The 54,032-nt window shown below is 26.5% G+C and carries 56 protein-coding genes, 1 tRNA gene and 1 other RNA gene (1 of these 58 cut by a window edge); 2 read left to right on the forward strand and 56 right to left on the reverse strand.

Annotated elements, in window-relative coordinates; all coding sequences use genetic code 11:
- The 3 genes from AACH12_RS13960 to AACH12_RS13970 form a co-directional block, all read right to left on the reverse strand.
- On the reverse strand, positions 1-1,353 hold the 5' portion of the coding sequence (locus AACH12_RS13960) for a HAMP domain-containing sensor histidine kinase (protein WP_338535986.1). It extends 414 nt beyond the left edge of the window; the window shows 1,353 of its 1,767 coding nt (coding positions 1-1,353); it begins with the start codon at positions 1,351-1,353; its stop codon lies beyond the left edge, outside the window.
- A gap of 4 nt (positions 1,354-1,357) precedes the next feature.
- Positions 1,358-2,053, reverse strand: a complete 696-nt coding sequence (gene yycF / locus AACH12_RS13965; protein WP_338535987.1) for a response regulator YycF — start codon at positions 2,051-2,053, stop codon at positions 1,358-1,360.
- Between the two features lie 166 nt (positions 2,054-2,219).
- Complete coding sequence (locus AACH12_RS13970; protein ID WP_338535988.1) at positions 2,220-3,893, reverse strand: peptidoglycan DD-metalloendopeptidase family protein; 1,674 nt, start codon at positions 3,891-3,893, stop codon at positions 2,220-2,222.
- Between the two features lie 154 nt (positions 3,894-4,047).
- Between AACH12_RS13970 and AACH12_RS13975 the strand changes: the two genes are divergently transcribed.
- Together AACH12_RS13975 and AACH12_RS13980 are read left to right on the forward strand one after the other, a co-directional pair.
- A complete protein-coding gene (locus AACH12_RS13975; protein ID WP_338535989.1) occupies positions 4,048-5,085 on the forward strand; it encodes a DnaD domain-containing protein in 1,038 nt (345 codons plus the stop codon).
- 70 nt (positions 5,086-5,155) lie between these two features.
- On the forward strand, positions 5,156-6,145 hold the full coding sequence (locus AACH12_RS13980; RefSeq protein ID WP_338535990.1) for an ATP-binding protein: 990 nt from the start codon (positions 5,156-5,158) through the stop codon (positions 6,143-6,145).
- 350 nt (positions 6,146-6,495) lie between these two features.
- On the opposite strand, the gene AACH12_RS13985 is transcribed toward AACH12_RS13980, so the two are convergent.
- The 53 genes from AACH12_RS13985 to rpmH form a co-directional block, all read right to left on the reverse strand.
- The gene (locus AACH12_RS13985) at positions 6,496-7,779 is read right to left on the reverse strand and encodes an adenylosuccinate synthase (RefSeq protein ID WP_338535991.1); all 1,284 of its coding nucleotides are present in this window, start codon (positions 7,777-7,779) and stop codon (positions 6,496-6,498) included.
- 95 nt (positions 7,780-7,874) lie between these two features.
- On the reverse strand, positions 7,875-8,429 hold the full coding sequence (locus AACH12_RS13990; protein ID WP_338535992.1) for a GNAT family N-acetyltransferase: 555 nt from the start codon (positions 8,427-8,429) through the stop codon (positions 7,875-7,877).
- Between the two features lie 51 nt (positions 8,430-8,480).
- Positions 8,481-9,803, reverse strand: coding sequence for a replicative DNA helicase (dnaB, locus tag AACH12_RS13995; RefSeq protein WP_338535993.1), 1,323 nt, complete (start codon positions 9,801-9,803; stop codon positions 8,481-8,483).
- 119 nt (positions 9,804-9,922) lie between these two features.
- A complete protein-coding gene (gene rplI, locus AACH12_RS14000; protein WP_338535994.1) occupies positions 9,923-10,372 on the reverse strand; it encodes a 50S ribosomal protein L9 in 450 nt (149 codons plus the stop codon).
- Positions 10,369-12,369, reverse strand: a complete 2,001-nt coding sequence (locus AACH12_RS14005) for a DHH family phosphoesterase (protein WP_338535995.1) — start codon at positions 12,367-12,369, stop codon at positions 10,369-10,371. The genes rplI and AACH12_RS14005 overlap by 4 nt, the downstream gene beginning before the upstream one ends.
- A gap of 11 nt (positions 12,370-12,380) precedes the next feature.
- Positions 12,381-13,355, reverse strand: a complete 975-nt coding sequence (locus AACH12_RS14010) for a DUF2232 domain-containing protein (protein ID WP_338535996.1) — start codon at positions 13,353-13,355, stop codon at positions 12,381-12,383.
- A gap of 149 nt (positions 13,356-13,504) precedes the next feature.
- Entirely contained in the window at positions 13,505-13,732 is a 228-nt protein-coding gene (rpsR, locus tag AACH12_RS14015; RefSeq protein WP_338535997.1) for a 30S ribosomal protein S18, read from the reverse strand.
- Between the two features lie 17 nt (positions 13,733-13,749).
- Entirely contained in the window at positions 13,750-14,187 is a 438-nt protein-coding gene (locus tag AACH12_RS14020) for a single-stranded DNA-binding protein (protein ID WP_338535998.1), read from the reverse strand.
- 22 nt (positions 14,188-14,209) lie between these two features.
- On the reverse strand, positions 14,210-14,497 hold the full coding sequence (gene rpsF / locus AACH12_RS14025) for a 30S ribosomal protein S6 (protein ID WP_338535999.1): 288 nt from the start codon (positions 14,495-14,497) through the stop codon (positions 14,210-14,212).
- 162 nt (positions 14,498-14,659) lie between these two features.
- Positions 14,660-15,841 carry an aminotransferase-like domain-containing protein gene (locus AACH12_RS14030; RefSeq protein WP_338536000.1) on the reverse strand — a complete coding sequence of 394 codons (1,182 nt, stop codon included), beginning with the start codon at positions 15,839-15,841 and terminating at the stop codon, positions 14,660-14,662.
- 167 nt (positions 15,842-16,008) lie between these two features.
- Complete coding sequence (locus AACH12_RS14035) at positions 16,009-16,221, reverse strand: DUF951 domain-containing protein (protein ID WP_338536001.1); 213 nt, start codon at positions 16,219-16,221, stop codon at positions 16,009-16,011.
- 12 nt (positions 16,222-16,233) lie between these two features.
- A complete protein-coding gene (locus AACH12_RS14040) occupies positions 16,234-16,503 on the reverse strand; it encodes a putative Se/S carrier protein (RefSeq protein ID WP_338536002.1) in 270 nt (89 codons plus the stop codon).
- A gap of 15 nt (positions 16,504-16,518) precedes the next feature.
- The gene (gene yedF, locus AACH12_RS14045; RefSeq protein WP_338536003.1) at positions 16,519-17,112 is read right to left on the reverse strand and encodes a sulfurtransferase-like selenium metabolism protein YedF; all 594 of its coding nucleotides are present in this window, start codon (positions 17,110-17,112) and stop codon (positions 16,519-16,521) included.
- Between the two features lie 167 nt (positions 17,113-17,279).
- Positions 17,280-18,017: a CvpA family protein gene (locus tag AACH12_RS14050; RefSeq protein ID WP_338536004.1), complete on the reverse strand. Its 738-nt coding sequence runs from the start codon at positions 18,015-18,017 to the stop codon at positions 17,280-17,282.
- A gap of 169 nt (positions 18,018-18,186) precedes the next feature.
- Positions 18,187-19,350, reverse strand: a complete 1,164-nt coding sequence (locus AACH12_RS14055) for a DUF5711 family protein (RefSeq protein WP_338536005.1) — start codon at positions 19,348-19,350, stop codon at positions 18,187-18,189.
- Positions 19,340-19,951: a nucleotidyltransferase family protein gene (locus tag AACH12_RS14060; protein WP_338536006.1), complete on the reverse strand. Its 612-nt coding sequence runs from the start codon at positions 19,949-19,951 to the stop codon at positions 19,340-19,342. Before AACH12_RS14060 ends, AACH12_RS14055 begins: the two co-directional genes overlap by 11 nt.
- A 6-nt stretch (positions 19,952-19,957) precedes the next feature.
- A complete protein-coding gene (yqeC, locus tag AACH12_RS14065; protein ID WP_338536007.1) occupies positions 19,958-20,644 on the reverse strand; it encodes a selenium cofactor biosynthesis protein YqeC in 687 nt (228 codons plus the stop codon).
- Positions 20,645-20,722: 78 nt separating this feature from the next.
- The gene (locus tag AACH12_RS14070) at positions 20,723-21,862 is read right to left on the reverse strand and encodes a THUMP domain-containing class I SAM-dependent RNA methyltransferase (RefSeq protein ID WP_338536008.1); all 1,140 of its coding nucleotides are present in this window, start codon (positions 21,860-21,862) and stop codon (positions 20,723-20,725) included.
- Positions 21,863-22,248: 386 nt separating this feature from the next.
- The gene (locus AACH12_RS14075) at positions 22,249-23,439 is read right to left on the reverse strand and encodes an ATP-binding protein (protein ID WP_338536009.1); all 1,191 of its coding nucleotides are present in this window, start codon (positions 23,437-23,439) and stop codon (positions 22,249-22,251) included.
- Positions 23,440-23,516: 77 nt separating this feature from the next.
- Positions 23,517-24,146, reverse strand: coding sequence for an SAF domain-containing protein (locus AACH12_RS14080; RefSeq protein WP_338536010.1), 630 nt, complete (start codon positions 24,144-24,146; stop codon positions 23,517-23,519).
- Between the two features lie 10 nt (positions 24,147-24,156).
- Complete coding sequence (locus AACH12_RS14085; protein ID WP_338536011.1) at positions 24,157-24,660, reverse strand: hypothetical protein; 504 nt, start codon at positions 24,658-24,660, stop codon at positions 24,157-24,159.
- Entirely contained in the window at positions 24,623-25,009 is a 387-nt protein-coding gene (locus AACH12_RS14090; RefSeq protein WP_338536012.1) for a hypothetical protein, read from the reverse strand. Before AACH12_RS14090 ends, AACH12_RS14085 begins: the two co-directional genes overlap by 38 nt.
- Positions 25,010-25,012: 3 nt before the next feature.
- Entirely contained in the window at positions 25,013-25,246 is a 234-nt protein-coding gene (locus AACH12_RS14095) for a hypothetical protein (RefSeq protein WP_338536013.1), read from the reverse strand.
- Between the two features lie 10 nt (positions 25,247-25,256).
- A complete protein-coding gene (locus tag AACH12_RS14100; protein ID WP_338536014.1) occupies positions 25,257-26,096 on the reverse strand; it encodes a hypothetical protein in 840 nt (279 codons plus the stop codon).
- A 9-nt stretch (positions 26,097-26,105) separates the two neighbouring features.
- Positions 26,106-27,038, reverse strand: coding sequence for a hypothetical protein (locus AACH12_RS14105; RefSeq protein ID WP_338536015.1), 933 nt, complete (start codon positions 27,036-27,038; stop codon positions 26,106-26,108).
- Entirely contained in the window at positions 27,028-28,239 is a 1,212-nt protein-coding gene (locus AACH12_RS14110) for an ATPase, T2SS/T4P/T4SS family (protein WP_338536016.1), read from the reverse strand. The genes AACH12_RS14105 and AACH12_RS14110 overlap by 11 nt, the downstream gene beginning before the upstream one ends.
- A complete protein-coding gene (locus AACH12_RS14115) occupies positions 28,236-29,672 on the reverse strand; it encodes a hypothetical protein (RefSeq protein ID WP_338536017.1) in 1,437 nt (478 codons plus the stop codon). The genes AACH12_RS14110 and AACH12_RS14115 overlap by 4 nt, the downstream gene beginning before the upstream one ends.
- 113 nt (positions 29,673-29,785) lie before the next feature.
- Positions 29,786-30,388, reverse strand: a complete 603-nt coding sequence (locus AACH12_RS14120) for a 50S ribosomal protein L25 (RefSeq protein ID WP_338536018.1) — start codon at positions 30,386-30,388, stop codon at positions 29,786-29,788.
- A 679-nt stretch (positions 30,389-31,067) separates the two neighbouring features.
- Positions 31,068-31,667 (reverse strand): recombination mediator RecR, encoded by a 600-nt coding sequence (gene recR, locus AACH12_RS14125; protein ID WP_338536019.1) that lies wholly within the window; start codon positions 31,665-31,667, stop codon positions 31,068-31,070.
- A gap of 12 nt (positions 31,668-31,679) precedes the next feature.
- The gene (locus AACH12_RS14130) at positions 31,680-32,018 is read right to left on the reverse strand and encodes a YbaB/EbfC family nucleoid-associated protein (protein WP_338536020.1); all 339 of its coding nucleotides are present in this window, start codon (positions 32,016-32,018) and stop codon (positions 31,680-31,682) included.
- Positions 32,019-32,095: 77 nt separating this feature from the next.
- The gene (gene dnaX, locus AACH12_RS14135) at positions 32,096-33,784 is read right to left on the reverse strand and encodes a DNA polymerase III subunit gamma/tau (protein ID WP_338536021.1); all 1,689 of its coding nucleotides are present in this window, start codon (positions 33,782-33,784) and stop codon (positions 32,096-32,098) included.
- Positions 33,785-33,802: 18 nt separating this feature from the next.
- Complete coding sequence (locus tag AACH12_RS14140; RefSeq protein WP_338536022.1) at positions 33,803-36,043, reverse strand: HD-GYP domain-containing protein; 2,241 nt, start codon at positions 36,041-36,043, stop codon at positions 33,803-33,805.
- A 71-nt stretch (positions 36,044-36,114) separates the two neighbouring features.
- On the reverse strand, positions 36,115-38,415 hold the full coding sequence (locus tag AACH12_RS14145; RefSeq protein WP_338536023.1) for an HD domain-containing phosphohydrolase: 2,301 nt from the start codon (positions 38,413-38,415) through the stop codon (positions 36,115-36,117).
- A 133-nt stretch (positions 38,416-38,548) separates the two neighbouring features.
- Positions 38,549-38,812: signal recognition particle sRNA large type (gene ffs, locus AACH12_RS14150), an RNA gene on the reverse strand.
- Positions 38,813-38,836: 24 nt separating this feature from the next.
- On the reverse strand, positions 38,837-39,307 hold the full coding sequence (gene tadA / locus AACH12_RS14155) for a tRNA adenosine(34) deaminase TadA (protein WP_338536024.1): 471 nt from the start codon (positions 39,305-39,307) through the stop codon (positions 38,837-38,839).
- Between the two features lie 60 nt (positions 39,308-39,367).
- Positions 39,368-39,444, reverse strand: a tRNA-Arg gene (locus AACH12_RS14160).
- A 37-nt stretch (positions 39,445-39,481) separates the two neighbouring features.
- Positions 39,482-40,177, reverse strand: coding sequence for an OmpA family protein (locus AACH12_RS14165; protein WP_338536025.1), 696 nt, complete (start codon positions 40,175-40,177; stop codon positions 39,482-39,484).
- 16 nt (positions 40,178-40,193) lie between these two features.
- The gene (locus AACH12_RS14170) at positions 40,194-40,895 is read right to left on the reverse strand and encodes a hypothetical protein (protein ID WP_338536026.1); all 702 of its coding nucleotides are present in this window, start codon (positions 40,893-40,895) and stop codon (positions 40,194-40,196) included.
- A gap of 66 nt (positions 40,896-40,961) precedes the next feature.
- On the reverse strand, positions 40,962-41,417 hold the full coding sequence (locus AACH12_RS14175; protein ID WP_338536027.1) for a hypothetical protein: 456 nt from the start codon (positions 41,415-41,417) through the stop codon (positions 40,962-40,964).
- An 8-nt stretch (positions 41,418-41,425) separates the two neighbouring features.
- Complete coding sequence (locus tag AACH12_RS14180; RefSeq protein ID WP_338536028.1) at positions 41,426-41,977, reverse strand: hypothetical protein; 552 nt, start codon at positions 41,975-41,977, stop codon at positions 41,426-41,428.
- Positions 41,978-42,092: 115 nt separating this feature from the next.
- Complete coding sequence (locus AACH12_RS14185) at positions 42,093-43,610, reverse strand: helix-turn-helix domain-containing protein (RefSeq protein ID WP_338536029.1); 1,518 nt, start codon at positions 43,608-43,610, stop codon at positions 42,093-42,095.
- 171 nt (positions 43,611-43,781) lie between these two features.
- Positions 43,782-44,657, reverse strand: a complete 876-nt coding sequence (locus AACH12_RS14190) for a diacylglycerol/lipid kinase family protein (protein ID WP_338536030.1) — start codon at positions 44,655-44,657, stop codon at positions 43,782-43,784.
- A gap of 45 nt (positions 44,658-44,702) precedes the next feature.
- Positions 44,703-45,557 carry a ParB/RepB/Spo0J family partition protein gene (locus tag AACH12_RS14195; RefSeq protein ID WP_338536031.1) on the reverse strand — a complete coding sequence of 285 codons (855 nt, stop codon included), beginning with the start codon at positions 45,555-45,557 and terminating at the stop codon, positions 44,703-44,705.
- Positions 45,558-46,328, reverse strand: coding sequence for a ParA family protein (locus AACH12_RS14200; protein ID WP_338536032.1), 771 nt, complete (start codon positions 46,326-46,328; stop codon positions 45,558-45,560).
- 108 nt (positions 46,329-46,436) lie between these two features.
- Positions 46,437-47,216 carry a ParB/RepB/Spo0J family partition protein gene (locus tag AACH12_RS14205; RefSeq protein WP_338536033.1) on the reverse strand — a complete coding sequence of 260 codons (780 nt, stop codon included), beginning with the start codon at positions 47,214-47,216 and terminating at the stop codon, positions 46,437-46,439.
- Positions 47,217-47,313: 97 nt separating this feature from the next.
- A complete protein-coding gene (gene rsmG / locus AACH12_RS14210; RefSeq protein ID WP_338536034.1) occupies positions 47,314-48,030 on the reverse strand; it encodes a 16S rRNA (guanine(527)-N(7))-methyltransferase RsmG in 717 nt (238 codons plus the stop codon).
- A complete protein-coding gene (gene mnmG / locus AACH12_RS14215; RefSeq protein ID WP_338536035.1) occupies positions 48,020-49,906 on the reverse strand; it encodes a tRNA uridine-5-carboxymethylaminomethyl(34) synthesis enzyme MnmG in 1,887 nt (628 codons plus the stop codon). The genes rsmG and mnmG overlap by 11 nt, the downstream gene beginning before the upstream one ends.
- An 11-nt stretch (positions 49,907-49,917) precedes the next feature.
- A complete protein-coding gene (gene mnmE / locus AACH12_RS14220) occupies positions 49,918-51,291 on the reverse strand; it encodes a tRNA uridine-5-carboxymethylaminomethyl(34) synthesis GTPase MnmE (RefSeq protein ID WP_338536036.1) in 1,374 nt (457 codons plus the stop codon).
- 97 nt (positions 51,292-51,388) lie between these two features.
- Positions 51,389-52,012: an RNA-binding cell elongation regulator Jag/EloR gene (gene jag, locus AACH12_RS14225; protein WP_338536037.1), complete on the reverse strand. Its 624-nt coding sequence runs from the start codon at positions 52,010-52,012 to the stop codon at positions 51,389-51,391.
- Entirely contained in the window at positions 51,999-52,724 is a 726-nt protein-coding gene (locus AACH12_RS14230; protein ID WP_338536038.1) for a YidC/Oxa1 family membrane protein insertase, read from the reverse strand. Before AACH12_RS14230 ends, jag begins: the two co-directional genes overlap by 14 nt.
- A 22-nt stretch (positions 52,725-52,746) precedes the next feature.
- Positions 52,747-52,956, reverse strand: coding sequence for a membrane protein insertion efficiency factor YidD (gene yidD / locus AACH12_RS14235; protein WP_338536039.1), 210 nt, complete (start codon positions 52,954-52,956; stop codon positions 52,747-52,749).
- A 17-nt stretch (positions 52,957-52,973) separates the two neighbouring features.
- A complete protein-coding gene (gene rnpA / locus AACH12_RS14240; RefSeq protein WP_338536040.1) occupies positions 52,974-53,300 on the reverse strand; it encodes a ribonuclease P protein component in 327 nt (108 codons plus the stop codon).
- Between the two features lie 59 nt (positions 53,301-53,359).
- On the reverse strand, positions 53,360-53,494 hold the full coding sequence (gene rpmH / locus AACH12_RS14245; protein WP_338536041.1) for a 50S ribosomal protein L34: 135 nt from the start codon (positions 53,492-53,494) through the stop codon (positions 53,360-53,362).
- Between the last annotated feature and the right edge of the window lie 538 nt (positions 53,495-54,032).

A 54,032-nucleotide genomic window follows, 5' to 3' on the forward strand; every position in this document is an offset into this window, starting at 1 on the left:
AACCTCTACTTTTTTTATTGAATATTTGACCATATTAACATAATCATGATACTCTTTTTCAAGTTTAATGTTCTCATTATCAAAGCTTGAAAGCTGAAGTAAGTCTCTTACTAACCTATTCATTCTATCAGCTTCATTATTTACAACTTTTAAAAACTCTATTTTTGTATCTTCATCATCAACATACCCATCTAATATTGTTTCTGTGTAAGATTTAATACTAGTAAGAGGAGTTTTTAATTCATGAGAAACATTTGCAACAAATTCTCTTCTCATCTTCTCAAGTCTTTCTTGATCTGTAATATCTTGAAGAACAAAAACAATACCACTTTTCTCTCCATTTTCGTTTGCATATGGAGCATAACTTACTTTTAATATCATATTCTCAAATTTAATTATTTCGCTACCAATCCATTTATTATCTGCAATTATTTTTTCTATTACTAAATTTTCATTTAATTCTCTAATAGTTTTATCAAAATCTAAACTCGTTTCAGTAAAATTTAACATCTCTATAGCTTTAGGATTCAAATGTATTATCTCACCTTTTTTATTAACAGCAACTAATCCATCATCCATGTAATTTATTATAGTTTCTAGTTTGCTTTTTTCTCTTGAAATCTCGCTTACTGATACTTTTAATCTATTTGTAAGGTAATTAAACATTTCACCAAGCTTTCCAATTTCATCTTTTGATTTCACATCTACTGTTTGATCAAAATCACCTGAAGCCATTTTAGCAGCCTTGGCTGTTATTTCATTTATTGGATTAGTAATGCTATTAGCTATAAAAATTCCAAGTACGACTGTTACTATAAGTGCTAGTAATGTAGCTTGTACTATAATAATTTTAAATTTATCTATACTGTTGTATACGTCTGACAAATCATATCTTATATATAATATACCTTCTTTCCCTATTGGAAAAGATTTGTCCAGAGTTTTTATTTGCGATTTATTATCCTTGACAAAAGTTTTTTCTACACTGCCATTTGAAGACGCTACTACTAAATCAAAGTTTAAAACATTTAGCGCGTCCCTGCCTACATTCTGAGAAGTTGTAGCAATAATACTAAATTTATCGTCTGGTTTAATCACAAAAATTTCTTCTCGGAATCCCGCTCCAGAATATAAAGTAAGTATGTCTTGAATTTTATCGGCGTTTTCTGACAAATCATTGTAACTAGAAATTCTAGGCATCAGGATATCTGAAATGTCATCAATTCTATTTTCGATCACATTAAAATTATATTGCTCTGTTGAACGTATTATAAATACACCAGAAATAATCATACCAATAAAAACAAGCATAAAATATATGACTATAAAACGCCATCTTATGCTCTTAAACATATTGTTACCTCCTAAAATAGTATCCTACGCCTCTTTTTGTCATAACAAATTTGGGATTACTTGAATCATCTTCAATTTTTTCTCTTAATCTTCTTACAGTTACGTCAACAGTTCTAATATCTCCAAAATATTCATATCCCCAAACATCTTTTAGAAGTTGCTCTCTTGTAAAAATCTGATTATCCTGGGTAGCTAAAAACTTTAAAAGTTCGAATTCTCTAAGTGTTAATTCTATTACTTCCTCACCTTTTCTAACTTCATATCTTTCTAAATCTACAATTAAGTTATCTGAAGTAACAATTTTTTTATCAACAATTTCTGGTAAAGTACTAATATTTATTCTTCTAAGATTTGCCTTAATTCTAGCAATTAACTCTCTCATACCAAATGGTTTTGTAATATAATCATCCGCTCCAAGCTCAAGTCCAAGAACTTTATCTACTTCTTCTTCTTTTGCTGTTAGCATGATAATTGGCATATTAAAACTTTCTCTAATTTTTTTACAAACTTGAAAGCCATCATATTTTGGAAGCATAACATCTAATATAACTAAATCTGGCTGAGCTTGATAAACCATCTTAAGAGCCTCATCACCATCAAATGCACAAACTACATTATATCCTTCTTTTACTAAATTAAATTTTATAATATCTGAAATAGGTTTTTCATCATCAACTACTAATATTTTCTTGTTATTCATAAAACACCTCTCTGCATTATAATACTACTAATAACTGTTACTTAATTCTAAAAAAATTGCCTTTTAAAAAGGCATTTAAATTTATCCAATATATATTTATATTCTAATACTCCGCCTATAGTAAAAAGTAAGGAATAAAGAACTCATAATGTTCCTAGATTATTCTTTAATATTTAACATAATTTCTGGGATCAACTGGCACATTATTCTTTCTTATCTCAAAATGTAAATGTGGTCCTGTACTAAATCCTGTGTTTCCACTTAATGAAATTTTTTGACCTTTAAAAACTTTTTCTCCAACTTTAACTAAAATTTTTGAATTATGACCATATATACTTACCATATTAGCACCGTGATCGATTACAACCGCTAAACCATAACCACCATATCCACCTGCGCGAGTTACAACACCTCCATCAGCTGCATATACTGGCGTACCAATTGCAAGTCCTATATCAATTCCATTATGTCTTCCCCATTTTCCAAGTAATCTTCTCATACCAAAACCAGAAGTAATAACACCTCTAGTAGTTGGTCTTGCAAAAGTTCCAGTCCCTTTTTTTGGTGGTGGATTTTTAGTTCCTTTATATACTACCTTTGTACTTGGCTTTTTAAGAATTTTCTCACTTAAAACTTTTTTAGCAACTTCCCGTCCATTCTCTTTTACCACTTTTGCAACTATCTGTTTTTCCCCTTTAATGCCTTTAATTTTTGTTTTATAATCACCTTTATATAATGTAGAAGCATTTTCATACTTTACATCATATGCGACTTTTTCACTATAAGTCTCTTCTTCTACGGTTAATACAGTTATTAGAGGTCTTGGAACAGTTAAACTTATTTCTTGACCAATTTGAAGTCTCTCTGGTTTTACATCTGGATTTGCTTTAATTAAACTATCAACTGTAATTTCATATTTTGAAGCAATTGTCCAAAAATTCTCACCTTTACTTACTTTATGAAATTTTTCTTCATCAGTACCTTTTACTATGTAGTTAAAAGCATCTTCTTTACTAGTATAAATCGTACCATTGGTAATATTATTATATCCTTTTACAATCTCAACATCTTCTTTAAAGTATGAATCTAATATTTCGCTACCGTCTTCTTTAGCTAAAAATTTAGTTTTTATAGAGTTTAATAATTCGTTAGCATCTTCTTTATTTTCGAAAAAACCTATTCTTTTTTTATTTACTTCTAGTGAGTACCCTTCGTATGATAAATCCATAAGGTCTTTTACAGCACTAGTGTAATTATTTACAGATGTAGGCAAAGCGTTTAAACTTGAATTATTACTAGTAGTATCACTAGTAGATTTATTATCACTTATTTTTGACTCTTCTTTTTTTGAATCAGTAGAACTAATTGTTGCTTGATTACTACTTTCATTATCCATTTTAACTGCGTATAAAGAAGTTTCACCACTCGCTTCATTTGATGTATTTGAATTCATTATATCATTCATATAGTATACACCGCTCAGCGCAACAACTACTGCTAAAGCTCCTAGAAACTGAATTTTATACTTTCTAATATAAATAAAAACTTTATTAACTTTTTCTCTAAAATTTTCTAGTTTTAATTTATTAAAATCTATTTTATTTAATTTTAATTTACTGAAGTTAATTTTATCTAATTTTATAATTTCCTTAAAATTAGAACCATATCTTTTAAAATTTACTCCTTTAAAATTATTTTTTTTGAATTTACTAATGATAAGTTGTTTATTCACTTTAATATTTTTAATATATTTATAGCCTTTATAAAATGGCATTATAACAAAAGCAATTGATTTTGCAAGACCATTGATAATCGTATTTATAATTTTACTAAAGTCCATTCGAAAGCTCCCTTTTTAGTAGTTATCTAAATTATTTTTCCTCACATTTCAGTATACCATATTTTATGTGTTTTACTATAGTCATTTTTGCATTATACTATATAATATAAACAAATACTTATTACTAATTAATACATTAAAGGTAGATGATAATATGGGATTTAAAAATCAAATTACTAAAGTTGACTTCGGAAGTATTACAATTGAAAATATATTTATTAATGATTTTATGTGTAGTGCAAATGGAACTTATGTTAAAGTGTATCTTCTTGGATATAAATATGCAGTAGATAATGATGAAAACATTGATTTTAACAACTCTTCAATTGCTAAACACTTGAATATACCACTTGAAGATGTGCTAAATGCATGGGATTTTTGGCAAAAAAAAGGTATAATAAAAAAGAGCAATATTGATGATTCAGTAAATTACGATGTCGAATTTATCTCACTTAGACAGCTATATATTGATAACAACTATAAAGTTAATAATAACGAAGTAAGCTATGAAAGAAAAACTTCAAATTCTGACTTAATTGAAATAAATAAGAGCCCAGAAATAAAAAATATGTTTTATAAGATTGATCAATTCATGCGTCGTAATCTTTCTCCAAATGAAAGACTAGAAGTTCTTAATTTTTTACTGGACAACAACGTCGATCCTGACGTCGTTACTATGGCATTTGAATATTCAATAGAAACTAAGAACGTTAAAAATATTAAATATGCTTTGAAGGTTCTAAATGCCTGGGTAGACAATGGCTTAATCACTGTAGATTTAATTGAAAATAATTTAAAGCAATCAAATAAATATTACCGTGCTTATAGAGCAATTTATAAATCTTTAGGTTACTCTAATCTTATAACTTCTGGTGATAAAGAAATAATCGACATCTGGTTACAAAAATATGATTTGTCTCTTGAATTCATTTTAGAAGTGATCAAAGAGAGTTCTAAAAAAACTTCAAATGTTAATATGAACTATATGCATTCCATCGTTAAAAATTTATATAAAAATAAAATTAATACTATTGAAGGATTTAAGACTTTTAAAACTACCCATACAAATACTAAAAAAAGTTATAGCAATAGCAAAACTGCTCCTTCAAAGACTAAATTTCACAATTTCGAAAAATCAAAGTCAAATTATTCCAATGAGGATATTGAAAAAATATTGGGCATAAAAAAATAATTTCAAGATAGTATTACTTTTTCAATTAGCAACAAATTTTTTCTACTATTGTATACTTACCGGAGGCAATATGAATAAATTTAAAAAAGAAATTTTTAAAGAATATGAAAAACTTAGAACTAAATCGAATGAAGAACTTAAAAGAAGGAAACAGGAAATTTATTCTTTACTTCCAAGAACTAAAGAGATAGATAAAGAAATGGCAAAACTCAGTATCTCTATTAGCAAAAAAATTCTTTCTGATAATAATGGTAATTATGAATCTTTTATAAAAGATTTAGAATCAAAAATAAATACTTTAAAAAAAGAAAAAGCCCTTATTTTAACCGAGAACAATTTCACATTATCTTATATTAAACTTCATCACAACTGTGAAAAATGTGATGATACAGGATTTGATAAATCAACTAATAAACTCTGTGAATGTTTTTTTTCTAAGCTTATTAAAAAAACTTATAAGCTATCTAATCTTGAAAGCGTACTAGAAAAGGAAAATTTCAGTACATTTAATATTGATTTATTTTCGCAGAAAAAATATGAAGATAACACACTGAGTCCCAGAGATAACATGAAAAGAATTTTAACAGAGGTCGAATCATTCGTTCATAGTTTTAATAGAGGAGAAGAAAATCTGCTTCTATACGGAACAACAGGACTCGGAAAAACTTTTATATGTAACTCAATTGCGAAAGCCCTCTTGTCAAAAGGAAAAATTGTTGTTTACCATACAGCGTTTCGCATACTTGAAATATTAGAAAACGAAAAATTCAATAAAAACTTAGAAAATCAAGAAGAGAATAAACTAGAGTATTATTTACTTTTTAATAGTGATCTACTAATCATAGATGATTTAGGAACTGAAATGGTAAACTCATTTTCAGCATCTGAACTTTTTAATATTATAAATTCAAGAATAATAAAAAACAAAAGTACAATAATCTCAACAAATCTCTCTCCAATACAAATTAAAGAAACATACAGTGATAGAGTTTCATCAAGAGTATTTGGAAAATACAAAATGCTAAACTTTTACGGACCAGACTTAAGATGGGAAAAATAAAAAGTCGATTAAAAATCGACTTTTTATTTTTATATGCATATTTTTTAGTATATTATAAGGTAGACTCAATACAAAGCCTTAAGAGAACAAACACTTTTTAATAAAAACGCACCTAACAGGTATATTTTTTAATATATTGTGAGGTAGACTCAATACAAAGCCTTAAGAGAACAAACACCTTTTAATAAAAACGCCCTTAACAGGTATATTTTTTAATATATTGTGAGGTAGACTCAATACAAAGCCTTAAGAGAACAAACACTTTTTAATAAAAACGCACCTAACAGGTATATTTTTTAATATATTGTGAGGGCGACTTAAGGCGAAGCCTTCGGAGAACGAACAATATATTAAAAAATACTAGATCTTATTATTGTTTGACTTCTCTTTGGTCCAATTGAAATTATCTTAGCTGGTACTCCAACTAATTCTTCTAATCTTTCAATATATTTTTTAGCATTCTCTGGAAGCTCCTCGTAGCTAGTACAACTTGTTATATCTTCATTCCAACCATCGAACTCTTCATACACTGGTTGGCATTTTTCTAAAACTTTTAAACTTGCAGGATAATCATGTATAATTTTATCTTCATATTTGTACGAAGTACAAATTTTAATCTTATCAAATCCTGAAAGTACATCTAAGAGCATTAATGCAAAAGACGTCATGCCATTTACTCTTGCTGCATATTTTACTACTACTGTATCAAGCCATCCACACCTTCTTGCTCTCCCAGTTGTTGTTCCAAATTCATGACCTTGTTCACGTATTCTATCGCCAATTTCATCATTAAGTTCAGTTACAAATGGACCTTTTCCTACTCTTGTTGTATATGCTTTACAAATACCAAGCACTTCTTCAATTTTATTTGGTCCAATTCCAGCTCCAATTGAAAATCCTCCTGAAACGGGATGTGAGCTAGTAACATATGGATAAGTTCCAAAATCAATATCTAGAAGTGTACCCTGTGCTCCTTCAAGAAGTACTTTTTTATTTTCCCTTACAGCACTATTAACTAATACACCAGTATCATCTACATATCGTTTGATTTTCTTAGCATAATTTTTATAATCATTTAATATTGCATCACCATCTAATGGCTTAGCATTATATATTTTTTCTATTATAGTGTTTTTTCTTTTCATTTGTTTTGTAAATATTTCTTCAAAAACATCTTCATCTATTAAATCACAAATTCTTATTCCAGATCTTTCAACTTTATCCATATAACACGGACCAATGCCTTTTTTAGTAGTACCTATTTTGTCTTTGCCTCTTTCCTCTTCCTTAAGTCTATCAATTTCTTTATGATAAGGAAAAATAACATGAGCTCTATCACTTATTTTAATATTATCAACTGAAATTCCTTTTTTAATTAATCCGTCAATTTCATTTAAAAAACCTTCTGGATCAAAAACAATTCCATTTCCAATGATATTCATAGTATCTGCATAAAGTATACCTGATGGAATCAAATGAAGAGCATATTTTTCATCACCAACAACTACTGTATGACCAGCATTATTACCGCCTTGACCACGAACCACAACATCTGCTTCTTTTGAAAGATAATCAATAACCTTTCCTTTACCTTCGTCTCCCCACTGAGAACCAACAATTACTACAGTAGACATAAAAACACCTCATTTATATAGATTAATATTAAAACACGAACTTCACATGGATATATTAGCAAAATTTTCGTATATAGTCAATGATTTATTTGATATCATCCCCTTATAATTCGGTTTTGCATAAAATCACTTTTATTTACATTCATAAAAACATACTCACAACAAGCTTTGTTTTCTATCATTGTAAAACAATCATATTCCATAATTAATTTAAAGGCATTCGTTTGATCTTCAAAAGGTGCTAACTTCCTTTCAATTTCGTTAAATCCAACTTTCTTATAACATTTAATCGCTCGTTTATTAAATAAAGCCGCTCTTAATGAAATTTTTTTAAGTCTATATTTAATAAAAACGGTTTCTAAATATTTTATTATAGCTAGCGTCCCTATGCCTTTGCTTAAACAATTTGCATCTATTGAAATTCCCATTTCTGCACTTTTTTTAATCCAATTTATCTTTTTTAGAGTTATATATCCAACTACTTTTTTATTAAAAATTATTGAAAATATTTTTCTAGTAAATATTTTATTCTTTGAATTATACCAAAGTGTATATTCAATTTTATTTTTATAAGGAAAATTATAAGGCAAAAATCTAAGATCTTCATGGCTGCCCCATTTAGTAAGATCAATTAAATCCTCTTTCTTCATTTTTCTTACTTCAACATTATTCAACTTTTTTACACCTCAAATAAATGAATTTTATACCTCTCTAGCCAAATCACCAAATTTAGTATATTTACCAATCCATGCAAGTTCAACAGTACCTGTTTCTCCATTTCTTTGTTTTGCGATAATAAGTTCACCAATCCCTTGTTTTTCAGAATCAGGAAAATAATATTCATCTCTATAAAGAAACATAACTATATCTGCATCCTGCTCTATCGCTCCAGATTCTCTAAGGTCAGAAAGAATCGGCCTATGATCTGCTCTAAGTTCAGGTGCTCTTGAAAGCTGAGAAAGCGCGATAACCGGACAATCCATCTCTCTTGCAAGTGCTTTTAATGATCTTGAAATCGTAGAAATTTCTTGCTGTCTACTTTCTTGTTTTCCGCCTCCGCTCATCAACTGAAGATAATCGACCATAATTACATCTAAGCCTTTTTCCATTTTTAATTTTCTACACTTGGCTCTCATTTCCATAACTGTTATCGCTGGTGTATCATCAATAAATATATTGGCTTCTGATAATCTTGCCATTGCTTTTGTAAGAGAAATCCAATCATCTTCTTCTAAATCACCATTTCTTATTTTTTGAATTGAAATATGTGATTCACTACTTAGCATACGCTGTACCAATTGATCTTTTGACATTTCTAAACTAAAAATGGCTACTGATGATTTATGAGTCCCTGCATATTGACATACATTTATTGAAAATGCAGTTTTTCCCATTGAAGGTCTTGCAGCAACAAGTATCAAATCCGATTTTTGAAATCCACTTGTTTTAACATCAAGATCTTTAAAACCTGAAGAAAGACCTGTGAGCGCATCGTCTGATTCATATAACATCTCGATTTTTTCATACGTTTTATATAGTAACTCTCTAATTGGAGAAAATCCTTCTCTAGCTTTATTTTGCGATATATTAAATATATTTTTTTCGGCTAACTCTAATAATTCTTTTGCATCAATTGATTCATAACCTTTTTGTAAAATCAATGTTGATGCTCCAATTAATTTTCTTAGTGTCGATTTTTCTTCAATAATTTTTGCATAATATCTAGCATTAGAAGTTATTATACCCATTTCTGTTAATTCAGCTAAATAATCTAATCCGCCAATATTTTCCAAAATTCCTTCTGATATTAATTTATCTGAAAGTGTCACAATATCAACAGGTTCATTATTATTATATATTTCAAGAACAGATTCAAATATTAATTTATGTGATTCTTTATAGAAATCATCTGAACTTATTAAATCTACAATATCATTAATAGAGTCCTTGTCTAATATCATTGCACCTATTACAGATTTTTCTGCTTCAATACTATTTGGTTTGATTTTACCTTTTAACTCCATATTTATTTCCTTCCAAAAGATTAAAAAGCAATCAAAATTAAATTATATTGGATTCCCAATTTATTTAATTTTAATTGCTTTTATATAATGATTAAATAAGTAAAGCCTTAGCTAATGGCCTAATTTTCTATACTTACCACTGTTACGTTAATTTTCGCAGTCACTTTTGGGTAAACCTTTATTTCTGCTTCTGTAGTTCCAAGAGACTTAATACTAGCCATTACTATTTTTTTCTTATCAATATCAAAACCATGTTCATTATTCAAAATTTCAGCGATATCTTTATTTGTAATTGATCCAAATAGTTTTCCTGATTCACCAGCTTTTGAAGCTATTTTTATTTCAACTTCTTCAATTTTTTTTGCCAAATCTTTAGCATTTGCAAGTTCTTCATCTTTTCTTTTTTTAGCTGATTCTTTGTGATGCTCTAACTCTTTCACACTTGAATCTGTAGCTAACTTTGCTAATTTTCTTGGAAACAAATAATTTCTTGCATGACCATCACTAGCATTAATAATATCACCTTTTTTTCCTGTTCCTTTAATGTCCTTAAGTAAAATTACTTTCATTTACTTTCACCTTCCTTAATATATTCATCTATTGCTTCTACTAACTTATCTCTAACTTCAAATATTTCTATATCTCTAAACTGAGCTCCAGCAACGGTCATATGACCTCCACCACCAAGTTTTTCAAGAATAATTTGAACGTTAATATCACCCAAAGAACGACCACTAATAAAAATAGTACCATCCAGATTTTTACCTATTACAAATGAAGAGCTAATTCCTCTAATATTAAGCAAATCATCCGCTCCTTGCGCTCCTATTAACTGTGCATTTTCTATATCTTGATCATATACTGATATTGCCATGTCATTATATACAATTTTGGCATTTGAAACAATATTAGATTTTGCTATAAATGTTTTTAAATCATCCTGAAATAATTGTTTTACTGCAGTTGTATCAGCTCCAAAACGCCTTAGCAAGGCTGCTGCTTCAAAAGTTCTAACACCTGTTTGAAATGTAAAATTTTTAGTGTCTACTGTAATACCAGCAAGGAGAGCTTCCGACTCTATTTTATCTAAATTAGTTTTACTTCCCATGTACTGCAAAATTTCAGTCACCAACTCACATGTTGAGGATGCGTATGGCTCTAAATACCTTAGCGATGGATTTTCAATAAATTCAGTACCCATTCTATGGTGATCTATAAGCGCAACTCTTACCACACTATCCAAAAGTTCTGGACACTCTGTAAATGAGGGTCTATGAGTATCGACTACAACAAGCATTGTATCTGTAGCAGTTTCATTTGCTATTTCTATAGCTTCTTCAGATGTTATAAACTTATATTCTCCTTTTTCTTTAAATACTTCATAAATATTTTTAATTGGTTCTGTTACATTGTTTAAAACAATGTAAGCTTCTTTTCCTCTATTAATAATAGCTCTATGCACTCCTATTGCAGCACCAAAACAATCCATATCAGGAAAAGAATGACCCATTATTATAACTTTTTTACTCTCATCTATTAAAGGTCTAAGCGCATGAGCAATTATTCTTGCTTTAACTCTATTCCTTTTTTCAACAGCTTTAGTTTTTCCACCATAAAACTCAAAATTACCTTTTTTTCGTACTACTGCTTGATCTCCACCTCTTCCTAAAGCAAGTTCCAGAGCAGAATATGCATATTCTTCTAATTTTGAAAAGTTTTTTCCTTGCACCCCTACTCCAATACTAAGAGTAACTGGATTATTATTGTCAGAATTAATTTCTCTGATATCATCAAGTATTGAAAATCGTTTTGCTTCTAAATTATCAAGAAACTTGTTTTCAAACAAAACAATGTATTTGTCTTCTTGATACCTTTTTATAAGTCCATTCATCCTAGATGCCCAGATATTTATCTTGGCATTAATTTCTGATTTCAAAAACGGTCTTCTTTCTTCCTTTGTTTCTGCAATTACTTCATCAAAGTTATCCACTTGAAGTAATGTAACTATACTTTTTTCATCTCTATACATATTTTTTAATTTAAAATAATCTGTAACATCAATCCAGTAGAGCATCATAATGTAGCGCTCATCACCATTATCTTGAATTTTTACAACGTTGCTTAATACGTCGTAATGTTTTTCTCTAACTTTAATATTAATTAATTCTTCACCATTAATTGCTTTCTCTATTTCAAAATGAGGTACGACTTTTGAAATATTTTGGCCTAAAATATCTTTAGAGTCTATACTTTCAGAAAACTTTGAATTATACCAAGTAATTTTTCCATCAAAATCTATTAAAGTTAATGGCATTGGTAAATTTAATATTGCATATCTCGCTGCAGAGTCTATATCACTACTTAAATTTTCAATATATTTTTGCCATCTTTTATTACGATGTTTACTACTCCTCCAATTATAAAATTGTAAATAAATCAAAATAAGTACTCCAATAATACCAATTACTAGATTATACATTGCAACAAAAACAACAAGTATTGTAATTATCCATAAATATATCCTAGTATCAGGTTTTAACAATTTTGAAAATTTATTTCCTGACATAATACACCTCTCTAAATAGTTCTATTATTAATTTTTCTAAAATCAAAAATTGCATCTGTCCATCCAAGTAGTGCTAAAACAAGCATTGGTTTTAAAAATATTAAAACTATAATAAAAATTACTTTTAATATTTTATTCATATTTTTTTTATCCATATAGTAAAATATTGTTGATAACCCTTGAATAGAAAACACTAACATCATTATTAGTAAAATATTAATAGATAATATATCTGAATTGATTATGCCCATTTTAATAGCTAAAAATGACATAACTACAATAAGAGTAGTTCCCCAAGTAATATGGTTCGGGTACCTAAAGTCCTTATATTTCTTTTCTTCTACAACTTCAATATTTAATTTTCTTAAAATCTTATAGCCAAATGTAGCTGTTAAAAGCGATGATAAAGCCGATATGCTGATTAACAAAAATGGTAAACTCATTTTTACAACACTTATTATTTGGTCTACTGATGCTATATAACCAACTCTCATATTTTCAATTAAGCTTTCTTCATAAGTTCCTATAGTCTTTAACGAATCAAAAGTTGAATTAATAACATCTTTATAAATCAATACTTGACTATTTATTGAAGTAAATAAATCTATCTTTGTTAGGTACTGAACCAAAATTATTCCAATAGAAAATGCTAATACATAACCACCTGTTAATGATAAAATAAGTGTGCTCTTGTTTTTCTTATGTCTAACAATTTCTGAAAAAATAACTCCGTTTATACCACCGATTAACACTAAAATTATTGCATTCACAAATCCAGAAATCATGAAAGTCATAAAAAAAGAGCCTATAATCATTGCAAATACTTTATCTGTTCCATTTTTAATGCCAATAATTGCATAAAATATAGGCGTAAGAAAAATCAAATAACCTATAAGCGGTACATATATTGCAGCTAAATAAAACATCGTTGAAAGTACTGCCATAATTGATATTTCTAAAATAGTTCTAGTATTACTATTATTCAAAAAATTCACTCCTATACATTTAATAAAAAACTTACACCCAAACATTATTATACTATAAATTTAAGATTATTGCATTTTAAACGAATAAAAAACCAATGACTTTTACTAGGAGCTCCTAGACGTCATTGGTTTTAATTTTCTATATGCTTTTATTCAGTTACAAACGGTAACAAAGCAAGAATTCTTGCTCTCTTAATTGATTGTGTTAAAGCTCTTTGATGTTTTGCACAATTACCAGTTACTCTCCTAGGTAAAATTTTACCTCTTTCAGTTAAGTATCTTTGTAATTTTTTTGTATCTTTATAATCAATTGAAGTTGCTTTTTCTGCACAGAAAGAACAACCTTTTCTTTTTCTACGTTTTTTAAATACAGCCATCTTAATATCTCCTTTCTCTAGAATGGAATATCATCGTCATCCTCTACTGCTTGAAAGTTATCTGGCTCAGCTCCATATGAAAATTCATCTTTTTTTACTGGTGCCGCCTTTTTATCTCCCCATTCAAGGAATTCAACATTATTCGCTAATACATCTGTAGAATATCTAGTTTCTCCCGTATTTGTTTTGTAAGAACTAGTACTAATAGATCCATTGACAGCAACCAATCTACCTTTTGCAAGGAAATTCGCACAGTTCTCGGCTTGTTTTCCCCAAACTACAATTCTTATAAAATCTGCAGTTGGTGTACCTTTTTCTTCGAACTCTCTCTTTTTTTCTTTACTTAAATTTTTATTTACAGCTAAAGTAAAATTAGCAACAGCTCTTCCACTTCCAGCAACAAATCTAAGTTCAGGATCTCTAGTTAACCTTCCAATTAATACTACACTATTCATAATCTACCACCCACCTTAAGAATTATTTTGCATCTAAATTAACAACAAGGTATCTAATAACTTCTTCAGATATCTTAAAGTTTCTTTCTAATTCTTTTGGAAGATCTGTACTAGCCTTAAAGTTAACAAGTACGTAGTAACCTTCTTTTAACTTTTGAATTTCATAAGCTAATTTTCTAGTTCCCCATTCGTCAACTTTTAATACTTCACCACTAGCTGAAATAATTGATTTAAATTTTTCAATCATCTCATTTCTTTTTTCTTCTTCTAGATTAGGTTTTAAGACAAAAATCGTTTCATAATTTCTCATTTTTTTGCACCTCCCTATGGACTATTTTGGCTCTTAACTTAAGAGCAGAAAGGTAAAACAAACTTTGTAAGCTTATTTTAACTAATTTAGTATATCACTATCTATTATATAGTGCAAGAAAAAAGAACAATAAACTTTTTTTTGTTTATTGTTCTTTTGCTCTTACAAAAATTCTTTTATAACTTTTCCAAGTCTTTTAATACCTTCAATTATTTTATCGTCTGGCATATTTGAATAATTTATTCTCATAGTGTTTTCATTACCACCATTTGGAAAGAATGAACCTCCAGGAACAAATGCAACATTTTCTTTTAATGCTCTTTCCATAAGTTCTCTTGCATTAATATACTCAGGTAATTCAACCCATGTAAAAAGCCCACCATTTGGATAAGTAGCAACTGCTTCTTTTGGAAATTCTGACTTTATATATTGCATCATCAAGTTTCTTCTAACTCTGTATATATCTTTAATCTTTTCGATATGTTCGTCTAAATCATACACATCTAAAAATACCGAAAGTTCCCTTTGTGACATTGAATTCGATTGTAAATCCGCACCTTGTTTCACTAAGATATATTTTTCTAGTATATCGTGCTCAGCGCAAACCCAACCTATTCTAAGACCAGGACAAAAAGTTTTTGAAAATGTTCCTAAAAATATAACTCTTCCATCTTCATCCATAGATTTTATAGAAGGAAGCATTTCACCTTCAAATCTTAACTCGCCATAAGGATTATCTTCAACTATTGGTAAATCATACTTTTTAGCAACTTCAAGTAAACCTTTTCGCCTCTGTAAAGACCAAGTTCTACCTGTTGGATTTTGGAAATCAGGTATAACATAAATCATTTTAGCATTATCAATTTTTGATAATTTTTCTTCTAATTCTTCAATAATCATTCCATCATTGTCAGTAGAGATTTCTAAAAATTCGCATTCATATGCTTTAAAAGCATTAATTGCACCTAGGTAACTAGGACTTTCACAAATCACAACATCTCCAGGGTTTAAAAATATTTTACCCGAAAAATCTAATCCTTGTTGAGATCCACTTGTTACAAGAATATTATCCATACTTGTTTCAACATTTACTTTTTTCATTCTAGAAGCTATTTGTTTTCTTAATGGATTATATCCTTCGGTAGGACTATATTGAAGCGCTTCTTGTCCCATTTCTTCTAAAACTTTTACAGAAACTTTTTTCATTTCTTCAACAGGAAATAATTCCGGAGCAGGTAGTCCACCAGCAAAAGAAATAATTTCTGGTCTTGCAGTTAACTTAAGCAATTCCCTAATTTCTGATGCGTTTACCTTGCTTACTCTCTCTGAAAATTTTATTGCCATTGTTGCACCTCCATAGAATATCCCTAAAAAAGATTGCCCAAAGATATTATAACACAAAGAAAATAAAAAAAAAGTAATACTCAAAAAACATAAAATGCCAATACACACTAAAATGTTTTGGCATTTTTTATTAATTATATTACTATAAAAAGTGAAATTACTTTAATTTACTTTCGAAAATCAGTAATATATTCACCATTTCTTTGAACTTTCTTGACCCTTTTTTCAAAATTCACTCTAGTAATCCATATTTGCTTTTCGCACTTAATACACTTTATTCTAAAATCCATACCTATTCTTCTTACTTCAAACTTATTATTACCGCAAGGATGATTTTTTTTTGTCTCAACAATATCTCCAACTCTTAGTTCCATTGGCATAATTATTCTCCTTTAACTCCACTCAATAATACTTACTTTCTTTTTATCATTCATTTTGTCGATGTAATAAATAACCATTCCATCAGTGTCAACTTTTGCTAACTTTTCTCTAATAAATTCTAGATTGTTCTCCTTAAATCTTAAAGACAAACCGCAATTTGCACTAATTTCTCTTGGCGTTGGAATTAGTTCTACACTAATTAATTCTTTTAAATTCTTTTCAGTTTTAATAGCTTTATGAGTCGAATTAAAAGCAATAATATAAAATTCTTTACTTAACATTTTAACTCCTATTTTCTATAATTTAATTGTATTTTTTGCATTATTCATATGTTCGGCAATTGAATACATATTTGATATTCCACCAACGCTAAGTCTACTAGTAATATTATAGAAATCTAAACAAGTTCCGCATGAAAGGACTTCCACACCATAACTTTCAAGTATTCTGATATATTCAAGCACTGGTGAAGAATCAATGGTTAAATTAACTCCACTATTCACAAATAATATAGCTTTAGGATATGGTTTTAATTCCGTTAAGGTATAGAAATAACCTTTAATTAAAATTTCTCCTAAAGTATCATCTCCACTTCCCATTTTATCCGATGACACATAAATGACAGATTCACTAATATTTTCTTTAGGATCTCCCATTTCTTCAAAGCCAAGACTTTCTCCTTTATTTATGCTTATATAATAAAGATCACCCTCAGCTTTTACACTATACTCATACTTAAGTTTTTTTGCAAGTTTTGATACATTTTCTTTTGCTGCTTCATTATCAACTATAGTTATTACACTACCTTCTGTTATCTGTTCAATCGCTTTTTTTGTATTAATTACTGGTTTTGGACAATCAAGTCCTCTTGCATCAATTTCAACTATCATTAATATTCCTCCACATCAAAAATTACTATTACAAGAACCTTATGATTCTCTTAAAATTAAAAAATAATTTGGTACTTTATAATTTTAAAGTATCTAATTTACTACTATTAATCAACATCTATAAATATTTTCTATATTCTAATAACCATTATAAATATTATTTATAATTATAATACGCCACTAAAATTACTAGCAATCATATTTTTAACAAAGAACATTATAATATTATGATTGTAGAAAAAACTACCTATCATAGAAGATTGAATTAATCCAACAATATAAGAATTACTAACAATAGGATTAACTATCATAATTATTGTCATAATAATATATATAAATACAAGACCCTTTACCACTCCCACTATAAAACCACCTAATTTGTTGATTTCTTTCAGTATTGGCAATTTCGCAATCGAATCAAGTAATTTAACAATCAAAATTAATGCAATATAAGCTACAATAAAAACCAATAAAAATGCTATTACACCCATTACAAATGAAGATAATTTATCCGAAATTACAGTTGATAAGGATCCAGAACTTGAATTTATATTCATTTTAGAAATCGCATTCATAAGCTGTTCTTTTATATTTGAAGGTAAATTTAATTCATTTAATTTACTTGGATCTATAGAAGATAAATCTATATTAGTCATATCTAAATTAAGTCCAGATGAATTTAATCTTGATAATAAACTCGTTCGTATTGTTGTTTGTAAATCTTTAAAAACACTAAAATTTGTCATTAAGTATTCTAAAACTTTAAAATAATATACTTTAGCAATAATACCAGCCACTATATAGCTCATAATTCCAAGAACTGATTTTATAAATCCAATTCTTATTCCCCTAAAAATATTATAAATAAGTATAGTAACTACAACCGCATCTACCCAATTAAGCATGTTAATCTCCTTTTTATCCGATGCCTTAGAGTTCTAATACCCCCACTTATAAAAAAAGTGGGGGATAAAGAACTCTAAAAAGGCCCTGGATTATGTTTTCTAAGATTCAGTGAGAGTAAAAACTCCCTCTGAATCCAAGAAATTCATTTATCGTTAGCTTATCGTTTATTTATTTCAATAAATAATATTCAAATTTATTTATATAGTATACACCTAATTTTGATGAACTAAACCATTTAACATTTATAATATCACTACTTAAGAGTTGAATACCAATATTTTCACCTTTTTCATCCAAAATATAAAGTTTATCATCAGAAGTATAGCAAATTTCACCATAATTATATTCGATTTTTTCAACATCTACATTTATTTTTTTTTCGAATACTTTATTACCTTTATTATCTATTTTCAAAATAATATTATCATCAATTGGATTGGATATATCCTTAGAAACTGCAACTAAATTAAGTACTACATTACCATTATCGTCAAAGGAAAAGTTTTTAATAGTTCGATCAAATTTATACTCAAATAGCATATTATTTTCATTATCATATTTTCTAAGCCAAGAATCAGATAGCAATATAACTGAATCGCCTATAATTTTAATATCAAAAATTATCGCACTATCAAAATTTAAAAGTCCTGATAATTCTCCATCTAAATTATAAATTTGAACTGTAGAGAAAAATTTATCTTTAGCTATTTTTAATGTTGTAGTTGCAATAATACTTTTATCTGACGATGACTCAATTTTAGATATTTTATCATCTCTCAGTGCAATTTCACTTAATTTTTCACATTTATTATCTAATATTAATATTCTTGCATTCGCTGAATTGTAGACTATGACATTAAATTCATTTTTAACAATCACATTTTCAATTTTTCCGATATTTAGAATTTTACCTACAATATTTCCATCAACATCTAAAGAATAAATATTTCCAATTTCTTTATCATAAAGTATCAATAAGTTTCCTTTTCCAACAAGTTTTACATTTACACCATTTAATTCTTTCTTCCAAATAGGTTTAAAATCCGTATCATACTGTGTAAGTTCACTATTGTCAATTTTAAAAAACTTACTAGCAATTTTGTAAATATTCGAGTCATTAACATATTTTAAATTTGATTTATAATCAAAAGTCTTTATTTTTTCAAGTTTCATAGAACCAAAGCTAATTGTATATTTTATTTTATTTATGTAATTATTGTCAAATTTAAATACAAATATCAAACATATAATCAATACAATTAATGAAATAAAACTTATTTTATTAAAGAACTTTTTCTTGCTTTTTCTTTTTTTTCTTTTATCAAATGTCAAGTTTTTCCTCCAAAATTTCTCTATTAATTATCTTAATAACTCTATTTATATCTTCTTTACAATCAATATCAATTCCTTCAAAACTATTTTTTATATTACAAGTAATTATTTTATCACGGTTATTTTTTATTATTTCTCTTCCACCAATATCCCCTTTTAGTTTCATAAATTCATCTTTTAGTGATATTGGAAATATAACCGGCGTAGATCTATTACCATCATAAATAGGTACAATTATTTTATCATTAAATTCTTTAAATTTATCAACTAATGTATTTATTGTTTTAGTAGTTAAAAGTGGTTGATCTGCTACTAAAAAGCAAATTCCACATGTATTTTTATTTGCATTTTCAATACCTAATTTTATTGATTCACTTTGACCTAATACATTTTTAAAATTTTTTACAAAAATTACTTTTTCGCTCTTAATTTGTTTTATAATCTCATCGTTTGCATAAATCAAAATAATCTCATCTAATTTTGACTTAAGGGCATTTTCTAAAACAAAGTCAATTATTCTTTTGTTGTTTATTTTTATTAATAGCTTATTTTCGCCCATTCGTTTTGATAAGCCAGAAGCCATTATTATCCCTGTTACCATATACTATTATCCTCTAGAATATATTTTAAAATCAGTTAAGCTATTAGTATTTTTTAAAAATTTTTCAAGCAAGACTATATTATTAATTCTATCTTTATTATTTACTTTTGTAATAAGTAAGGCTTTATTAAAAAACGTACATCCCTTAAATAAACCATTGCTAGAATTAACATACTTTACATAATCGATTAACTCAATTTCCTCATTCATATTTTTTTCAACAATATCTAAAAACTTCTCACTTCTATAAACATAATTGTCATTTATTGGCCTATTTAGAGAATCAATTGAAAAAACACCTACAACTAAATCAGTTAAGCTTGGAATCACAGGTTCCTCTTCACCGTGAGCTTTAATCGTCTTTTTTCTAGATCCATCACCTTCAACTAAAATAAAATCGAATATATTTTCATTTTTAATATGATCTATAAATTCTTTATCTACTCCTATAAGTTTTTTACTATCAATTTTACTTCCCAATATAATAATTTTATTGTTTAAACTATTTGCCACTTTCTCTATTTTATTAGTTAAAATAGTTTTGTACTCTTCATTAGTTTCTTTATACATCTTTGTAGTAGTTGCAATAAGAACTGTCTTACCCATTTTTTTCAATTTATTTGCCAATAAAAAAATGGAAGATGTTTTCCCACCTGAACCTATAAAAGTTATAACTTTTTTATCTATATTCAATTCAATAAATCTGCTAAAATCATTCAAATTTACACCTTCTTATGTTAATTTTCATAAAATAGATCGAATTTTAAAACTTTATTTGATTTTAGGTGGTTTTTCTCCAATATACTGATACAAATAACATTTTAATCTACCATTATAAAGTTTTCTGTTTTTATCAGATTTTTTTCCAAAAAATCGTTCGAATTCCTCGTTAGATGTAAATATATATTTAGACCAAGTTTCTAAGCGTTTATATGAAGTACCCATCATACTATACAAATCAAATATTTCTTCTTCTGTTCCTAGTCTTTCACCATATGGAGGATTTGAAATTATATAGCCATACTTATCCTTTGTATTAATATCTTTTGCATCCTGAACTTTAAAAACGATATCATCTTCTACTCCAGCTTTTTCTGCATTTAGTTTTGCAATATTAATAACTCTTCTATCAACATCAAAAGCTGATATATTTAACTGTTTTTCATAATCAATTTGACTATAAGCCTTAACTCTCTCTTCTTTGATTACTTCACTTGGAATAAAGTCCCAAGATTCAAAATCAAATTTTCTATTTAACCCTGGAGCAATATTTCTACCCATCAAAGCTGCTTCAATTGCTATAGTCCCAGTTCCACACATTGGATCAATTAGAGGAATCTTAGCATGCCACCTACTCGCTTTAATTAAAGCTGCCGCTAGCGTTTCTTTTAAAGGTGCAATATTTCCATCCTCTCTATAGCCTCTTTTATGAAGTCCAAGCCCGCTAGTGTCAATTGTTAGAGAAACTTCATCATTTAGTATAGCAGCTGTAATATGAAATTTTGAACCAGTTTCTTCAAACCAATCAATTTTATACTTATCTTTTAAATTCTCAACAATAGATTTTTTTGTAATAGATTGAATATCAGACACACTAAAAAGCTTAGATTTAACACTTTTAGCACTCACCGGAAATTCTCCATCTATAGGAATATACCTATCCCAATCAAGTTTTTTCGTTTTATCAAAAAGTTCAACAAATGTTTTAGCCCTAAATTTTCCAACCAAAATATGAACCCTATCTGCGCATCTAAGCCATAAATTAGCACGAACAATTCCCGCTGCATCAGCATCAAAAAGAATTCTTCCATTCTCAACTACAATATTGGTAAAACCCAATCTTTTAATTTCATCCTTAACAATACCTTCAATACCAAAGGCTGACGTTGCAATCAATCTATAATTTCCCATAAAAACTCCCATCAATATAATATATAATGATATTTTATCATAATGCGCGAAAAAAGAAAGCAGTGCAGAAAAAACAAAAGAATATTAAAAAATGCGATAGCATAATTTTTTAATATTCTTTTGTTTTTTCTATAGGGCTAAAAGCCCGTGACAAGATCACTGAAAGTGAGCTTGGCGCACTGATTTTTACCCTTTATATTATATTTTTTACTTTTTCATATGGCTAAAAGCCCGTGACAAGATCACTGAAAGTGAGCTTGGCGCACTGATTTCTACCCTTTATACTATATTTTTTACTTTTTCATAGGGCTAAAAGCCCCAGGCAAGATCACTGAAAGTGAGCTTGGCGCACTGATTCTTACCCTTTATATTATATTTTTTACTTTTTAATTTTCTGCTTTTAAATGTTTATCAATTAACAAAAGTAACTTCTTCATATCAATAGGCTTAGAAATATAATCACTAAAGCCATAAGAAATCAAATAATTTCTCTCTGTATCCATAACTTTGGCCGTACAAGCGATTATCGGAATTTTTCTTTTATTTTTCATATGATTAATTTCATCTAAAGTTTCAAACCCATTCTTAATTGGCATCATAATATCCATCAGTATTAAATCCGGTTTTTCTTTTATGTAATTTTCAATGCATTCTTCTCCATTTTTAGCGAAAATAAGATCATAATATTCTCTCAACATAAACTTAAGTGTAATTCTTCCAACTAATTCATCTTCCGCTACTAATATTTTTTTTCTATTATTTAAATTTAATATTTCCGGTTTACTTGTACTCTTGCTAGTAATTTCATTTTTTAAATGTTCTAATTTTAATTCTATTTTTACTTCAGTACCTATTCCTAATTTAGAATCTAATTCAATTTTTCCATTCATAATATTAATAAATTCACGTGCAATGGATAATCCTAAACCTACCCCTTTATTCTTTATTCCTTTTGTTTCAAGTTTATTGAATCTTCCAAAGACGTATTGATACTTATCAGAAGGTATGCCGATTCCTGTATCTTTGATAACTATGCTAACACTAATTCTTTTTTTGGTATATTTGATTCTTCCAATTTTTATTTCTATTTTCCCTTTATCAGTAAATTTAACTGCATTATCAATAATATTAACCAAAACTTTTCTTAATGAATATAAGTCACCAATGAAATGCTGAGGCAGTGAATCATCAATTTCAAAAACAACTAGTAATTTTTTATCATTAATTTCATTACTATAAGTATTTACAATTTCATTTATTAAATCCTTAATCGAAAAAATCTTTTTTTCTTCTTTATATTTTTTTTCTTCTAATTTTGATATTTCTAAAATACTGTTTATTGTTTCCGTTAATTTAATTGAAGAATCAAATAAAATATCTACATATTCTGTTTGAATACTATCTAGCTCCGTTTCCTTAAGAAGCTGAACCATCCCAAGCATCCCATTTAACGGCGTTCTTACTTCATGAGAAATATTAGTAACAAATCGACTTTTTTCTTTATTTGAAATTTGCATTGTTTTCAAATTATCAATTATTTGGATCAATTCTTCCCTTGATTTTTTATCATATTTCACGACTAATCTCCTCAAAATATATTTAAGTCAATTATATCATCGTTTGAATATTTTCACAATTATTTCAATAAGTTGATTTATTTCCCCAAAGTGATAACTTTGAATTTCCCGTGATCTTCTAGAACTAAAATATTTTGAACATCTTCGTCCATACTTACCAAAACTAAATATTTAGGCCTATTTTCTTCGCTAATTATATCTATTTTTTTGTAATTCTCATCTAATACTGAGCATACTTTGACTCCAAAAAATCTTTTTGATTCTTCTTTTTCAGTACTACTACAAAACATTAAATCTACTATATCGTCATCGTTAATTTGCCAACCATTCGCTTCTTCGGCGCTTAACTCTAATGTGAATTGTGCTTTTCCAAATGGAATAATTTTGTTTTGTACTCTTTTTTTTATATTACTAAGCAAATCGCTTTTAAGTACTATTTCATTCTTTTTAATTAAGCTATTTGAATATTTGCCAACTATATTTTCAATTTCTTTGCAATAATCATCTTCAATATTGGCTTCATCAATCAATTTATATTTCAAGTCCTCTTTTTTTATTATAGAATTAGTTTCAATATTTTTTCTAGCAAAATAAACTTTTATTTTTATCTCACTTTTGTTTTTACTATTAATAGCATCTATTTCAAAATACAAAACTAAAGTAAGACCTAATATTATTAATATTATAGTTAAAATCTTTTTTTTCATATAGCACTTCCTAATTATTAATTGGCATATCTACTTTTACATTAATTCTAACAACCAATTCGCTCTTATCAATCATTTTCATCAATACTTTTCTATATATAAACGGTTCAATTCTAATATCTAAAACAATATTCACATTTTTTAAACCATATTCTATATCAACAATATTGATATCTCCAAAAAGAATACTATTTTCCTTTGACGACATATCATCCTTTAAATTTAAATTCAATTTGATATATTGCTCAAGCTCATCTTTATCATTTTTTATTTTTAAATTTCCTTTACTTAAATTTTTGATATTATATTCTTTATAAAGTGAAGTAAGTGATACTTCCAAAGTATTCCTTATTTCATTTTCTATTATAGAAAAATACATTTTTTCATAAATATATGTAAATAAAGGAAATATGACAAATATTATTATAAATAAATACAAAAATATTATTGTAATTTCCATCCCACCAAAGGAACTTTTAATTGACAACTTTTTTTGAAAAACTATATTTTTCATATTTTAAATTTCCTTCAGCTGTTTTATATTTTAATAATCCTACTGTTATAACATATTTAGTTTTGCACTTTACAATAAATTTTATTGATTTTGCAAAAGAAGACTCATCTTTATTACTAGTAATAATATTAATGTCAAAATAACCTCTCTCTATAAGTCTTTCTTTTAAATGATTCTTATCTTCGACAGTTAGACCACCTTCAACTAACGCTTTATAATTATAATCTGAACATATATCATTAAATTGATATTTTAAATTAATTGGAACAATAATATAAATAAATGATATTACAATTCCGACAATTAACACCATACACATAGCCCATACAACTACTCCTGAATTATTCATACCTTATATACTTGTATCAAATAAAGAATTTTTCAAGGTATTTGTATACCAATCAGTAATATCCGTCATAAGTTTTTTACTAAAACTTTTCATATTTGGAAGTAAAATAAATGCCGCAATTATAAGAGCGATTGCAATATTTATAATAATCGAAACTCCAAACTCTCCTCTTGATGATAATAAAAGTTCTTTAATTTTGTTTTTCCTTATTTCTAAATCGACTAATACTTTTAACATAATCATCCTCCTAATACATAAAAATTTTTGATGTTGCATTACTCATTTCAATAATTAATGGTATTCCTATTAATAATATTACAACCAGTGAAAATAAAAAAACTATAAAAAAACTCTTTATTTTTTGGTTTTCTGTTTCCATTTTTATATAATTAAAATATTTTTTGAACATAAGTTTTTCCTGATTGATCAATGTTTCTATATTATTTCCAACCATTATTCCTTGTTTTAAAGTTAAGCATAAAGTTTCCACGTCATGACTCAAATAATTGCTAGATAATTCTTTTAAAGCTAAATCCATATCCGATGTCTGAGAGTATATTGCACCCATTGTCATTAAATTTAATCTTAAGTCTTTATCGTTTATTACTTCAAAAACAGAGGTGATGCTTTTATCAAATCTTACTCCCGAAGAATATTGATTGTTCAAAAATTTATATATTTTATATGCATTTTTTTGAAAAATTAGTCTCCTTGTTTTTTTTAGTTTAAATAGTTTGTACTCAGAAAAACTAATTAGTACTATTAGTATTATAAGGGCTTTAAAAATACTATAAATGTCATTTCTGCAAAGTAGAAAAAAAATAATTACTGGCATTATATAAGCAGATAGTATAAACTTAATTATTGATTTATCATCATATATCCCTGCTTCTTTTAGTCTAATTTTAGTTTTATTAAAAATCTTACTCCTTGTAAATTTAAAATTGCGACTATTGACTTGATTTCTAATTCTATCCTTTTTTACATAAATAAAATAAGAATTAAAATATATTTTATTAACTACGTAAATTAGATATCCAATAGCTATATTTAGTAAAATTATATAAATATTTATTTTATTAATCATAATCACCTTTTAGTAATTGTATTTATTGAGTTCTAGTGAAAGTAAAAAACCTAAAAAAAATATAATTGAGTATACAGCAAGAAGTATTCTACCTGTATTAGTATTAAGATAAAAATTTCGTACCGATATATTATTATTTATTAAATAATAATATATGGCAATTACTGATACCATTATTACGTATATTAATAGTTTGTCCTTAAATAACGAAATCTTTCTTCTGTTGAATTCTTCCTCTAATTTATAAGCTTCTTCTTCCAAACCAGAAAATAATTTAAGTAAATTACCTCTCGACTTTACTGCTTCCTTTATATTAATAATAAAAACTCTAAATATTTCATTATCTATTTTGCTTTGAAATATTTCGAGTGCTTCTACTGCATCTACACCCGTATTGACTTGAACAAGAAAATCGCTTATATATCTATCAATAGGATTTCCTATTCCTGTATGAAGCGTTTTTTCAAAGCAAAAAAACACATCTTCCTTGACTTGACACCATCTATTCATTGTTCCTATGAAATTAACAAGTAACTTTCTACTTTTCGTACTATTATATTTTCTAAACATATCAAGTCCTATAATTGGAAACAAAGATATTATTAAAGACATTGATATCGATGGAATAGAAATACTCATAGTTATTGAAGAAAAAAATAATGTTATAAAAAATATTATTACTATTATTCCTATAAAACTATATATACTTAAGCTTGGAAATAATAACGTTATTCCACTTTTTATCAAATATTTTCTGTTTATATCATCTAAAAAACTTTTTTTTATCCTAAAACTATTTCGTAACATTTTTTCATCTGAATACATCTTTGAATTTCTTGTAAAATATTTATTTATAATTAAATTGTTTCTTAAAATTAATACTAAATAAACAACTGCTGCATATATTATTACTGTTGTAAATGCAATTATACTAATTTTCATAAGCTAAATTTCTTTCATTATTTCTAATTTTTTTTTTATATAAATAGTCAATTTCAAATACTCTTTTTTCATTAGAATACCTATTTACTTTAATTATTTCTTGAACTTCAAAATTTTTTAGGTATACTATGATATCCAGTGAATTCGCAATAACTTTTTTTACCGTATTTTCTGATAGTCCTACTATAGAATTTTCAATTAACATTAACAATCTATATAAAGAATCTTCAGCACTTATTGCATGCAAAGTACCAATAATTTTATGATCTGTGTATCCTGCTTTTAAAAAATCCCATGTCTCTTCTCCAACTAATTCTCCTACGCAATAACCATCTAGTGACATTGTCAATCCATCTTTCAATAAGTCCTTTAATTCAAGTTTTCTCCCACCATAACAATCTTTCTTTATTCTTTGTGAAATAAAATTTTTAGATTCTGGATATATTTCAGCATCTGATTCACATACTAGTATTCTTTCACTTTCATTAATTTTTTTTATAAATGCCCTAAGAAGTGTTGTTTTTCCAGCTGCTCCTTTCCCAGAAAATATAATTCTTGAATTACTATTTGCTATATTTACTAAAATTTTTTCAACTTTTTTATCAAACATATCTTTGTCAGATAATTCTTCTAACGAATATGCCGTCCTTCTATGTTTTCTTATTGTTAATGATGGTCCCGTGATATTCCTAGGGTTAATTGCCACATTAATCCTAAGTCTATAATTTTCATCTGAAACTCTTGCATGACTATCATTTTCATTAATTATTCCACCGTTTCTAATTATTATTAATCTGCAAAATTTATCAAATTCTTCTTCCGTAGAAAATTTAATATCTATTTTTTTCTTAATTCCATTCTCTTTAATCATAAAATAATTATATCTTGTGCCATCAATGTCTGTTATATTTTCATTTTCTATATAATATTGAAGAATTCCATAGCCAAACATATAGTTCATAATTTCTTTTATCATAATATCCCTTTGGACTTTATACCTCTTATTATCAATTAATTTAATAATTTCTTTTTCAAGAACTATCCTTTCGATTTTTCCACTGCTCACATCTGCAATTAACCCAGGATTCATTTTAATTATTGAAGAAGATAATTCCAAAGAAATCGCTTGAAAATCCAAATTTGTATTTCTTGTCATACAATACTCTTCTTCCATTAATGAATTATGTAATGTTTTTATCATACAAATTGCTCCTCATTATTATGTTTAGTATATTTAGCTTTAATTTTTATATTTAATTTATTAATAATCTTAATATATTCTTTAACATCTTTGGTTTTAATTATACTATTTATTGAATTTTTAGTACTTTTTATACGATTCCTTTCAGCTTTATATCTTATTTTTCCAATAAAACCGCAATTCGATGCTTCGTGTAGTAAATTATAATCAATATCTAAAAAAAGTTTGTGGTTAAATGCAACCATATAATTTTTTGAAATTAACATTTTCTGTTTTTTATTTAAAAATTCAATATATTTATTAAATTCTCTAACTTCTAGCAAATTTGTAGCTATAGGTATCAAATTTACATCTGATTTTAATAATGAAATAACTGTAAACATATCATATATGTGCTTATTTAAAATTATAATTACAATATCAAAATAATCTCTCGAAAGTGATATCAATTTTTCAAAATCTTTTTTTTCGTAGTATTCATAATTATTTAAATTGTAATTTCCTGTAATAATACTTAAATTAGATCTTTTCTTAATTTTTACGACTGCATTTTCAAATATTTCTCTGGATATTATTTTTTTTTCGATTGCATCAAGTAAAATATTTATTCCTGAATTATATGTGCTTATATTATTAATTTGAATATTGCTATTAAATTTATTGATATCCATATACATATCTACTGAAGGATTCAATCGATCTGCATCAATTAAAAGAACATTCAAATTTGTAACTGTAGAAAGAGAATATGCTAATTCACATGCAAATTCATAATTTCCCCATACAGATATAATCCTATTAATTTGATTAATTGAACTATTTTTTTCTTTTAAAAAATTTTTTTCATTATTTTTACTTGCATATATATTTAATAATTCTTGTTTTAAGCTTTCTTCTAAATCATTTGTTAAAAATTTAAATGTCTCATTAAATTTACTTGGTGAACAATTTTTCAAACTTTCTTTTATATAATCAATTTTTTTACTATCAGTTTCCATATTTTTTTCACTTAAAATATCTAAATATGACATTACTTCAAATTTCGTTTTTTTATTATTTAAAAAATATAATACTCTTTCAAAAGAAAAATCTTTTTCTAATACTATATTAGTTACATTATTTTCAATTAATGTATTTAGGGTTTTCTTTTGATAATTGTTGAAATACACTACTTCAATACACGACAATAAATTATTGTTAATAATTTGTTTCGATAGATTTATAATTTGCTCATCAGAAAATTGATTTGAATAAATAAGTATATTATTAAATTTTTTATTGTTTTTCAAAAAGTTGATAACGCCTTCCTCACCGTTTCGAAAAACTACATCTACTTCAATATTTTTTTTGTATCCACTCTTACTCAAATTTAATTTAAATTCACCGCTAGAAAGGTCTTTTGGGTAGATTACTAATATATGTACAATTTCCATATTTAGCCTCCTATCTTTTTCAACATATTATCACATTATACATAATTTGTAAATGAATAATTAAAAAAAACATGAATTAAATAAATTCATGTTTTTTAAAATATAATATTTTCTTATAAAACTTCTATTGTTTCTTCATCTTCTGAAACTTCTTCTTCTACTTCTTTACCTGCTGTAGTAAGTGAAGCAACAACTAGATCCTCATCTAAAGCTAATTCAACATCTTCATTTTTGAAAATTTCTAAATCGCCAACTTTTATTGGAGCTTCTTTTAAGGTAGATAAATCTACTTCTATAAAGTCTACTAAATCTTTTGGCATTGCATGGATTTCAATATCATGCAATTGCTCAGTAACAATGTTTATAGCATCTTCTACGGACTCTTTATTAATAAAATGAATTGGTATTCTTACCTTAATTTTTTCGCCTTTAGATAGTTCTTGAAAATCAATATGAATAAGATTGCCCTTTAAAGGTGCTCTTTGAAAATCTTTCATAATAGCGCTTATTTTTTCTTCTCCTAATTTTAATACTAACGAAGTACCAACACCATGATAATGTAAAAATTTTTCAATCTCAACTTTAGAAACTTTTATATTTTTGTTTTCTTTATTTGAACCATAAACAACTGCAGGAATGAAACTATTATTTCTTAAAATTTTAAGCTTACTTTTTCCAGTTTTTTCTCTAAATTCAACCTTTAAAACATCTTTCATATAATCCTCTCCTTAGTAAATTTTTTATGTTTTCATTAGTAGATACGATGTTACCTTTTATTATACATCAAAAACTGAATATTCGCAAAATTAAAAGCGGTGCGAAAAAAAATATATCAAATAACTCGATAAGCTAAAAGCTTATAAGAGAAATTTGATATATTTTTTGTCATAGGGCTAAAAGCCCTGTGACTTGAAACACTATAAGTGTTTCAGTTCGCACCGCTTATACTTTTTTTATTCATAAACCTTGATTAATTAATAATTTAATATATTTCTCACATAGGGCTAAAAGCCCTGTGACTTGAAACACTTTAAGTGTTTCAGTTCGCACTGCTTATACTTTTTTTATTCATAAACCTTGATTAATTAATAATTTAATATATTTCTCACATAGGGCTAAAAGCCCTGTGACTTGAAACACTATAAGTGTTTCAGTTCGCACCGCTTATACTTTTTTTATTCATAAACCTTGATTAATTAATAATTTAATATATTTCTCACATAGGGCTAAAAGCCCTGTGACTTGAAACACTATAAGTGTTTCAGTTCGCACCGCTTATACTTTTTTTATTCATAAACCTTGATTAATTAATAATTTAATATATTTCTCACATAGGGCTAAAAGCCCTATAACTTGAAACACTTTAAGTGTTTCAGTTCACACCGCTTATACTTTTTATATTTTTCTTCTACCTTCTAATGCTTTTGAAAGTGTTACTTCATCTGCAAATTCTAAATCTCCACCCACTGGAATTCCATGAGCTAATCTAGTAACCAAAATATCTGTTTGAGATAATAATTTAGAAATATACATAGAAGTAGCTTCACCTTCAATAGTTGGATTAGTAGCCAAAATTAATTCATTAACTTCATTGTCCCTTATTCTAATTATTAATTCCCTAAGTTTAATGTCTTCTGGGCCTATTCCATCCATTGGTGAAATTGCACCATGAAGTACATGATATAATCCTTTAAATTCTCTAGTTTTTTCTATTGCTATCACATCTTTAGAATCTTCAACGACGCATATCACACTTCTATCACGAGATGCATTCGAACAAATACTACATTTATCCTTGTCTGTAATATTAAAACAATCTTCACAAAAATGAATTCTATTCTTAACGTTAATTATTGCTTCAGATAAACGAATAGCACTGTCCTTTTTGTCTTTAACTACAAAAAAAGCTAATCTCTGCGCTGTTTTTTTTCCGATTCCTGGTAATCTTGAAAATTCATCGATTAATTCTTCTATCGGCGCTGGGAAATTTGTCATCTATTCACATCCTTAAAATAGTCCAGGAATATTCATACCACCAGTTAATTTTCCCATTTCTTTACCCATCGTTTCATCGGCTTTTTTCAAAGCATCATTAATTACAACAATTATTAAATCCTGTAGCATTTCAATGTCATCCGAATCTACAATTGACTCTTCAAGTGTTATTGAAATTATTTCCTTTTTACCATTAACTACAGCCTTTATTGCACCACCACCCGCTGTTGCTTCAAATTCTTTTTGTTCTATTTCTTCCTGTGCTTTTTGTAAATTTTGTTGCATTTTTTGTACTTGTTTCATCATTCCATTCATATTTCCCGGAGCCATATTTTTTCTACCTTTTGCCATTTATATTTCCTCCTAAATTATATTAATATTCAATTAAAATTAAATTATTATTGATATTAGACTAAAATTATAACACGTTACTCTATTATTTCCAATTTTTCAATAGAATCATTAAAAAACTCCTCAACCTTTTTCGTTATTTCGTTTTCATCATCTTTAGTATCATTTACTATTTTACCAAGTTCACTAGTAAATTTGCAAACTATATTGACTCTAGAATTAATAACTTTAAAAATAATATTTTCAATCACCTCTTTATTTTCTTTTTTCATAACTGCATTCAAATGAAATCCAAATTTATCATCAAATCCTATTATAAGCCTATTTTCATCCATATATTTTGGTGATCCTTCAATCAAAAATGCATGAATAGATACTTTATTTTTTCTAACAAGTGATAAAATTTCACTCCAACTATTTTCAATTTTATTAAAAGTATTATTATCAATACTTAACTCTATAATATTTTCTTTTTGTAAAATTGTATCTGACTCCACATTTCTTTGAATTTTACTAGCACTCTGATTTTCAATAACAACTTTTTTATCAATATCTGAAGCCGTACTATTACTGCCAACTGTTTTTTCACTTTGATTTGACGACGTAATTATATTTCCACTCTCTATTTTTTTTTCTATTTTGATGATTCTTTCTACAATTCCTTCAATTGAATTATCAAAACTCAAGTTAACAATTTTTAATAAAGTAATTTCTAAACTCACTCTTGGGTTATTCGAATATTTCATAGCGTTATCAGCTTCAAGCAGAATTTCTAATATTCTTATAATATTAGAGGTAGATATTTTTTTTGCTTGTTCTTTAATATTGTTTTTTCTTTCATCTGATATGTCTAGTAATTCCAACAACTCAGTCGATGTATTAACAATCATAATATTTCTATTATACTCTATTAAATCTTTTATAAAAAAATTGATATTTTTACCACTATTAAAAACATCGTCTACAATTTTTATTAAATTAGCCGGATTTTTATTAATAATATTTTCAAATATATCAAAATAAATTTCTTCATTTGATAATCCTAATACATCAATAACTTTTTCATAAAGAATTTTACCTTCTGTAAAAGAAATACATTGATCAAGTAAACTTAGAGAATCTCTTACCGCACCTTCACCTTTTTTTATTATAATTTCTAGTGCCTTTTCCTCATAAAGAATTTTCATATCTTCTAATATAAATATCATTCTTTTTTTAATATCATCATAAGTTACTCTCTTAAAACTATAAGTCTGACATCTAGAATGAATTGTATCTGGAATTTTATGAAGCTCCGTCGTTGCCAAAATAAATACTACATAATTTGGTGGTTCTTCTAATATCTTAAGTAGAGCATTAAATGCACCTTGTGAAAGCATATGAACCTCATCAATTATGTAAACTTTATACTTTGCTTTTGATGGTGGATATTTAATATTTTCCCTAAGTTCTCTTATATTATCGACGCCATTATTTGAGGCTGCATCAATCTCAATAACATCCATAAGTGTTTCATTTAATATACCCTGGCATATATCACATTTGTTGCATGGATTAAAATCCGTAGAATTTATACAATTAATAGCCCTTGAAAAGACTCTTGCTATTGTTGTTTTACCAGTTCCTCTAGTTCCATTAAAAAGATATGCATGTCCTATTTGATTATTTTTAATTTGATTTTTTAAAGTATCTACAATATGTTTTTGACCAATAATTTCCTCAAAAATATTTGGTCTCCACTTTCTATATAATGCTGTATATGCCATATACTCCACCTTTCTAAATTATTCCTCATCAATTATATCATATAATAAACTTGCATTTTTATTAAATATTTTATTTATTATTTTTACAATTTTAGGATTAAACTGAGTTCCACTATTCCTATTTATTTCATCTATTGCCCATTTTAAATCCTTTTTAGAAGAATACAGCCTATTACTAGTTATTGCATCTATAGCATCCGAAAGACCTATAATACAAGGTATAATAGTAGTTCTATCAAAAGTTTTCATTTTAGGATAACCTTTTTTATCATATCTTAAATGATGAAGCAAAACTCCTTCAATTATTCCTTTACTCATTTCTATTGGTTTAATAATCCTAAATCCTATTTCAGAATGTTTTTTTATTTCGTTGTATTCATAATCTGTTAATTTTCCCTCTTTAGTTAAAATTTTATCTTCGATTCCAATTTTACCTATATCATGCAATATTCCTGAAATTTCTACTTCTTCAATTTCTACATCACTAAATCCCATCTCTTTTGCAATAAGTACTGCAATTTTTGAAACTCTTATTGAATGCCCCTCTGTATATGAATCTTTTGCCTCCACTGCAGTTATTAAAACTTTTATGGTATTAAAATAGTTATTTTTAAGTTCATTATATAATCCTATTTTTTCTATTGCAATTGAAGCATGACGTGCAAAGGCTTTAAGTAAATCAATATCTAAATCATCTATTTTATTTTCTACAGCTATTATTATAACACCTATAGCTTTATTATTATTTGATAAGGGGATATAAATAGCTTCTTTAATTTTATCAAATAAATTTTCTTTATCAAAAGTATAATCAACAAGCACATTTTTAAAATCCTTAACAACAACAATTTGATTTTTTTTAATTGCTTCTCCAGCAATATCTTTTTCCATAGATAAATCGCCTTTCTTTATAAACTCAGAAAATTCACCTGAATATGCTTTTAATTTTAATAGATTATTCTCTACTAATCTTATAGTGCAAATTCCTCTTCCTGAAAGCTTATTAATTCTCTCAACAATATTTGAAAGAAGTGTTTCTAAAGTGTTTGAATTAGTTAGTGATGTCATTACCTCTCTAATGAACTGTAATTCTTTTTTTCTTTTAACAACCTTAACTTTTAAATATTTTTCCTCGTCCACTATTTCAGAATCATATAATTCTTCAAGTCCTAAAGTAAAATCCTTACTTTCACTAAAAACTTTATATTTTAATTCCTCTAAACTTATATTTTTTTTCAATTCATCAATATTATTTTTTATATTATTTGCACTTTTCCCTTTCTCTTTTAATTCATTAACTAGAAATTTATATTCCTCATCTATTTCTAATTCTTTGTAATAAATATCCTGTAATTTATAAATTAATTTATTAAAACTTTCATATATATAAGTAAAATATCTGTGTTTTTTAAAATTAATTTTATAAACCATATCACCATTTAATATTTTATCAATTTGAGCTATAACTCTATCAATTGGGAAAAATAATATTTTAAAAAAAGATGCAATAACTAGCAAATAAGTAATAATTGCTATAACAATTGATACCTTAAAAACATATAAAAATTGATTTATTCTACTTAAATTAAAATCCGCTTTCTGCGATACAAAAAAATTTATTTTATTTTCATTATCATAAATATTTACATCATATTCTTTTAACTTAACGTTATATCTAATATCATTAAAAAAATTATTATTTTTTGTATTACCTTCTTTGATAATCTCATTTCCACTAATAACAAGACTAATTGATTCTAAATCATTTGAAAAATATTGATTTATTTTATCTTCAATATCAGTAACTAACAAATCAATAGCAATATATATACCTTCAACATTTGTTTTTTTGTATAAAGATAATACCCTATTATTATTTTTGTCAAAATGAATAGATGCTAATTTTCCATTTTCAATAATTCCAATAGTTTTATTTTTATCAACCAAGTATATTTTTTCTTTTATGCTTATATTTTCATTACTATATACAACAAGTTTACTAAGTTTTATATAATCGTCGTATTTTTCATAAAAAGATATTTTCGAAATTAACTCAAGAATATTTGTTTTTCCCTTGTACCAATTAAGGAAATTATTATATTTCATTTCTGTATTATTCCTATTTAATGTTAAGAGATTATTAGTACGACTTATATACATTTTATTATAAAAAACAGCACCAAAAATAATATTTGGAAGCACTAATAATATTAATATTTTCATAAATATTCTTTTTTTTATTAATTCTTTATATTCCATAATAATTTCCTTATATAATATTTTTTTATTTTATTTTTTAGTGTTTTTTTACCAGAATTCTTATTCTTAAATCAATTATTTATCATATCTAAAGATTCAAATTCTTCTATTGTTATATCCTCAAGTGCATCAACTACCTCACTGCTGTATATTACATTTGATTGTTTTTTCATAGATCTTATTACATCTTTATAAGTCAATTTAAAGTGATTATCAATACCTGTTAACATAACATCGAATTGATCTGCAACTTCAATTATTCTTGCAATAAGAGGTTGTTCAGTTATTTGTGAATTCTTTGGAAATCCCGATAAATCAAAATGAATATGATGATAATATATACCATTCAATATATTTTCACTTAAGCCAATTGGCTCAATAATTTTTTTCCCAATTCTTGTATGTCTATCTATTATTTCATCTCTAATTTCTTTATTTTCATATTCCTTTCTAAGCAAAGAGTCACTTATACCAATCTTTCCAATATCATGAAGCAATGATGCAATCTTAATTTCTTCAAGAAATTCCTTTTTTAGATATAATTTTTTAGCTATTAAATTTGCGTACTCAGAAACTCTTAAAGTATGCCCTCTAGAAATTGCAAGTTTTTCTTCCAACGCATTAACTAAGGATTCAATAGTTTTTAAGTAATTATTATTTAAAATATTAAATAGTATTTCTTTTTCAATTTCTAAAGATGCATTATTGGCTAAATGTTTTATTACATTTACTTCTGTTTCATGAATTTCTGAAATAGAAACAAACGTTAGTACCCCAAATATGTTACGATTGTTAACTAAAGGTATATAAAGAACTTCATTTAAATCGTCTACATCTTCATTTAATACAAGTAAATCTTCCATTATAATATCTTCTTTATTTTTAATGTTTATTATCTTTTTAGTATTTACCGCTTCCCATAATTTACTATTCTCTTTCTCTATATTTTCTATTTTAAAGCGATTAATTTCTTTACCACTGATTGCTTTTGTTACTAATTTTTCATTTTCAATTATCCTAATAGAACATACAAATGCATCCATAATCAAGTTTATTTTATCAACAATCTTTTGTAGAATTGCACTTAAACCGTCATTACTCGTCATGCTAAATCCCATTTTATTTATTAATAAAAACTCTTTATTTAACTGCTTATATTGATTATATAATTTTAATTTGCTCGTTATATCTACAAATATAATTTGAATATATAATGTTTCTTCATCTAAATTTATCAGTTGAGTATTCCCTCTAAAATTAATTTTACTATTATTTTTAGATACCATCGAAAAATCTAAATTTTTAAAATTTCTTTTTTTAAGTATTTTATCTAAATTACCATTCAAAGTGAGCTTAGAAAATGTTTTTTTCAAAATTTCATTATCCAAATATCCCATTTTATCTAATAGACTGTCTGTAACAAAAATAATTTCCAAATTTGAATCTAAGAGAATTACGTATTTATCTAAATAGTTAGCTTCTTTAATGAAAGTTCCTACTATACTAGCAGTATCACTAATCAACTTTTCTCTTTCACTATTTAAATTAAATAGATTATTTTCTTCAATATTAATCTCATTTTTAACATATTCTAGTTTATCTAAAGAGTTATTCAAATCAAATTCTCTTTTTTTTATTAAACTAATTAATTTTAGAAAACTCATCAATAGATTTTTGAAATATATTCCAAAATATTCGTCACTTTTATCCATTTTTTCTTTATTAATTATATAATCCAAATCAAGTTTAATTTTTTTGCTAGATTTTATATAATATTTTATAATTTTATTTATGTTAATATATATAATTAAATAAAATAAAAATACTATAAAAAAACTAATGCTAGTGCTCATGTTGAAATTGTTAAGCAATTCGTTTTTATCTATAAAAAACACCATTATAAATTTTTTTATATTTGTTGATTTATAATATATAATATAATTACTATTTTCATAAATTTTATTTGGACTATTATTATCAAGTATTATTTTCTTTAAATTATTATTAATATCATTAGCATTAATTAGAGCTGATCTTTCTTCGTCAATTAAAAAAAAATTTGTCTTTAAAATTTTCATATTGTTCGTAATTTTTTCTAATATGTCATCAAATGTAAAATCAATTATATTATTATATTTGCCACTAATCTCAGAAAAACTTCTAAAATTTTTTTTTATTTCAATTTCATTATCAACCCATTCATTGAATATTATGACTTGTTCGTTGAAATCGTTAATTAAAATATCATTAACATATTGATTATTGTATTTTTTTTCATTTATAAAAAAAATACTGATACTTATTAGAGCTGGTAAAATCATAATTAAGATGCTATAAAAAAAATATTTATTTTTAGAAATAAATTTATACATAGTTTGCTCCCTGTTTAATGTAACATATAATTTTATTATATTATTATTTCCAATAATTAGTCAAATTCAGTTTTTTTTACTTATATATAATAAAAAAGATACTTTTAAAAAAAGTATCTTTGCAAAATTTAAGCCATGCACCTATATTCGAAAACAAATCACAAACGGTACCAATATAGTTAACTCAGAAAAGGCTACCTCACGGCACATAAGAGTGTTTGCTTAGTGCTGCTTCCTTCCGGACCTGACACGATTCACAAATTCTTATTGCGTAAGACCCAATCATCAACATCACTTTTATAAGTCTGACTTTGCAATTTGTTGCCTTGTATAGACATCAATCCTGTTATAGCGGACTACAGGTTACAAGGAACCGCTAACTCCCCATCTAGCATGGCAAATTAATATTTACTATAATTATTTATTCTCTTAATTCTTTAAAAAAAGTTTTAATTAACTCTGAACATTCATCTTCTAAAATACCACTAATTACATCTACATGGTGGTTTAATTTATCATAATCTAATACTTTTAAGTTTGACTCCACCATTCCCATTTTAATGTCCTTAGCACCATAGACTAATCGTCTTATTCTAGACTGATATATAGCGCCTGAACACATCAAACAGGGTTCTAGAGTAACATAAATATCACAATCTGTCAATCTCCAAGAATTTAATTTACTTGTGGCCTCTTTAATAACTTCAATTTCTGCATGGGATGTTGGATCTTTTTTAATTTCCTTTTTATTAAAACTCCTTGCAATTATCTCTCCATTTTTTACAATTACAGCTCCAATTGGAACTTCACCTAATTTATATGCCTTTTTTGCTTCTATAATAGCTTCTTTCATATAAGCTTCTAGTGATTCAGTGCTCTTAAATAATGTCATAATTCACCCACAAAATATATTAAGCTATTAATAAGCCCTAAACATATGTTTAGGGCTTTTTGGTGCACTCGAAAGGATTCGAACCTTCGACCTACCACTTAGGAGGCGGTTGCTCTATCCAGCTGAGCTACGAATGCAAATCTTACAAGTAATATATTAATAAGAAATCATGAATTAGTCAATCTTTTTTTTAAAATATATTTCTGTTCTTCTATTAAGGCTTAACTGAAGATCTGAATTGTCTTTATTTATAGGATTTCTATCTTCATTATTCACTACTTCAATACGATTAGCATCAATGCCATTATCAATAAAATAATTTTTTACTACTAACGCTCTATTTAGTGAAAGATCTATAAATAAATATTTTTTATGATCAAAAGCGCCATTATAATTACCTTCAACAACTATAATTACATCATTGTTTTTTAAATCAGCAATCACTTTATCCAAAATAGAAAAATATTTTTCTTTAATTATATATGAGTCAGCATCAAAATATATATTATAGTGATCTTCAAAAGAAGAACTTTCGTTTGTAATTTCACTATTAATTTCCTCAGTGTTAAGCGAACTATCATCTTGAGTTATTTCATCGATATTTTCAGCATCACCTATATCTGTATTGCTGTTATTCACTATTTCTTTTGAAATATCATTTGTATCACTATCCGTATTTTGTTGTGACTCTGAGTTTTTTAATATATCTTCACTACTACTTATGTTATTTTCGCTAACGCCAAGTTCTTTTTGAACATTTTCTAGATTATTATTTATGGAAGATAAAATAAATACAACAATCATTATTATTAGTATAATTAGGCCAATTGCAACATTTTTCCCTCGTTTTGTAAGTTTGTATTTTGACAAAACCTTCACTCCTATATTATTTCTTTGGTTTTACAAATTCAACAATATTAATTATTTTTTGAATCTCATATTCAATCATGGTATTTTGATCTTCTTCAAATTTCTTTCTTACTTCCATTAAATTTTTTAATTCAATAATTCTGCTCTCTAATTCTCTTATTGAAGATTCATTTTTCGCTATTACATCTTCTGTTGATTGTACTGTAGTTTCTAAAACAGTATTAAGAGCATCAATTCTTTGATATGCATCTGTAAGAATTTCATCAAAGTTTATATTTGACACATTTAAAATATTTAAAACTGATTCTCTCTTAATATCTACTGGTAAATTTTCTGGTAGTGCTTTTAAAAAAACATCTGCCATAAAAATTGTTTTTTTCATATCAGAAGATAATCTTGAATTTCTATAAATCTCTTCAATAGAAACTAATTTGTTTTTTTCATACGATCCAATAATTTCGTTTAATTTATCTCCAATTTCGATATCTTCGCTTGTTGTATCATTAATTTTCTCAGTTTCACTCAATTCATTTAATTTTCGCATTAATTCTTTTTCAGCTATACTTTCATCTTTTATTTCTGGCTCTGTTACTAGCAAATTTTCATCATTTAATTCATTCGTACTATCAACAAAATGTACATCTGCATTTTCTGATTCATTTTTTTCTTCAACTTGTTCAATTAAACCCAATTTTTCTAAAAAAGATTTCTTAGCCACAACCTTTAGCCCCCTATTAATAATAATATTTTCTATGAATAATAGTAATCTTAATTAACTCTTTTACTATTTAAGCATATCCTCTAAATATTTAATTCTATTTTTATTTGCTTTTATAAGATTCTTAAATTCTTTAAGTAAAGTTTCTTTATAATGCAATTCTTTTTCTTTTACTTTTATTTGATTTTCCAAAGTACGAATATATGATTTTGTATCTATTATAGTTTTATCGACTAATTGATTTATATTACATATAGAATTTTTTAATTTTTCATCACTTAAGAAAATACTCTTTTTAAGCTCTGTTATTTCAGTTTCATATATCTCCTTTTCTGTATTAGATAGTTTTGCTGAACTACTAAGAGACTTTTTAATTATCTCAATTCCTTCTTCATCAATATATGTAATGTTTTGCTTTTTGTGTAAATAAGGCCTTAATTCTTTTTTTAACAATTCAATCTTTTTATAAATGGTAACCTTACTTGTATTTAATTTTTTTGCAACTTCTATAACTTTATACATAAATACACCTATTTATTTTTCACAAATAATTTATCTAATAGTTTGCCTCTGCTTCTTCCTTCAGTAAAATCCAATCCACTATTACTAAACTTATAATCCAGCTTTTCTTCAAGCATAGAAATCCACTGTACATCATCTAATAGTATATTTCTATAATTCATAATTGCATCATTTTTTCTAATCAAAATCGAATCTAAATTAAGTAACTTTGTTTTAAGCAGGTTTACTGATTCATTTAAACTACTTACTTCCTCTATCTTACGAAAATAGTCTTCTTCTATTTTTATATTCTCATCTATACTATCATCAATTTCTAATGCAACTTCATTAACATGAACATTCAAATTCATATCGTTTATAATTGTACTCTGAGTATCTTCTAGGTAAGTACCATTAATTATTGAAGAAATAACCTTTACTCCTTCTTCTCTAATATAAGTCACTCCACTTTTTTTTTCAATATACTCTTTTAATTCATCTTTATTTATAATAAGGACTTCAATTATAGAAATTTTATCTACTAACAATCTCTTTGCAACTTCGCTAACTTTTAATAACATATTTGCTCCAATCAAGTATCATTTTAATACAAATTTTAAATAAAACTACTTAATGTCAAAATGATACAGTAATTAGTGTTGCAAAACAAATATCATTTGTTTCATTTTAACACATTTAGTGTTCAATTTCATACTTTTTTAATTTTCTATATAAAGTACTTCTACTAATACCCAATTTTTCTGAAATCAATGAAATATTTCCATCGTACTTATTAAAAGTTTGCCTAATATAATACTTCTCAACGTCTTCTAATTTAAGTGTTTTTTCAGTACTCAATTCTATATTAACTTCACTTTTATTCTTCGTATTATTAAGCATATCATAATCATTCAAATTTATTATATTATCAATGATTGTATGGAGCTCTCTCATGTTCTTATGATAAGTTTTATTCAATATTTTACTTAATACATCTTTTACTAGAATCCTATTATTTACATCTTCTACCTTACATCCACTTTCTTTTGCTACTTTGTATATTAAAGCTTTAACTATTTTTTTAATATCATCTCTTCTTGTGTTAAGCGACTTTAAAACTATAGGATAATGTTGCAACTTATCTGTAAAGCGATTTACACTTCTATTGAACTCTATTAAATTGTCATGTAGCAATATAATTCCTAAACCCATTGCAGATACATCGTTTCTTCGATTCGTGTTAACCACTTTACACCTTGATATTTCTTCGATTTTTCTAAAATTGCCAATTGTCATATCATTTATGTTTTCAACAATTAATACACCATGAGTGAAAGTATTTAATTTTTTTTCAATTTCACTTGAAGTATCGTGAGAAGAATCTATTTTAATAATTCTCTCTCCACTAAAGTTCTTGAATGCAAAGAATCTTGCTACTTCTTCTTTTCCAATTCCACTTGGACCTATAATAGAAATAATAGATTTATTTAAATTCTCATTTAACAATTTCTTTTTAACCTCATGGATATATTTTGAATCTCCAAATAAAACTTCAGGTGTTTTTTTTGAAATTTGATTTTTCAATTTGTACTCTTCAATATATTCATTACTATTTTTTTCATCTAAATTTAAATCACTATCTACTATAGTGAATTTTGTTTTTTCTAGATCTATATTTAAAATTGTGTTACTTACTTTTATAAATTCTTCATTACTAATTGCTAACAATCCTATAATAATATTTGATTTAAATTTATTTGAATTCAAATAATATGCTGCAGATATAAATTTTTCAAAAACACTATTATAATGCTCAGAAAAATAGACTACTGAATTTTTTTTATTTTTAATAAAGATACCAATTCCATTTGTTCCAATATCTTCTTCTCTTAAACTATTTATATTTTTTTTATTTAACCATTCATTATTAGAACAAATAACGTTTCCATTATAATCACAAATAAATAAAGACGATTTTTTGAATTTTATATTAGATTCAATTTTGATAAATTCAAGTAAAATTTTAAAATCCACTTTTTTATCATCAAAAAAAATATAGTTATTTTCAATGATTTTGTTTTTTTGCCTATTTTTATATAAATTACTTCTTACCCAAGAAAAAGCAATTTCATTCCTAAGCAAATCTCTTCTTAAAATTCCTTTTGTAAGAAAAAGAGTTTTTGCTTTTTTAACATCATCATTATTAAATTGCATTTTTTCTCCTCTCTGCAAAAGACTTTATATGAATAATACGACCTATCTTTCAAGCCTAAAAAACAACCTATTAAGCTTTTTCTTGTATATACACACATTTGTATGTAAATTAATTTTAAGTTCAACTGGAGCTGTTTTTAAGGGGCGTTTTTTAGGCCGATCACATTTTGTTTATACAAAAATTTCCAATTTACTTTGTGCTATTTTTATTAATGCTGGTGATGGACCAATTAAATTACCATCAGCGTTTACAACTAATTTCTCTTTTATTGACCTTATTTCAATTTCTTTTGCTCTATAATTTTCTACTCCAGAAACACTCATATGTTTACCAGTAAAAATTGAAGGAAACAGTGCTATTAATTTTAGTTTATTCATTTTATTTACAATACAAATATCAAAAAGACCATCGTCAATTTCGGCTTCTGGTAAGACCATCATTCCACCGCCAAAATATTTTCCATTTCCTACAGCAACTAAATAAGCTTCTCTATGAAGCAATTTTCCATCAATTTTTATTGACATAGCTTTAGGTTTATATGTAGCAAGAGATTTTAATGTTGCTGTGATATAAGCTGATGTGCCTTTAATATAATTTTTTATTTTATCTGTCAATCTTACAATTTCACCATCTATTCCAAAAGAAACTACATTTAAAAAATATTTATCATTTACAATCCCTATATCTACAAATTTTGTACTTTTATTAATAACAACATCTAACGCTTTTTCGATTTCTAGCGGAATCTTTAGACTCCTAATAAAATCATTACCTGTACCTGAACCAATTATACCGAGTTTTATATTTTCACCGAAAATTCCATTAATTGCCTCAAATAAAGTCCCATCTCCTCCTACAGAAACAACTGATGTATAACCATTAGACTTAGCAGCTTTACATAGTTCTGTAACATTACCAATAGAACTGGAAATTTTAATATCAAATTCAATATTAGTTTTTTTCATTCTTTTGTTTATTATATTAATATATGTTTTACTTTTCCCACTTCCCGCAACCGGATTTACTACAAAAAGTATTTTTCTCATAAATCTCCTTAATAATTAAAATTTTGTTTCACGTGAAACAAAATTTTAATTCATTATTTCAAGAATTCTTGCTAAATCTTCATCATCATAGAATTCAATTTCAATTTTTCCTACACCACTTCTACCATTAGTTATTTTCACTTTTGTACCAAGAAAACTCTCAAGTTCCTCTGTAATTTGAATTAATTCAAAGTCTATTTTTCTATCTAACTTCTTCTTAGAAATATTTGCTTCAATTAATTTTTTTACCATTTTCTCTGTATCTCTTACACTAAGTCCTTTAGTGTATATTTTATTTGCTAATTCAATTTGCTTATCAACATTATCTAGCATTAATAGCGTTCTAGCGTGGCCTCCAGAAATTTTTCCATCCTTAACAAACAATCTCACTTTTTCATCTAATTTTAATAATCTAAGAATGTTTGCAATGTTTGACCTACTCTTACTTGTAGCCTTAGATATTTGTTCCTGAGTAAATTTATATTTTTTAATTAACATTGAGTAAGCAAGTGCTTCTTCGAGTACATTAAGATCCTCTCTTTGTAAATTTTCTACTAATGCAATTTCTGCAACTGTTGCATCATCATAATCTTTTACAATACATGGGATTGACGAAAACTCATTTTTTTTGCAGGCGCGCCATCTTCTTTCACCAGCAATAATCTTATATTTATTGTTTTCTTCTCTAACTACAATAGGTTGAAGTACTCCATGCTCTTTTATAGAATTCGCAAGACTATCAATTTTATCAATATCAAATTGCTTTCTTGGCTGATCTTTATTTGCTATTATCTTGTCAATAGAAATGCTAATAATTTTTCCTTCTGGTTCCAAAGCAGTTTTAATTTCTTCTGGTATAAGTGCACCAAGACCTCTACCTAAAGCTTTCTTTTGTTTCATCTATATCACTCCATTTCTTTTTACAAATTCTTTTGCTAATGCTCTATAAGCTTTTGCGCCCTTTGATTTTGTATCATAATCAATAATAGGTTTACCAAAACTTGGTGCCTCAGCTAAGCGAACATTTTTAGGTATAATACAATTAAAAACACTTGCTTTAAAATAATTTCTAACTTCATCTACTACTTGCACTGCAAGATTTGTACGACCATCATACATTGTCATTAGTATACCTTCAATCGCAAGTGTTTTATTTAGACTTTTTTTTATCAATTCAAGTGTACTCATTAATGAGCTAACACCTTCTAAGGCATAGTACTCACACTGTATTGGGATTATAACAGAGTCAACTGCAACAAGTGAATTTATAGTGAGTAGGCCAAGAGACGGTGGACAGTCAACAAATATATAATCGTAATCATGATGAAGCTCATCCACAATTTTTTTTAAACGATGTTCTCTTCTATCGACATCGATCATTTCAATTTCCGCACCAGCAAGATTTAAATTTGCAGGAATTAAATCCAAATTTTCAATAGAAGTATGTACTATACTTTCATATGGTTCACATTCAAATAGTAAAGCTTCATATAAACCTCTTTCAATAGTATTTTTATCAATACCAAATCCACTAGTTGAGTTTCCTTGTGGATCATTGTCAATAACAAGTATTTTATAACCCAATCGCGCCAAACAAGCACTCAAATTTACATTAGTAGTGGTTTTACCAACTCCACCTTTTTGATTAAATATAGCAATAGATTTACCCAAAATTACCTCCTAATTAATGATTTCATTTTAATTATACATTCTTTTTCACAAATTTACTATAAAACAATAAAAAATAATGTTTCACGTGAAACATTATTTTTTAAAAATCTATTTTATTGGTATTTTAAATTTTATATATGCATAATTCTCATCTTTTTCTTCTGTATATTCAATGTCAGCACCAGTATCTCTGATAGATTTATATGCATTTTTTAATGTATTTAAATATATTTTATAATTAATGACGCTTTTAGCAAAAGTATTTTTTTTCTTATAAGCTAAAATCATTTTATCAATTATCACTTCTGTCTTTTTAACATTTAATTCATTTTTTTTAATTAAATTAATAACATGTATTTGTTCACTATCACTTTTAAGTTTCAATAAAGCTCTCGCATGCCGTTCTGTCAAATTTGAAGATACTATTTTTTCTTTAACTATATCATTAAAGGCTAAAATCCTCAGTTTATTTGATATAGTTGATTGATTAAGTCCAAGTTTTATAGATAATTCCTTTTGGCTTAAATTGTGAATGTGCATTATATTTTTCATTGCATAAGCTTCCTCAATAAAATTTAAATCTTCACGTTCTAAATTTTCAACTAAAGCTACGAATGATGATTCCTTATCGCTAATATCCACTACTATGGCAGGAATTTCTTTTAATCCTAATAATTTAGAAGCCCTGACTCTTCTCTCGCCAACAATTAACTCATATTCATCATTAACTATTCTAACGCTTACTGGCTGAATTAAACCATGTTTTTTTATAGAATTGGCTAGATTATTCAAAGCTTCATCGTTGAATATATTACGCGGTTGATAAGGATTCATATGAACTTTATCAATTTCAATTTGAATTACTTCATTTAAACTATTATCTTTCATAAAATCTCCATATAAATAACTTTAAAGGTGCTAAAACCAAATTTTTAAATTTTTAAAATTTAAAAATATTAAAATTCATTTAAAAATTTAGAACTAATTACAATGGTTTTTTCGAAGGAAGGCCGGCTTTTCTCGGGAATTTTTTTGGAGTATTAGTAATTTTCTTTATAACTATTATCTGATGATTTATTTCTTCATCCATTAAATCAACTTTAATTATTCCCTCAATTTTTCCACCTAATTTATTAATTGCATTTTCTGCAGTTCTAATTTCATCTAATGCCTTTGGTCCTTTTAATGAAATAAAATATCCTCCTATTTTCACAAATGGCAAACAATATTCTGCTAATGAAGATAAATTCGCAACTGCACGTGAAATACTAATATCGTATTTTTCTCTATAGCTAATATTTTTACCATAATCTTCAGCTCTTCCATGTAAACATGTAATTTTATCTAAATTCAATTCATCTGCAACTATTTTTAAAAAATCAATCCTCTTTTTTAAAGAATCAAGTAAGGTAAGGTCTATGCTTCTATTTACTATTTTAAGTGGTATGCCTGGAAACCCAGCTCCTGTACCTACATCAATAACCTTAACATTATCTACTATTTTTTCAGTCAAAATAGTAGCAATTGAATCAATAAAATGCTTAGTAGCAATTTCTTCATCTTCTGTTATTGATGTTAAATTAATTTTTTTATTCCATTCCTTAATAAGTTCTCTATATTTCAAAAATGATGCATTAATATATTCATCATTTTTAATATGGTATTTTTCTAGTCCCTCTTGCATTATCTTTTCATAATTCATTTTTTTGTCTCCTTTTCTTTTCTAAAAAGACAAGGAGAACAGATATATCAGCAGGAGATACACCTGAAATTCTTGATGCTTGCCCAAGTGAAGATGGTTTTATATCATCAAGTTTTTGTCTTGCCTCAATTCGAAGTCCCTCAATAGATGAGTAATCAATATGTTGGCTAAGTTGTTTTTTTTCAAGTGATTTAAATTTATCAATTTGTTTAAGTTGTTTTGAAATATAACCTTGGTATTTTATCGCTATTTCACATTGATTTATTACACTATTTTCTAATTTTGGTCTTGTACTGTCAATTTCTGTTAAATTTTTATAGTTAATTTCTGGCCTTTTAAGAAGCTCATAAGCAGAAAGTCCATGTTTTAATTCAGAACTTCCTATTTTTACCAACAAATCATTGATTTTATTAGGTTTAAAAACTACATTTTTAAGCCTTTCCATTTCTACTTTAACACTTTCAAGTTTTTTATGAAGTAAATCCATTCTTTCAGTGCTTGCTAAAGATATCTTATTTGACAGAGGAGTTAACCTTTCATCAGCATTATCTTGTCTTAATATTAATCTATATTCTGCTCGACTTGTCATCATTCTATAAGGTTCATTTGTTCCTTTTGTAACTAAATCATCAATTAAAACACCAATATATGCCTCAGAACGATCAAGTATTAATGGATCTCTATCATCAACTGCAAGAGCCGCATTTATACCCGCCATAATTCCTTGAGCTGCAGCTTCTTCATATCCTGAAGAACCATTAAATTGACCAGCTGAATATAATCCATTTATATTTTTAAATTCTAGAGATAATTTTAATTGTGTGGGATCTATGCAATCATACTCAATCGCATAAGCAGGCCTCATAATTTCAACATTTTCAAGTCCAGGTATTGATTTCATAAATTCTAATTGCACATTCTCCGGAAGACTTGTTGACATGCCTTGTACATACATTTCATTTGTACTTAATCCTTCAGGTTCTATAAATAATTGATGTCTATTTTTATCTGCAAACCTTGATACTTTATCCTCAATTGATGGGCAATATCTTGGTCCAACACCTTCTATATTCCCGCTAAATAAAGCAGATTTATCAAAATTGTGGACAATTATGTCATGCGTAATTGGATTAGTATAAGTAAGCCAACAAGGTATTTCATCAAACTCTAATTTTTTATTTATAAAAGAAAACGGAATAACTTCTTTATCTCCTGCTTGCTTTTCCATATGTTCAAAATTTAAGGATCTTTGATTTACTCTCGCAGGTGTTCCAGTTTTAAATCTTCTCATAATAATTCCATGATTAGTCAAATCTTTAGTTAATTCAAGTGAAGGAGCAAGTCCATTTGGCCCACTTTGAAATACATTTGATCCAATAAAAATTTTACCACCTAAATATGTTCCTGTCGCTAAAATAACTTTTTTAGATTTATAATAAGCTCCCGTACTCGTATATACGCCTTTAACAACATTTTCTTCTATATTAATTTTTATTACTTCGCCTTGCTTAAGAAATAGATTATCGGTATTTTCAATAATTTTTTTCATTTCAGTATGATATTTATTTTTATCTGCTTGAACTCTTAATGAATGAACTGCAGGTCCTTTTGCAGTATTAAGCATTTTACTTTGCAGAGTTACCTTATCAATATTGATAGCCATTTCTCCACCAAGTGCATCTATTTCTCTTACTAAATGTCCTTTTCCCGTTCCACCAATAGACGGATTACATGGCATCATAGCAACAGAATCTAAATTAATAGAAAATAGTAATGTCTTTTTACCAAGTCTAGCAGAAGAAAGAGCAGCTTCTGAACCCGCATGACCTGCGCCAACTACTATAACATCATATTCACCAGCTAAAAAACTATCCATTTTTACCTCCATCATTTTCCTAAACAAAAATTACTAAAAATCTTTTTAACTATGTCAGTTTCAACTGTTTCACCAGTAATTTCTCCTAAGTAATTATAAGCATTTTTTATATCTACTTCAATAAAATCATATGGCATTCTATCTTTTGTTGCTTGTATTGCTTCTTTTAATGAATTTGAAGCTTTTTCAAGTGCATTTATATGCCTAGTATTTGAAACCAATTTAGATTCATTTTCTTTTATAGTTCCACCTATTATCATATTATATATCTCTTTTTCTAATTTATCTATTCCAAATTTATTTGTAATTGATGTTTTAATAATAATTTTATCATGCAAAGTATTATTGATTTCATCTTCTTCAATAGCCTGCTTCAAATCAGTTTTATTTATTATAACAATTGCTTTTTTATCAACAATATATTTCATTATTTCTCTATCTTCATCTGATAATTTTTCAGAAGAGTTAAGAACAAAAATTACAAGATCGGCTTTATTAAAAAATTCCTTGCTTTTTTCAACACCAATTTTTTCTACAATGTCATCTGTATCACGAATACCTGCAGTATCAACTATTTTAAGTGGTATTCCTTCAATATTAAGATATTCTTCAATAATATCTCTCGTTGTTCCAGGAACATCAGTAACAATAGCTCTTGATTCTTTAAGTAATACATTCATAAGTGATGATTTTCCAACATTAGGTTTACCAATAATTACTGTTGAAAGCCCATCTCTAAATATTTTACCTTTTTCACCTGAATTAGCTAAATCAATGACTTTATCAAATAATAATTTTAATTTATTAATAATTTCTCCATAGGTAATTTCTTCAATATCTTCTTCAGGGTAATCAATACTAACTGCAATTTGAGCCATCAATTCCTCGATATTTTTTCTCATTAAATTTATATCTTCTGAAAGTGAACCACCAAGTTGCTCTAATGCAAGATCAAAACTTTTATTCGTCTTAGCATTTATTAAATCCATAACGGATTCAGCCTGAGATAAATCTAATCGACCATTTAAAAATGCTCTTTTAGTGAATTCTCCTGGTTCTGCCATACGAGCACCTTTTTTTAATACTAATTTTAGTATTCTTTTTAGTGGTACGATTCCACCATGACAATTTATTTCAACTATATCTTCGCACGTATAAGAATTTGGTGCATACATTGCCGCTACAAGTACTTCATCAATTATAATTGCTTCATCATAAATATAACCATATGTTAGTTTTTTATTTTCAAAATCAATTGATTTATTTGTTTTACTTCGAAATATTTCCCGGGAAATATTTATTGCATTCTTTCCACTAATTCTAATTATTCCAATTGCTCCTTCTGCTTGAGCCGTGGAAATTGCAGTAATTGTATCAAAATTCATATAATCACCTTTCTATCTATTTATTTTCAATTTATTACTAATTTATCAATTTATTCATATTAATGCCCCAATTAAATAAAACCCAGTTAGACTGGGTTTATCTTTTGTTTAAAAATATAACAACTTTTCTGTATGGTTCTTCACCTTGACTTCTTGTACTTACGCTATTATTTGATTGAAGCGTAGAATGTATTATTCTTCTTTCATAAGGATTCATAGGCTCAAGTACAATATCTTTACGCATTTTTCTAGCTTTATATGCTAATTTATGCGCCAATTTTTCTAATGTTTCTTTCCTTTTATTTCTATAATTCTCAGTATCTAAAATAACTCTTAAATAGTCTTCTCTGTCTTTATTAACAACTAAACTAATCAAATATTGAAGAGAATCTAATGTTTGACCTCTTCTACCAATCAGAACAGCCATATCCTTGCCTTCCATCTTTATATTAAGATTTTTTCCAACTATTTCAGAATTTACTTTAGCAAAAATACTCATTTTATCTAAAATATCATTTAAAAATTCTTCTGCAATTCTAATTGCAGGCTCTTTCAATGTTACTTTAATTTTTGCTTCTTTTGCACTAAATATCTTCAATAACCCTTTAGCAGGTTCTTCTATTACTTCGTAGTTCACTTCATCTTCAGTAGCTTCAAGTTCAATTAATGCAAATCTCAAAGCTTCTTCAATAGTTTTTCCTGTTTTTTCAATTAAGAACATTTTTCTTTGATTCCTCCTCAGTCAGCTTATTAATAAGCGTTTGTTGAACCATTTGGAAAATATTACTTACAGTCCAGTACAAAATTAAACCACCGGGTAAAGTTCTACCCATAAATAATATAAAAAATGGCATAACTGTAGCCATCGTTTTCATTTGGCTATTTTGCTGAGAACCATTATTCATAGTTGCCATTTGTAAATACGTTGTTGCGGCTGCAAGTATTGGTAATATACCTGGCATAGACGTAACAAGAGTTGATGAGCTATGAATTACATTAGATAAAACATCAGGATTTGCTAAATTACTTATCCATAAAAACCCTTGACTAAGTGCATCTGCAGTAAGTTTTTCATTTCCAGCAAATACAAATTTCATAGGATTTCTTAAAGTTGTATACAATCCAATTAATATTGGAAATTGAATCAACATTGGTAAACAACCTGAAAGTGGATTCATTTTATGAGTTGAATATAGCTCCATTGTTTTTGCATTTAAAGCCTCTTTGTCATTTTTATATTTTGTTTGCAATTCTTTTAGTTTAGGCTGTATTTCACTCATTTTTTTTGTTTGCTTTATTTGAGTTATTGATAATGGAATAAGTAACGTTTTAATAATAATTGTTAATATAATTATAGATACTCCATAATTACCAACTACCCCAAATACAACACTCAATAAAGTACCAAACACTTTACTTATCGGATCAAACAATTATTTTCCTCCTATATATAAATCAGTCAAGTGGATCATATCCACCTGGATTGAACGGATGACATCTTAATATTCTCTTTGCACTTAAATAAGTTCCTTTTAGTGAACCATATTTTTCAATCGCTTGATATGAATATGAAGAGCAAGTTGGATAAAATCTACAATTTTTTCCCAACAATGGGGAAATAAATTTTTTATAAAATCTAATTATAGTCAATAATACATATTTCATCTTATCACCTATCACTTTCACTTTAAAGATTTAATAAGTTTTTTAATAGCTTTTTCAACATCAGAATATTTAGCAATTTTCATTCTTACTCTTGAAATAAAAATCAAATCATATCCTACTTCATTTTCAATTAAATTTAATCTAACTGCTTCTTTTATTAATCTTTTTGATTTATTTCTTACTACGCTATTTCCAACTTTTTTACTAACAGAATATCCAATTCGATTTTCACCTAAATTATTTTTTAAATAATACATTACGACATATTTATTTACAACAGATTTTCCTTTTTTGTATACCTGATTAAATTGTCTAGTATTTTTTAGACTAGTAAAACTTGACATTTTTCCTCCAAAATTATCTTCAATTACAAAAAAAGACCACAACTTGCGGTCTCACTTTATTAAGCAGATAATTTTTTTCTAGACTTTCTTCTACGAGATTTAATTACATTTCTACCAGCTTTTGTTCTCATTCTCTTTCTAAAACCATGTTCAGTACTTCTTTGTTTTTTCTTTGGTTGGTAAGTTCTCTTCACTTTAAGTCACCTCCCTTAAATAACACTTATATGTTCAATTCATTATTTTGCCTAAAAGTCTGCTAACCAATTATAACCCTCTCACTCTATCATGTCAACAATATATTATTTTAAAAATTTTTTTTATTTAATTATTGAGATACTTATAAATATTATTGCTATATATAGTAGATTTAAATTTTTTAACATACTCTATATAGAAAAAAACTATTAACATTTTTAATCTATTATATTTATGTGGATAATATTAATTATTTAAATTGAAATCCAACGTGAATTTTGATATTATTAATACACATGTTGATAACTTTTTTTATTAACATTATTTATTTTTGACTTTTTTGTTAACAACATTGTTTATAATCTTTCTTTTTTGAGTATATTTTCCGTTTATTAGACTATTTTCAAGTGTTAACTATGTTTATTATATTTTCAACAAAATTAGTTTTCTTTTAAAAATTTTTTTCTCTAAATAATACACTAACATATTTGTATATTATTTATTAACATTATCGTTTTTATTAAATTTATTATTATA

Source organism: Helicovermis profundi, from assembly GCF_033097505.1.
Taxonomy (GTDB): domain Bacteria; phylum Bacillota; class Clostridia; order Peptostreptococcales; family Acidaminobacteraceae; genus Helicovermis; species Helicovermis profundi.

Excerpts from the sequence above, each read along its gene's own strand:
- yycF (WP_338535987.1), bottom strand. The coding sequence starts at position 2,053 with ATGAATAACAAGAAAATATTAGTAGTTGATGATGAAAAACCTATTTCA.
- AACH12_RS13970 (WP_338535988.1), bottom strand. The coding sequence starts at position 3,893 with ATGGACTTTAGTAAAATTATAAATACGATTATCAATGGTCTTGCAAAA.
- AACH12_RS13975 (WP_338535989.1), top strand. The coding sequence starts at position 4,048 with ATGGGATTTAAAAATCAAATTACTAAAGTTGACTTCGGAAGTATTACA.
- AACH12_RS13980 (WP_338535990.1), top strand. The coding sequence starts at position 5,156 with ATGAATAAATTTAAAAAAGAAATTTTTAAAGAATATGAAAAACTTAGA.
- AACH12_RS13985 (WP_338535991.1), bottom strand. The coding sequence starts at position 7,779 with ATGTCTACTGTAGTAATTGTTGGTTCTCAGTGGGGAGACGAAGGTAAA.
- AACH12_RS13990 (WP_338535992.1), bottom strand. The coding sequence starts at position 8,429 with ATGAAGAAAGAGGATTTAATTGATCTTACTAAATGGGGCAGCCATGAA.
- dnaB (WP_338535993.1), bottom strand. The coding sequence starts at position 9,803 with ATGGAGTTAAAAGGTAAAATCAAACCAAATAGTATTGAAGCAGAAAAA.
- rplI (WP_338535994.1), bottom strand. The coding sequence starts at position 10,372 with ATGAAAGTAATTTTACTTAAGGACATTAAAGGAACAGGAAAAAAAGGT.
- AACH12_RS14005 (WP_338535995.1), bottom strand. The coding sequence starts at position 12,369 with ATGTCAGGAAATAAATTTTCAAAATTGTTAAAACCTGATACTAGGATA.
- rpsR (WP_338535997.1), bottom strand. The coding sequence starts at position 13,732 with ATGGCTGTATTTAAAAAACGTAGAAAAAGAAAAGGTTGTTCTTTCTGT.
- AACH12_RS14020 (WP_338535998.1), bottom strand. The coding sequence starts at position 14,187 with ATGAATAGTGTAGTATTAATTGGAAGGTTAACTAGAGATCCTGAACTT.
- rpsF (WP_338535999.1), bottom strand. The coding sequence starts at position 14,497 with ATGAGAAATTATGAAACGATTTTTGTCTTAAAACCTAATCTAGAAGAA.
- AACH12_RS14030 (WP_338536000.1), bottom strand. The coding sequence starts at position 15,841 with ATGGCAATAAAATTTTCAGAGAGAGTAAGCAAGGTAAACGCATCAGAA.
- AACH12_RS14035 (WP_338536001.1), bottom strand. The coding sequence starts at position 16,221 with ATGCCAATGGAACTAAGAGTTGGAGATATTGTTGAGACAAAAAAAAAT.
- AACH12_RS14040 (WP_338536002.1), bottom strand. The coding sequence starts at position 16,503 with ATGTTAAGTAAAGAATTTTATATTATTGCTTTTAATTCGACTCATAAA.
- yedF (WP_338536003.1), bottom strand. The coding sequence starts at position 17,112 with ATGATAGTTGAAATTGATGCAAGAGGACTTGATTGTCCAAAACCAGTA.
- AACH12_RS14050 (WP_338536004.1), bottom strand. The coding sequence starts at position 18,017 with ATGCTTAATTGGGTAGATGCGGTTGTAGTTACTATACTTATTTATAAT.
- AACH12_RS14060 (WP_338536006.1), bottom strand. The coding sequence starts at position 19,951 with ATGGTAACAGGGATAATAATGGCTTCTGGCTTATCAAAACGAATGGGC.
- AACH12_RS14070 (WP_338536008.1), bottom strand. The coding sequence starts at position 21,862 with ATGGGAAATTATAGATTGATTGCAACGTCAGCCTTTGGTATTGAAGGT.
- AACH12_RS14080 (WP_338536010.1), bottom strand. The coding sequence starts at position 24,146 with ATGAAAAAAAAGATTTTAACTATAATATTAATAATATTAGGTCTTACT.
- AACH12_RS14085 (WP_338536011.1), bottom strand. The coding sequence starts at position 24,660 with ATGAAAAATATAGTTTTTCAAAAAAAGTTGTCAATTAAAAGTTCCTTT.
- AACH12_RS14090 (WP_338536012.1), bottom strand. The coding sequence starts at position 25,009 with ATGAATAATTCAGGAGTAGTTGTATGGGCTATGTGTATGGTGTTAATT.
- AACH12_RS14095 (WP_338536013.1), bottom strand. The coding sequence starts at position 25,246 with ATGTTAAAAGTATTAGTCGATTTAGAAATAAGGAAAAACAAAATTAAA.
- AACH12_RS14100 (WP_338536014.1), bottom strand. The coding sequence starts at position 26,096 with ATGATTAATAAAATAAATATTTATATAATTTTACTAAATATAGCTATT.
- AACH12_RS14105 (WP_338536015.1), bottom strand. The coding sequence starts at position 27,038 with ATGAAAATTAGTATAATTGCATTTACAACAGTAATAATATATGCAGCA.
- AACH12_RS14110 (WP_338536016.1), bottom strand. The coding sequence starts at position 28,239 with ATGATAAAAACATTACATAATTCATTAATGGAAGAAGAGTATTGTATG.
- AACH12_RS14115 (WP_338536017.1), bottom strand. The coding sequence starts at position 29,672 with ATGGAAATTGTACATATATTAGTAATCTACCCAAAAGACCTTTCTAGC.
- AACH12_RS14120 (WP_338536018.1), bottom strand. The coding sequence starts at position 30,388 with ATGAAAGATGTTTTAAAGGTTGAATTTAGAGAAAAAACTGGAAAAAGT.
- recR (WP_338536019.1), bottom strand. The coding sequence starts at position 31,667 with ATGACAAATTTCCCAGCGCCGATAGAAGAATTAATCGATGAATTTTCA.
- AACH12_RS14130 (WP_338536020.1), bottom strand. The coding sequence starts at position 32,018 with ATGGCAAAAGGTAGAAAAAATATGGCTCCGGGAAATATGAATGGAATG.
- dnaX (WP_338536021.1), bottom strand. The coding sequence starts at position 33,784 with ATGGCATATACAGCATTATATAGAAAGTGGAGACCAAATATTTTTGAG.
- AACH12_RS14140 (WP_338536022.1), bottom strand. The coding sequence starts at position 36,043 with ATGGAATATAAAGAATTAATAAAAAAAAGAATATTTATGAAAATATTA.
- AACH12_RS14145 (WP_338536023.1), bottom strand. The coding sequence starts at position 38,415 with ATGTATAAATTTATTTCTAAAAATAAATATTTTTTTTATAGCATCTTA.
- tadA (WP_338536024.1), bottom strand. The coding sequence starts at position 39,307 with ATGACATTATTTAAGAGCACTGAATCACTAGAAGCTTATATGAAAGAA.
- AACH12_RS14175 (WP_338536027.1), bottom strand. The coding sequence starts at position 41,417 with ATGTATAAAGTTATAGAAGTTGCAAAAAAATTAAATACAAGTAAGGTT.
- AACH12_RS14180 (WP_338536028.1), bottom strand. The coding sequence starts at position 41,977 with ATGTTATTAAAAGTTAGCGAAGTTGCAAAGAGATTGTTAGTAGATAAA.
- AACH12_RS14185 (WP_338536029.1), bottom strand. The coding sequence starts at position 43,610 with ATGCAATTTAATAATGATGATGTTAAAAAAGCAAAAACTCTTTTTCTT.
- AACH12_RS14190 (WP_338536030.1), bottom strand. The coding sequence starts at position 44,657 with ATGAGAAAAATACTTTTTGTAGTAAATCCGGTTGCGGGAAGTGGGAAA.
- AACH12_RS14195 (WP_338536031.1), bottom strand. The coding sequence starts at position 45,557 with ATGAAACAAAAGAAAGCTTTAGGTAGAGGTCTTGGTGCACTTATACCA.
- AACH12_RS14205 (WP_338536033.1), bottom strand. The coding sequence starts at position 47,216 with ATGAAAGATAATAGTTTAAATGAAGTAATTCAAATTGAAATTGATAAA.
- rsmG (WP_338536034.1), bottom strand. The coding sequence starts at position 48,030 with ATGAATTATGAAAAGATAATGCAAGAGGGACTAGAAAAATACCATATT.
- mnmG (WP_338536035.1), bottom strand. The coding sequence starts at position 49,906 with ATGGATAGTTTTTTAGCTGGTGAATATGATGTTATAGTAGTTGGCGCA.
- mnmE (WP_338536036.1), bottom strand. The coding sequence starts at position 51,291 with ATGAATTTTGATACAATTACTGCAATTTCCACGGCTCAAGCAGAAGGA.
- jag (WP_338536037.1), bottom strand. The coding sequence starts at position 52,012 with ATGTTCTTAATTGAAAAAACAGGAAAAACTATTGAAGAAGCTTTGAGA.
- yidD (WP_338536039.1), bottom strand. The coding sequence starts at position 52,956 with ATGAAATATGTATTATTGACTATAATTAGATTTTATAAAAAATTTATT.
- rnpA (WP_338536040.1), bottom strand. The coding sequence starts at position 53,300 with ATGTCAAGTTTTACTAGTCTAAAAAATACTAGACAATTTAATCAGGTA.